This window comes from Paenibacillus sp. Dod16 (genome assembly GCF_049893405.1).
Classification (GTDB): Bacteria; Bacillota; Bacilli; order Paenibacillales; family Paenibacillaceae; genus Paenibacillus_AQ.
In genome coordinates, this window is record NZ_JBNDYG010000047.1 from 1 (window position 1) to 42,933 (window position 42,933).

Genomic DNA, 42,933 nt, shown 5'->3' on the forward strand with positions numbered 1-42,933 from the left:
TTGTTGTAAATAACAAAAAGAAAAGGATAGAGATTCAGATTTTTTCTGAAACCTCTATCCATTTTTATTTAGCTAATAAAATGTTTAACATTATATACAATCACTTATTATTGTTAGCTTTAATGAACTTCCCCCAACTTTCAATAAAACTGACGGCTACCCTTTTTCTTTGTTTACGGAAGTAATGAGGGTACTATTCCGTTGAGTACATATCTTTCGTACTTTCAAAGTGATTGGCAATTTCAGGGGCGATATTTTCTTGCCAATAAATAGCTACATCTTCTTTTGTTTCGTCTTTTACCATTTTAGAGAGTACTTTAATTTTTGAAGATAGTTCTTTTGTGTTACCTTCATTGAATTGATCTGATATTATATCTAAACGGATATAGGCATATTCCTGGGAAGAAGTATCATCATTTATGTATGAGTTTACAATACTGATAAGCTCAGACACATAATTTATATTTGAGAACACCTCCGCTATAGCTTCTATATTTTTGATTTTTTCAGTAAGTATTTTGTATGTGACATTATATGTAATAACACTGCTTGCTACGACACTTGCGATTACTAATGCTACCACTCTTGATTTACGCATCTAGAACCTCTTTCTTAACCCCGTAATTTTATTTTTCTTTCGCTACGCTACGCTGCGCATCCCCCAGAATGAATTCTCGCTGGGCATCTGTATCATCCGAAACCACGGTTCGATGAATCGCAATAAGCTCGGAAAGCAATAAATTAGTGACTTTTGTATCTTTCGATAATTCATCTACTGTTTCTAGGAGACGCTCTGAAAGTTCGTTTTGCTTATTGATCGCATTCAGTTGATGAGTAGAGAGAATCACTTGATTCTTAGACATTTGCTGAAACAGAGCTGTTTGCTTACGCATACTTTGTATGAGTAACGGAATTTCCGCGATGAGCTGCTGCTGGCTAGCATACGATGGGAGACTAGCACGTTGTTTATTATCAGACAAACTTCCCATAATTTTATCTCTCCTTATGTAGTTTAGAATATAACAGATCGGTTTCCTTAAGATGAATAAAAGCCGGCTAGTCAACCTGATCATCATGGATTTCAAATCTCCATAGAGGTACTGATATTACTCAGTACCTCTAGCAAATCTGAAGATTAATCAGTAATCAAGGACAGAAGACGCTGAATCATTACAGCAGTTTCTGCACGGGTAATATTTGCTTTAGGCAAGAATTTACCATTGGAATAACCTTTGATAATTCCTTTTTCTGCAGCAAACTTAACATCTTCTACAGCCCAAGAAATGATATCTGTGGAATCCTTAAATTTGAGGGAAGTACCTTCATATTGAAGACCTTTCTCTCTCAAAACATTAGATACCATAATTGCAGCTTGCTCACGAGGAATAATTTCATTTGGTCTATACGTATTGTCGGTGAAACCTTTAGTAATACCATTGCTGAGAGCAACTGTAAGTTCCTGGGCATACCAAGAAGTTTGTTTAAAGTCTTTGAAAGTATTAGTGTATTCACCAACCTCTTCAAGACCCAAAGCACGTTTCAACATGATTGCAAATTCTGCCCGAGTTACAGTTTTATTAGGAGCAAAGCTTCCATCTGTATAACCAGTGATAATTCCTTTAGAAGAAAGTTCTTTAATAGCATCACTAGCAAAATGATTTTCTTCTACATCTTTAAACTCTACCGGCTCAGAAGAAGTATTTCCGGAATCACCTTTACTGCCTTCCTCACCTGTACCTTTTCCATCTTCTCCAGTAGTCGGAGGAGTTGTAGTTCCACCATTACCTTCAGTTGGAGGCGTAGTTGTACCACCATTTCCATCACTAGGAGGAGTAGTGCTTCCACCACCAGTTCCAGGAGTTGTTCCTCCGCCGTTATTACCACCATCTCCAGGATTAGTTGGAGGAGTTGTTCCACCACCATCACCAGGATTTGTTCCACCGTCTCCAGGATTGGTTGGAGGAGTTGTTCCGCCACCATTTCCATTTGGATCAGGTACAGTTACGCCACTACCGTCGTTAGGCGTATCAACGGAAACTTCACCGCCACCTACTACTTCAGGAGTGCCATCAGCAGCCATTCTTACGGCAGTGATTTCGTACGTATAGTTCTGACCTGCAGCGACACCTTCCTCATAGAAAGGAAGTTTTCCATCTTCAGGAGTTACGTTACCGTAATCACGAACTTCTCCAGTAGCAGTATTTTCGTAAGTCTTATGGAACGTTCCATCACCATTAGCTGTATAAACCCAATGCGGGTTACGCTCTACATGATACTCATAAGCACCTTCGACCACATTAAACTTGAAAGTGATCGTTCCTTCAGCCGGTGCAGGACTTGGAGTGATAATAATCTGTGGAGCTTCTGCTGGTGTTGTAACGCTAACAGGTGCTCCAGCTGTTTTACCGAATTGGTTAACTGCTACCACAAGATACGCATAAGTTTCTTCTGGTCCAGTAGTATCATCGGTAAGAACAGTCAAAGGTCCTTTATATACAAGGTTAGTTCCATTACGATAAACTTCATACTCGGAAGCATCCAAAACCATATCCCATTGCAGCTTGACCTTGTCTGCATAAGCTCTTACAACCTTCAAGCCTGTAGGCATTCCCGGTGCTTGACCATCAATAGGACGAGCAGGAGTATTGACCTCTTTTAAAGCGGGTTGAGACGATTGTCCACCTTTATTTGCGACCACACTATAAATGTACTTAGTGCTTTCAGTTACAGTGTTATCTGTATAAAACGTATAATCGATAGTGTCTAATGCAACTCCATCTCTATACACCGTATAGCTATCTACATTCGGAACAAGTTCCCAAATAAGATCTACTTGATCATAAGTTACCTTAGTTACAGTAAACCCTGCAGGATAAGGAATTACTTCCGAACTTGTAGTTATACTTACAGAACTACTAGGACTGGTTTGTGCAGAACCATCTTTAGCTACAATTTCGAATGTATAGTCAGTACTTGGATTCAGACCAGAAATAGTTGCAACTGTTACAGTACCTCCATCATAGAGAACAGCTCCCGTTGCCACATCTTTAATCTCATAACCTGTTGCTCCCGGAACAGGAGTCCAAGACAAGCTTACAGTTTTATCTGTCTTGCCTGTTACTTTAAAATCCTGTGGAGCAGTTAAAGGAATAGAGTCCATAGTTCTAACAGTTATAATAACCGGATCACTATAGACATCTCCAATTTTTGCTTGAAGATAATAGTTGTACGGAGTATTAGGCGTCAAACCAGTATGATCGAAACTGGTCCCTGTTTGGGTGGAAAGTTCTTTTCTAATGAAAAGTGCTCCATCCTGTAGCAATCTATACTCTGTTGCATTAGCGACCGGGTCCCACGAAAGTTTATTGCTAGTAGGACTGTCCGACACCCCTACAAAATTCTGAGGTGTAGGCACTTTCTCTGGAGCTGTAACAGTTATGCTACCGGCAGGTCCATGAACACCGTTCACGATCGCACGGATTTCATAAGTATAATCAGTCCCTACAACCATAGGCCCATTGTGCTCAAAATAAGTCTCATACACACTTCCAATATTCGAACCATTGCGCTTCAAAGCATAATTAGTTGCTCCCGATACTGGATCGAAACTAATCTTGACATGCCCAAATCTCAGTTCTTCCAATTTAATATTTGTTACTTGAGGGATATCCGGTTGTGTTTTAACGGTGACACTCGCAGCATTACCTTCAGTCGCACCTATTTTAGCGTGAACGGAATAACCATAGCTTGTGTCGGCTGTCAAACCATTTTCGGAGAAAGAATTTGTAGTAGGGTTACCTACAACCACTCCATCTCGCTTCACGACATATTCAGTAGCATTTGGAACAGCTGTCCAGCTAAGACTAGCATTCTCCTTAGAGTTAGAAACTCCAACAAGATTCGTTACTGCAGGAACTTGTGGCTGTGTAGGAACCGTATTCAAAGTAAATGGATTTGTAAATGACCCATCTCCTCCCGAAACACTAACAGTCGGTTCCAGATGCAAGGAAGGCAATGTCGATACGTAAGTAGCATTTGCATTCGCATTACTAGTGTTAATGAGATTACCACTCTTACTCATAGTCATGGTGTTATATCCATTACCGCCATATGTGTTCATCAACCATACCGAAGAACTTCCAGTAGTATTAAGAACTTTACCTGCTCTTAGAGCGTTAGCTTCATGTGATGTCAGCATCCCGATCTTTGATCGTACGGTATAGGAATTAGAAAGATTGGTATGCTGTGGAACAGTCCAAGTGTGTAAGGAAACCATAGCCTGTTCTTCTGGAGTTGCATTACCTTCGAACCAAGCCTTCAAATAACTGCCTATGTTGTCCGCTTTAAGAGGATCATAGATTCCACTTCCGCCTTTATCAAACGGAGTTGAAGTGCTCAATGGATTAACCTTTAACAAATAGTTATCTCCAACCAGTGACCACTTTTGTCCCATGAAGTCCACATAGGCAGTGGCATAGGTATCAAGGTTACCAAGCTTGGCTGGCAGATCTACCACATTTAGTGTGAAAGTGTTACTTTCTACAGAACCTGAACTATTTTTCTCTACAATTTTCAAGTCAATTGAACCGGAATAAGGATAGCTTAATAAATTATAAGTTATAGTCCCATTCGGTGTTGGACTTACATTCTTTGTAAAGAAAGTTGTGCTTAACTTACCGTCAATGTACAAATCAAATTCAGTTGTAGTTTGATTCGGGGTCCATTCTATCTTACCAGTCTCGAAATCCCCAGGAACACTAGCGGTTATAGTAGTACCACTTGTGGGTGCTATAAAACTTGTCCCATTAGTCAAACTTGGGAAGGAATACTCCACTAAATCAAGTGCAGAGGTTCCTGTTAAAGAAAATAACTTCTGTCCGTCTCCCGATAGACCGTAGAATTTGTAAAATCCCATCGATAATTCTGGGTCTACCACTTCTAATGTATCGGTGGCCATTATTCCTTTTACATTTGGAAGAATTGCATACTTAGCATCCTCGGTCAATGTCCCTGCTGCATATTGCGGAAACATTTCCTCTTGAGTTAGCCGGACTCTGTTTGCACTAGCTGAATCCACAAGGTACAATCCAGCACCTTCGGACACTGTATTATTCACATACTCGATGAACTTACTCCCATCAGAGTTTGTTGAGATAATACCTTGACCACCCTTATTAGAAGATGAAGAGTAATACTTCGAAGAAGGAGTCAATATAGTATCGAATGTTCCAGCATTCACATCATACTTATAAGTGCCTATAGCTTGCATTCTGTTAGCAGTGTTAGTTGTATAAGATATAAGAAGAGAACTTCCATCCCCTGTATACAGTAACGTCGTATGCTGTTGTGGATGCATAGAATTCACAGGGTTATGTGATCCCGCAGGCAAATTAAGGACTTCCAACGTTTTAGCAGAAACATCATACACTTTGATTAAACCGCTGGTACTTCCATCTTTTGCAAGATATGCTACTTTACTAGCGTCTGGAGTTATAGTAGGCCAGCCCAACACTTTGTCTGTCCCACTAATCTTCTCTTCAACACCAGTAGCTGTATCATAAATATAAACCGCTTGGTCCGTACTAGCTGTATCAATCTTCGACCCTCTCGTCCAGACAACTTTACTTCCGTCTTTTGAGAACGCTACACCTTTATTTCTCTGACCAGCAGCAGTAGAAAACGATTTAGCTGTTTTACTTGCAACATCATAATATTGCAAGGGACCATCACCGTTACTGGACCAATACACTAGTTTGGAGCCATCAAACGAAGGTGTAATCTGTGCTCCAGCTTTCATAACCAGTCCAGAATCCCCATGGTTATTTCTTGCTACGGCTGCTTCAACTTCTTTACTTCCTAAACCTACAAATAAACTTACAGTCATACTCACAACCAAGACAGACGAAAGAAACTTTTTAAACTTCCTCAATGGTGTTTACCCCTTTACTAATATTGTAGCTAAAGGGTTGTAATCCCGCCTAGACTTCGGGAATACAATCCCTAGCCAGACGTTTATGCTATGTAGTGTATTATTCCAACGCCCTCCTTCTTCTAAGATGTATTTATCTAGACAACATAACGTTATGGAGATCATTTCTAACCTCCCTTGAATTCCAGATTATTCTGAAACTAAAGGGAAGATAGACTTCCCATTTCCTATGCCAAATCTATGGAGTCTTTAGCCCATAGGTAATGCTGTCACTCAATTCAGGGTTTCCACCTCGGTTAGTAAATGAGATCGGCACTTTTACGAAGAATAAGGGCTGGATAGTCAACCGGATTATCAGAGACGTCCAAAGAGGGATGTTCCTCAGCGGCCAATATATTGATTCCATCAAAATAAGGAAGGATGGGAATCTCAAGATATACCATGCCACTAACCAAGCAAAGATTCTGATGTTTGGGTGAACCATCCGTGAAGAGAGGATGTCGCGAACGAAATCGGAGCGTCTTTTTTCTCGCATTCGTATCTTGAATACGATCAATGATTTTATAAGCTTGCGGCAGCCGGCAACGTCCGAATGCTGTTGAAAGAAGCTTAATTAAATTGATTAGAGATGCATCCACCACCTCGGCGTCCGGATAATGTTTTTCCTCATACACCGGAAGAACTTTGATTCCGTCTCCCTGTTCCAAAAAATCAACGAGGGGTTTTTCCAATACAGCATACATCGAAAAAGATTGAAGTTTATTATCGGTGCTCATAATGTGCTTCACATACCTTTCGTTTTTCAAAGAAATTCGAACAACTGTTACTCAAAAGATTTAAAATTCACAAGATAATATTAGCACAAATTAATTTTGTTTAACAAGTAAAAAACTGTGCATTCAGAGATTTGAGATTTATTTTAATCTATATCAATAAGATAATACAGAATTAATATAGTGATAAAAGGAGATAAATATAAACAATAAGGCGGGAAAATTGTTGTGGCTCCGCTAAAAAATAATGCGAACCCACCTATAGATAGAGAGAAGTATTTGATTCAAATTCAGATCGTCACAGAATACATAATCATAAAAAAAAGGAGTACATACAAATGAACACAAAAATGGATACGAGGGAGGAGCTTCGTCCATATCGAAACCGTAAGCTCGGTTTAGAAGGAGTGCTGATTGACGTGATCCAGCCAAACGTTCAAAATAAACAAACCTATGGCCTTGTATTTGGTAGCGTCTATGCGCCGAACGAACGAATCGAGTTGGATCATGTCGTCATCAAGGTCAACAAATATGCGTATGAGGCATCTAACGTGAAACTATTTAAGCGCTATCGATTTACTGCATTCGTCGAAAGTTACTGGAAGGTTAAGAAGATCGAGGGAATTGAGGCCTTAACTGAATGTTACATGCTGATTCGACCTCATGTCATCGAAGTTATGGAAAACTCAAATCTGCAGCAGCCTACACAATTTGTGAAAAGTCGAGTCGAATCTTTCATGAAGTACAAAACTTCATGTATTCATCATACCGAAGCAGAGCTATTTGAAATGATTTCACATCTTAAAAACAATGGGGACGTTGAAGAATTTATAGGAACCTACGCAAGAAGATATCAACATAAGAAAGTTACCCAGCATGACATTATCAATACGATTTACCGAGTAAATTACAAAAGACACAGATCAGTATGTTGAGCTACTCCTCATCGTGGAAATGAATAGAAAAATGCGCAATGCTGGTACAAGAGTACAAAAGTCTGCACATAACGTTCACGGCATTGCTGTGAACGTTTATTTTTTATCTACCATCCGCAAATGAACATCAGTTAAGAATAAATAGCTACGCATGAAGGTTAGAAATGAATGAAAAGACAAGGAGGATGAAGAAATGCACTTTGAGAGAATGGCAGTACGAAGAATGAGAAACTGGTTCCGCAAAAACAGCAAATTCCGCACAGGTCGCGGTGCAATTGTTAACGTTGTTGAACATGATTCACGACGTGTTTACTTTAAAAGCGCTAATGGAAAAATGGTTAATACCATCGAATTATACAAGCTAAAAGGAGCAATTCGAGAGTTGTTTGTACGTCGGACCGTAACTCGAAAGCAGCTCGAAGCATTCTCGAACTTTTCTTCCGCGCTTCTTGGCCTATTAATGTCTATTTTTAAAGGAATGTCCAAATTGACGTCCGGAGCACACGGATTTCGTCTAACCGTAATCGGCGTAAGGTTTTTCTTTTCTGGTTGTGATCGAGCGGTTAGAGATCTGGAAGTCGCAAAGGCTAACGGCGCCCAATTCGTCCTCATGTCGTATTACTATCTGAGAAACGATCGTTATGGCAACTGGCGTAAGCATGTCCAGCGCCTCGGTCTCAAAGTTATGCTAGACTCCGGGGCATTTACGATCTGGAAGCGCCGGGAAGCGGGAAAAGATGTACAAGAGATCGACGTCCGTGACTATGCCAAGTTCGTGCTGCAGCACCAAGACATAATACACTCATTTATCACGCTGGACGTCGTGGGTAATGAAGCAGCTTCAGCAGCCAACGATGCATACCTCCGCAGCCTGGGGCTATCTCCGGTTCCCGTATTTCCAGCGATGGGAGATCTGCAGGAGTTGGAAAGACTGGTCAAAGATGATCATGAGGTTATCGCCATCGGAGCAACGGTCGGCATGAAGGAAGCAGCAAAGCGTACTCTCTTCGCACAAATTTTTGCTGCCTTCCCAGACGAACGGTTTCATTGGCTTGGAGGATCATCTTCACTCATTAATGAATTTCCGTGGTTCTCAGCTGATTCCTCAACCTGGTTGTCGGGACGAAAATACGGGAAGCTGATGGATGAACAATTTAAAACGACAAAGGCTCCGGAGTCGATGGATGGTTTGGCCGCCTTAGCCCACAATGTCCGTATTCTCGTAGGCCTTGAGAACAAATTTATCAATCAAATCGAAGCAAGGGACGAACAGATTATCGATTCAGCTCGCTCCGCATAAATCGTCTTATTACAGACTTAAGAAGAAAATGAACCAGTAGACACCTAAGATGTGTTTTAGGATGCCTACTGGTAGAGGACACTGCTTTGAACCAAAAATACTGGATAGTCTCGGTAGATCTAGCCATAACTAAACCACCTTTATATTTCTCAACCACCCGTTAAGTATGATTCGTACCTTTACTTGTTCTTCAATAGCCTTTTCTAGTGCATATGCCAGAACCATACTTAACGTAATGTATTCTTGTGGACTCTTCATATTGATCTGGCCGGCTAAATTCCTGATCTGCTCATTTGTTGCTTCATCCAGGCTATTCTTTATCAACTGGGCCATAATGTCGTACTTCAACTTATCATTCCTAAGAACTTCAGTGATGATCGATGCTGCTGCACTCTGCACGGATAAATCCATCGCATATGCTAACTGGGATATCAGTTCATAATCCGTTGTTCTTAGTCGCATAGACAACCGTTTTCCGGTTTTTCCAAGCTTATAAGTCTCGTTATCCAGGTGACCGAATATGAAACGGTTTGTTTTGTATGCCAAATTACGTTTTAAATACGCTTGAAAAATACCGACCACTTCATCCTTTTCATATCCCCGGATGGTCAAGGCTTCGCCGATCGTTTTCATGGGTAATTCGCAGAGATAGCTTAGCATAAATATTTGCTCGTATTGAGCTGCTGTCAGTGGTGCTGCTATCGCTCTCTTTTTATCGCTCCGGGTTTTCCTTCCCTCAACAGTCAAAATTGATCCCTCCCCCTTAAGTTATGTCTGCAACATCGTTCACGCGATGCTGTGTTATTTTAATTTTATGATCAACTCAGCAATGTATGACAAGCATGTATGCAGCCAAAAAGCCTTGGCGATACTGTGAGTAGAGGTGATGACTATGAAAACCAAGGGCATTGATTCCGGATCACGTTTGGCTCAAGACATTATTCAATTTGCTAAAACCAAGAACATGAAAATAAGAAAAAAAAGAAATCCTCCAACAGCCTCCACGAAGCAGGTTCAAAAGCAACGAATAGTTGATTGAGAATTTATAATGATGCTCCGACTTCCAAAAGAAGTCGGATTTTTTTTCAATAACATTTGAGCTAAGGACAAATACTGCTTATCTATATGATTATTTAACTATGTGAAAACTTCACAACAACAAAACCAAAAAATAATGGAAAAAGAGCTAAGTACCAGACTCTCACCAAAAAAGCAACTCCAAATTTTCAGGAGGAACCCCAAGGAATACGCCTGCAATTTTCTAGTGTATAATTGAGAAATTGTCCACTGCACGCGGACAATATCAATTTTACTTACTACCATATTCTCCTGTGACTTACATTGTAATGGTGGAATGATCTACCGCTATTTTGAGTCAACAGAGTATGGTAAGCTCATCTGCAGGTGATTAAAATGTATGTAGATCCTATGTTGTTAGTGGATGCAAATGAAGTATTTGAATCAACAGATCATATTGCAGAGCTTAAAATAGATGGAATACGAGGTATCCTAAGTAGTGATGCCCAGGTACGTCTATATACGAGGCATAACAATGAAATAACCTATAGATTTCAAGAAATTACCCAAGCAGCAGCAAAGGCCATTGGAAAAGGAACGATTTTAGACGGTGAGATTGTGGTTTGTGATCCCGCTACCGGTAAGCCTGACTTTGAAGCAACCATGAGCCGGTTCATGTCGAACTCAAAAAACTCACAGGGTAGAACACCGGGGCTAAACTTTGTTGCTTTCGATATATTAAAGTACAAGGGAAAAGATTTGACATCATTAGATCTTATGACAAGAAAAGAGATTCTTGAGGAAGCATTCTCGGAGAACGAAAGTATAAAGAAAATAAGGTACGTAGAGCATAGCTTCAAGACCTTATTTAGTTTGTGCCAGCAACAGGAGCTAGAAGGAATTGTGATAAAACATCGAAATAGGCGTTATTACTCAGGAAAACGTCCTAAAAGTGTATGGCAGCGAGCTGTTGTATACCATAGAGAAAGATGTTTGGTACTGGGCTACTCCAAAAAGGAAATAGCCTGGCTCCTTGGCATAGAGAGAGACGGGGAGATTCATCCAGTCGGTATGCTGAAGTATGGCATCACGCCGAGTATTCGCCGGCAATTCTTCCCGAAGCTACTGAAAGCAACGATTAAAGAAAATGAACAGTTTGCATACGTAGAGCCCCAAATTTTTGTTGATGTGAGGTATAGACATTGGACTAAGCAGGGGAAGATGAGACTGCCTGTGTTGGAACGTGCTTATATTTAAAGTTTGATCCTGCAGAATAGTTACCCTACCACATCAAAGCCATGATTGGTCTTGTCGTGCAGATCACATGCGCCGTTGCCCGATCCAGGAGTGAAGCTAGTCCGGCTAAAACAAGGAAGAGTGTCAGAAGTGAGAGAGCTGCTACTTTAGAGGAAATAGCTCGATAAGATAAAAGATATCTGCTGAAGCTTTAAGCTAAACGGAAAAACAAAGGAGAAGCCTCCAGTGCGGGGGCTTCTCCTTTGTTATTTTCTGGTTAAACTTAGATCTAGTATAATGTCCATCAATTAAAACAGACATTTAACGGAAGCAAAGTGCAATAACACCGGATATTAATCCGGCGCAATAGGAAATTTTGAAAGTGAGTAGTCAGTCTTTGTTACTCGATTTAAAGATTACCATTTATACTATAAGAAAAGGTAATCAAAACTTAAAGAAAAGGGAGTGTCTTACTATGAAAAAAGAAGTTGTATTACATCCAGGCATCTATCGTTTCAAATGGCCTTATCTTACGGGCCACTTGGTTCCAAACGATGCAGGCGACGTCACCGTCTATGATTGTGACGTAGAAATGAGAGTTGGCCAGGAAGAGGACTTACAAGAGGGTAAGTTAATTACAATCATTATTACTTCCTACAGCCCACCAGGAATTCAAAGTAGCATTGAGCGCATCGCAACAAAAATTCGGTTGGCGTTTTTTGGTGATATTTTTCATGAGCGTCATTGGGAGAAAGCGGTAGTACCTGAAGAGCAGATACGCTGGATTGAGCAACATCTATTCTCAAAAGGTAGTTTGCCGGGAGATACCTCTCTTGATCAAAGTCTGGAAGTCACGATGCAATGGGATGATAAGAAACACTCATACAATCAACCATCGTGGAGAATAGCTCAAGGAATTGGAAGCTAACTCATTAGATGCCTTTACCGAAGGCCCTGGTTATAAGAAGTGATATGACAATCAATCCCGATCAAGTGGAGGGTAGTTATGAATGAGTGAATTAGAAGGGTGGGCCTTATACGATAGCGAGTTTGGATACTACATCGGTAAAAACTACATTTACCAAGGGGAACGATTCCCTAGCGCTGGTCCGAAGACGGAAGCTAAGGTATACAAAACGAAAAAGGTGGCAGAACAAGTGGCGGCGCGATTAAGAAGTAAAATGGTTTGTGATTTTATCGCCTTTCCTCTGAATAAGGAGGATGGATGTGAATAACCACGATTGTGATGTAGTGGAAAGGGGAAAAGGATATGGAAATGCGTGACTTGCTGCAAGACCTAGAAGCCTTAAGACAGGATGAAGAAGGGGATATAACAGAATTTGTATATGATGTTATCGCTCCTCACGCCATCCAAAGAGCAATAGACGCAGAAGCCCGTGAAAAGAAGCTAAGAGAAGCAATAGATAAAGCAATAAGAGAATATGGTCTATGGCATGACGAAGGATCGGCAGCCAATGTAATGGTTGAAATACTGCATAATGCTGTGTCATCCCTTTATCCAAAGGAGGAAACCAAATGAAACGGGAAGAGATATTGGATATGGTGCCGGGACCAGCTTTGAATGCCTTGGTCGCTGACAAGGTGATGAAGTGGGAGATGAAAGCTATATGTAAGGCCGCATTACTGGCAGTATTAGAGGAGGGAGAAAGAGAATGAACAAGTACATCGCAATTCCAAATGATGATTTATATTTAGGATCTCACACTTGGAAAAAGGGTTTGGAATATGAAGTGGTTGAAAGAGGCGACCGTCTAACAATCGCATCTGATCAAGGGGACACAGGATGGCGCTTAACAAGAAAGGATGAGCTTGCATCAGTATTTGATTTCAAAGGTAACCCCATCAACCTTCCAGGGGAGGAAACAACACAAACTGATGGATAAATAAATATCGTTGAAATACACTCTTAACAAATTACCTTTTCGGAGGCAAATTTGCTCTTTAAAGAGGAGGAATAAACAATGCATGCAAGAGAAAGAGAAGCGATCTATAAAGCAATCCAACGGTATATAGATGGTGAAAACTTTCCTCATTCCCAACTAAGAACGTTGGTTAGCAAATTATTCGAATCCGAACAGGAGACCCGAAGAGAACTTACGGAACTGGAACAGGAATATGACGAGTTGTTTAACCAGAAATCAGCGATACCTTGGATAAAGTACGATCCTGAGAATCCGCCAGAAAAAGGGATGTATTTCGTAATCCATATAGGCGGCATTACATCAGCAAGTATCAAATCAGAAGGCTGGCAATCATATAACGGACATTGGCTTTATGATGTCACCCACTATGCGGTTATCAACCTTCCAGGGGAGGAAACAACCGAATGACACAGATCCAAACGGTGAGTGACAGGATACAAACGAGGAAATTGTCATTTTTGAGAGGTCGAGCAGTGTATACGAAGTTCATCCCGATTATTTTAATCAACGGTAAACAGGCCTATATCGCTGATAAATCAACAACTTCGGGTCTAATGGAATGTGATACCAGGGAAGAAGCAAGGGAAAAGGCTCGTGAATATCGGGATCGTGCAAAGTCCAATCTTGCGGTCAGGGAGAAAATTGAAGAATGAAATACCGAGTAATCATAGACATCCAAGACGGATGGGAAGGATCTGCAAAGGTTGGTGACATTCTCACTCTAGGCAAATGGGAAGGGGATCTAACCCTATATAACGGAGATAAAGCCGTCTGTGACGCAGGTAGCCCATATGCATTGAATCATTGTGAGCCGGTCAAGGAGGGAATAACCGAGTGAAACGATCACTTATCCAAGTTGGCGTAACATACCACAATGGCAAAGAAGGGCCAAGATCGTATTCGGCCCGCAAGGTTTTACGCACCGGAGTTCCTTATTCTGACTGGATGTATGGATTTCAGAACGATGGGATTGAATATGAACAGATTGCAGGTAAAGAAAAAGGGAAAACTTTTGTACTCAGCCTGAAATCATTTGCACAGTGGGCAAAAGGCGAGGTCAAGGAGGCATAACATCACCACCTAATACAGATAACTTCCATTTGAAACGCCATGACCTGCCGATGTAGGAAAACGATCTTGCTACGTCGCTGAATGATCTAGCCTTCGCTAAAAATACAGAGACTTTGGCCTAATGGCCAGAAAGGTTTACGTATTAAGCGACATGTAGGAGGATGAAACACTCATCGACAGCGCCGAAATTGATCCTATCGCTAACCTGATCTGGCCGTGGTTTATCACAGTCCTTGATGATTGGGGGCCGGAAAAGGCAGCACCGAAACAGATCATATTATAATCAAATTAAAAGCAGCTCGCTATCCGAAGAGGATCGAGCTGCTTTTTTATAGTACGCCAGGATATTTCACGTAGCCTGCCAGATAATTCATGGCCAATGAATCTTATTTCTTGGATGAATCTGTTCTTTTAACTGCCCTAAGTCTAACCCCAAAAATAAACGAAGGAATATAAGGAGCATGAAAATGAAAATTAGAGTCGTTATTGAAGATAAAGAACTAAACGCGCACTTTGCCAGCATCGAAGGAAGCAAAGAACTTGTATCGATCGGGATTAACGAAAAGGGATTTATCGGATTTAAAATGATGGAAGGCGAAGAAGTTCACAGCTGGGATATCGACGTATACAGGAAGGATATTAATTCCGCTTATTCTGGTTTGCTTCGAAAAGTACCTAAAGAGGTAGCGGTGGAACTGACCAAGGTCCTTATTCGAAATTATCAATATGATTTTATACAACAAAACATGGATGAAAGCATACCACTATTTGAATCTGAATCAATCCAAGACATTTATAACCCTTTTTATGATGAAACGTTGCGTGATGTCGTTGATCCGCTGGACTATTACGGATTAGAGCGCATGCTAACAGCAATCCAAAATTTAAGCCGTGAGGTTGAGTAATCGTTAATAGTGTGGCGTGACCCTCCTTGCAGGGCACTCGACAACCGAGAGAAAGGAGCATCAAAATGAAAAAACAGGTAGTGTTAAGTAAAATCTCAGCGTTAGCCGCCGAGATCCGCGAGGTAGAAGCTCAAATAAGTGTCATGACCATCAAGTCGGTTCGCGTGAAAATGGAAAAACACCTTAAGGATCTGCATAAAAAAGCCGATAAACTTGCTGCAGAGCTCAAGGAAGCAAAATAACCAGTTGTGCTTAGAGCTACAGTTACCCTCAAAGGTGACAAATAGATGTAAAAATGATTAGGTCAGATACAAAAAATATAATCTGGAGGTAGCATTATGAAAGTTCTTAAAAGTCTTACAAAAAAAGTGGACTGAAATGAATGCCGGTGTTGGTCATGTGACGATGGAAAACATCGAGAACAAGGAAGGACTTACTGCTGTCATTTCAGTTTACGATAATCAAAAACCAGCACATCTGGTTCTAGAGGAATTATATCAGTGGGCTGAAAAAAATAACGAAGAAGTGAAGCATCTGATCGAAAAGATGGAACAAGACATGAGTTGGAACAGCAAAATCCGTTAAATCCACCATGATAAAAATTAAAAATAAGAAATTATTTTACATCAGCTCAATTTGGGAGGAAATCGAATGGATACAATGTCAACTTTAGTGCTAATAATATTAGTGATAATTTTAGTAGTTGTAATAACAGCTCTTGTTTATCAAACTAGAACTAGTAGGACATTAGATCCTAGTCATGCTGAGGTCTTTGTAATTGTTTTAATTATAGTAGTTGTTTTAGTTCTAGGAGCACATCTTTTAACGAATGACGACTCCCCTGAACCTGCAGTAAGAGACACATTGAACATTAAGGAACAAAAAGCACATCTGAATGAACGTCATACTTTATTGCGGCAGCTAGAAGATTATGGAGATCAGATGGAGGACGCGATTATGAAAGGCGACTTGGAACGATACGAGAAGGTGGAGCGAAATTTCACACACCTAGTGGAACAATTGGAAGCTGTAAACTGAAGCCGGTAGAAATTATCGGACAAGTCGGCTTAACTCATCAGACAAAAAACACTAAGAATGAATGGGAGAGAACAATCATAAATAAAATACTTATTGCAGAAGAACTACATAAGAACACCACAAACGATGGTTTAAAAGAATTCCTACAAAGCTACTTATTAAAAATGAATGATCTTGAACAAGGACAATATGAAGATGAGAGGTTTATGCGTCTACATAATTGTATATCCTATATCGAAAAGGAACGTTATAATATCAGTGGCTGGATGCTGTTTGAAATTCCTGTTTTTTACAGTCATTGTTTTTACAATGAACAGACTCAAGAAGCATTTGACTTAGCAGTATGGGATATTGGAGAAGTTATACCTCGATATTTAGATAGTGCATCAAATGAACAAGATGCCAAAACAATTCAAGATGCAATAAATAAAGGGTATTCGGATTTTATGGTGGAATAGACGAATAAACGTTGGAAATAATGATACATTTAAGAAAGGAAATACTAGGAGGAGGAGAGATCATTGAATTTAATTAATGTACTATGGTTTGAAGAAAATAGACAGCCGGTTCTCAAAACTATCGAGGGTAATCTGAAGTCGTTTGAACAACAAATTGGTAACTATATAAAAGCCAATGAATACAGTAAATCAGAAACAGGCGAAATATTAATTATTTCCAGTATGGACAATGAAGTTACTTCAATTGAGAACATTAAATCCACATGTTTCCTTTTGAAAGTAGATGCTGACGGCAAATATAGTTCGCTTTCTAAGGAAGAGATTAATGATGTTATATTAAACTTGTCTGGAAACACAAAAGACGTTAATTCCATTATGAAATCCGAAGAGCCTAAATAAATATGTTAAGATGAATAAAAGAAAATTTACTTCTACTTGAAAACGCCCAGGGGTTAACCCGGTTCACTCTTTTCTAAATCAAAATAGAAGTTCAGTTTGACAAGTAAGGGAGGTCTTTGTCTATATATGGAAGGAGTATTTTATAGATCTTTGATTACAATGGGTGTTTTTTTAGTTGGTGTATGTTCAACATTTTTTATCTTAGATTTAGTAAATGTAATTTCAACAGAATCTACTCTAGAAGCATATACCATTGCCGCAACAGGATTGTTATTTGGTTTAATCTTAACAGTAATGAGTTGGCGTGAAATACGAAAGTGACAGTTCCAGACTTCGAAAAATGTTTTATCCAAAGCAGCTCGCCCTTCCGATGCGAAGAACGAGCTGCTATTTTTTATAGAGCCATGGAATTAGGTAAAAACATAATGATCGAGCAGTATTATCAAAATGAGGAAAGAACAATCATAAGTGCATGAAGATTGAGTATGGCGCTCAGTGTGTATGTGTATGAAACAATCCATGTACCCTGTCGTATTATTGATTTATAGATAATTAATATGATAAACGAAATTGGGGGTTTAAGTTTGAAACTGAAGAAATTACTATCGCCAGATCGGGTGTTATTTTGGGTCCTTATATTCGTATCATTTCTTTCAATTTTTTTAGTAAAGTTTGTATGGGTAAACACGCTTCCCCCGAAATGGTTTCCATGGGGTCAGGAGTTTGGGGAGCTAGTTAACGATTTATGTATAGGGTACCTAGTCAGTGTAATATTCTACTATATAGTCGTTTACATTCCGGATAAACGGAACAAAAGGGCTGCAGATTTGGGAATAATTCGGATGCATGTTCCCAGAGTCTTATACCACTCAAAAAAAATCTTAGGCCTACTGTATTTCAAAATGGAGACTGAAAAAACATTAATTATGCTAACGGAAGATGATTTCATTAAAATTGAGAGGTTAGATCCGTCAGAGCCTGTGGACTTTTTTCTAGGTGACAGTTATATTGATGGCAAGCTCGTAATGAGTGTGAGAGTAGAAGCTGATAATCAAGGTAATTTTCTCATTCATCATCGTGAAGCTATTAAGAAGTCTATAAGTGAAATGTTTATGTCACCGTTAATCAAGTATGTTGACAGCGACTTGGTACATATTATTGGGAAAATAAATCATTGTGATTTCTTAAATTACAGTATTTCAAATATTGAAAAGGGTCACGATTATGTCCATCATAGATTAGATATGTATAAGTTCTATGAGCTTTACATCGAGTTTACAAAAGCAATAAATAAAGAATCCTTATTCGAGGTTTCTCCTGATTACACCAAGCCAATTCCTCCAGGTTTTTAAATTGGTTTTACTAAGAAAGCAGCAGCTGATCAATGATGCGATCGGCTGCTTTTATTTTTTCGTGTTTTAAGGAACCGGAAAAAATGATGGGGGAAACGGGAATCGGTACTTGGCCTCCGACAATAAAAACAAGATAGCGTACTTAGATCGTTAGAAAATTCAAATGATAATATCAACCAGGTCGCTAACATCCTTCTCCTTTTTCAATTGTGTACGCAAGTAATTTTCCTTGGTGGTGCGTTCCGATTCATGTTCTAATGTCTCTGCTATATCAGAGACCGATGCTCCTGCAGCTCGGGCGGCCTGTGCGAAATAATGTCGCAAAAAATGTGGCGTAACCCTCTGAAGCTTAACAGTCTTCAGGCCGGCTGCCTCCATATAACCAGAAAGAGCAGATGATAAAGTAGATGAGGAATAATGCTTACCTTTACGATTAGGGTAAAAGGGAGTCGGATCAGTTGGATCAATCTCTATAGAGAGGCCTAACCGTAATCGATACTCCATAATATCGTTGAGCGCATATTCCTTAATAAGCGCTTGTCGAACCTTACCCCGCTTCCCAACCGTTTTTAGATAGTATTTATCCCTTCTTTTATCGTAAGAGAGATCCCCCCATTTTGGAGTTATAATTTCGTTCAATCGAAGACCGGTTGTCGCCAGGATCAGTAGTAAACCTTTGATTTTAGGATTGTTCTTAAAATAAAGGATAGAACTCCGGAGAGTATCTTCCTCTATTTCACGCTCTGGTATTTGATTTTTATCTATTTTAACTGGAAGTAAACCTCTAGCTAAGTTTTTTTCGCAATAATCTTCTTCGTAACACCACTTCAGGAATCCCCTAAGAATCGTTATTTTTTTTGCCAGAGTCGTTTTTCTAGGATATAGCTGCTGAAGTACATCTTGATACTGCTCTATATTGAAGCGTGTCAATGATCGGAAATCACTGACTTGGATTGAATGGCAAAAATATAGAAAATGCAGAAGCATTCGAATGTAATCTTGCTTCGTTGTTATTGAGCGATTTTTTCCGCGTTGATGTACATACAGGTAAACCATCCCTACATTAGATACCTGCTCATAGTTATAGTTACCTTCAAAATCCTCCTGACTAGCAACAATTGAATATAGTTCCGGATAGTAATCTGTTTTTAACAATTCGTTTTTTATCGTATGTAAATTCAAAGTATTAAGCTCGTGGTTTTGAAATAACGAAGGGATCAGAGATTTTACATTTCCATTCATACACTTAAATCCTCCTTATTTTATTTAATAACTTCTATTCAGTCGAACACACATTAAATGTATCTATGCATTGATTATAATGCTAAAAGTGCATCCATTCAAAAATAATAGTCAATTCTTTAAGGTTTATTTATATTATCGCGTTTTATTTTTTATATAGAATAAAATAAAAATGTTTTGGTGGTATTTAAACAAATAAAAATGTGTTTGTTTATAGATGTTATATATTTATCTATTAAATATATGATAAAATATTATCAAACGTAATAGAGGTGATAATATTGATCAAATATATGAATGTTGAACAAGTAGCTAATGAATTTGGTATAACCCCTGCTTCTGTTTATAAATTGATGAATCATAATGATCCAAACAAAAGATTAGAGCCGGTAAATCGTGAGACTTACAGGGGCGATGGAGGGTACGTGTTTCGTGTTGAAGATGTTGAGCGTATAAAGCCGCTCTACATTAAGAATGACTTAACATCCGCTCAAGCTGCTAAACAAATCGGGAGATCCACAAGCTATATTCACAAGCTAATTCAGGATGGAGTTATTGATTATTACGAAGGAGAGTATAGAGGCAAAAAGACATACTTTTTAAAGCAAGAGGATTTGGACAAACTTTCTGAAGTGAAAGGAGCTGCTGAAAGAAATGAAACGCTTTTTGACCCTAAGACAGGGGCATTCCTTTTCCAACTATATATGAAAGGGGATCAGCTGGCGCGAGTCGTACATATTAAAAAGTTTAGCCGTACAAAAGTAGAGATTTCATTGCAACTTGATAATGGAAAAATCTTACCCTATTACGAAGCTATTTCAGACGGATGGGAACCAGTTACTCAATTAAACTCTAAAAAGGCCATTACCACCTATGGGTATTCCGTATTTGAATTTCCTATCCCAGCCACAATGGACTCGATAATCTATTCGATTATTGAGGAACTTATGAAACAAGCGGGGCCGGCTAATCTTCGGATCAATCGAAGCAATAAAGTAATCAGGGTAGAAGTGAAGAAGGTTGTACTAAAAGGCATCCTGGCTGCTACACATCCGGATATGATTGACCGAATGAAGTTATTTTTAAAGCGGGGTAAAATCATTTCAAAATATGATGGACTCTTAATTGATACCGGCTTATCTCCGATTACATTGTATATTTCCGAAGATCGTAAAGAGAAACTTATTGAGAAACTAACCAATAACAAGGTTACGCTGCAGGAGTGGGCTGATGAGATTAATAATCTAGATCAAATACAATTTGATCAGCTGCTGCATTCATTAGGCAGATTATTTAGTTCTGCACCTGCAGTAAGAGAAAATGAATAGGGAAAGAGGTCATTGTAATGAACTATGCTCAGATTAAATTTCCTGAAGGGGAACGACTAATTCATGCTAATGAACTAGCTGCTCTTCATGATTATCATGAGAAAGATATTGAGATACATCGCACGAAGCTAGGAGTAAAGAAAATTCTTGCAGGAACAATTAAGCTAAATCAACATTGTGATCTAGATCTAGAAAGTCAATACTACACTACTTCAGACTTTGCTTACATAACAGGGAAACGGTGCAATCTATTTAAGATAATAGATATTCGAATAGCGGAAAACCACTCATTCGCTGCGCTTGTAGAAGGGGAAATTTCCATCCACAATCAGCCAATAGCTGCCTTTAAAAGAGATAATGAATTATCTATTAGGGATAATATTATTCAGCGATCTTGTTTGCTTTCTTTTGAACACGAAATCGGACAGGATCATGTGGAAGAAAATGACGAGACTGATTTAGAAAATGAGTGGGGAATACGCTATAAGGACAGACAGGAAGTTTTAGACACAGTATTTCAACAAGAAAATATTTTTACTGCTACCCACTACACGTATCATCTGACCCATACTTATGATAGAGAGCCGAGAAGAATCCTTTTATCTTCTACAATTGAACCATATACAATGGACCTGTTGATCGCATACATCCAATTTGTAGCGTCTGATATAGACATGCATTATAGCGTAGACCAAGAAGATGTAATAAGAGTAGTAAAGGATCTTTATTCAAACCAAGCTCAGGTCAATACTAACGTAATTAATCTTGATCCTACTCCTTGTGAGATTGATTTACATATAAACTGGGAGTGGTGGTGCGGGCAATATGATCGAATTATGAGTCACAAATTGTTTCACAATGATCGTCTTCAAAATATGCTAGATGAGATTATTCGAAAAAGCAAGGAAAGACGATAGTAAGAGAAGGATGCTCAGTCTTATGTTCCCCGTGTTTCTCTATGAACGTAGAGGTGAGTCCGGCCGGCAGGTGTTTAAGAGTAGACTTATTCGCACGTATCAAAGATGACGATTTTCTATATATTCCATACTGAAAGGCTAGGTGTTCTGTTTGTATATGTCATTTGAAAAGCAAGAAGCTGAATTTGAAGCTTTAAAGAAGCTTCCGCCGCATGAACGAAAGATGCTCCGGCTCCAATCTCAGATTGATTATGAGACCAACAAAATTCATGCTGAACTTGGTAAGCATATGCCCGTGTTAACTGTTATTTTTATAACCATGATGATTGTTGCAAACATGAATGACATGCAATGGTTCTTGGTCACTTCCATTATCTTTCTGAGTCTTCTCTTAATTCTTGCAATATGGAACATCCGTTGCAGCCGTAAAAGCGTTAAAGCTTTAATGACCATGAAGATGATTGAAATTATTGAGGAATCGATTGAGTAATAACAATTAGATATAGGAGATAATCTATGAAAAAAAAGATATTCATATCCGGGATTATTGGTACTATTGGCATTTTTGTGGCGCTAACCACTTTGGAGAGATCAGAAGTCTCTGATGGCTATTCGTGGAAAGACAGGATGATACTATCTGGAAGTTCAGTATCAGCTGCTATATTGAATAACTTATCAGGTTCCCAAAAGGTCCAGATTATAGTAGAAAATAATGAAGCTACCTGTATCTTTAACGGAACTGCTAATGATCCGATTGCAGAGATGACTAATAAGGGTCCTTGTTCTATAAATGAGTCAGATGAGTGGGAATCAAAAGTTACTCTTCTAGATAATGGGACTACTCGGGTTTCTTTAACGCTAACAGAAGGTAGTATCGCCAACTTCCGTAAAAGCGAAAAATAAGAGCATGTAGGGCCGGTATTAGATGTACTGATAACTGAGATTGTTGGAAGCAATAAGTGATTCCAGTAACATTATATAAACGAGGTGTTTAAATCAATGGAAAATATTCATACTCCTGTTAATGTTGAGCATTCAAAAGCAATCGATGGATCTGACTGCTATACCATTAAATTCGCTGGAGCTGTTACTCAAGTGGACCATAATAAACCCACAGACGAACAGCTTCATTGGTTTAAAAAGGGGATATTGGCAGAGCGCGAACGGATCTGGGATGAAGGCGAAGAGGTCGAAGAAGAAGTACTCAAAAAGCTTTTACGTACAAATGAGTAGGTCTTGATTAGTAGGTACCCATGAACTGAATAAAAGTATGTATCGGAGGCAATGAGTTGAAAGAAGGTCTATTTTACGTACATACGCTCACAGGCGAAATCTTAAAATGCGAAACATTCACTCGATCATCTTATTTATTTAGCAGGTCTAATGGTTCTTTATTGGATGTACCTAAGACGAATCACTATAAGCGATTAACTTCGAAGAAGCTCATCAGAGCTTTTGAATCAGGGATATTATCTCACTTACCAAAATGAATAGGAGCGTGCAATATGTACGGTATCTGTAATGTTTGTGGATGTACTGATAACAACGCCTGCGTGTCAGAATATGGTCCTTGTTATTGGTTGAATGAAGAACACGATCTATGTAGTGAATGCGCTGGTTGGCAGGGAGTTGACCTTTCCAAAATCCCAAAAATAAATAATCAATTCATTATACAAGGTGAACCCTACACCGATGGCCAAGAAGTTAGAGTTATCATGGGCTGGGATCATGAAATTGATAAAATCTACTACATAAGTAATCCTGCGATCGGTTCAAAACCAAGTGACTACAAAGAAGAAGAATGTAGTTACCAAGATATGAAGGAATGGACACTTTTGTAAGCAAGGAATGAAAATAGACCAGCGGCTGGAAGTCCTTTCGAGAAGCGATTACTTCGTTACTTGCGTTCACGAAGGGCGCATTCGAGATGATGGTCCCACTTCACTGTGTGTCATTCCCAGGCACGAATCTACCTGCACCAGGAATCTATGATCTTCCCTATGCTCTCTGTTTTGAGTAAGGTGATTATTTATTTATATCATCACCAAGGGAATACATCTATAAACAACCAAAAAGCCGAGTATACCGGATGAGGGAAGAAGGAGACAATGTCATGAAATCATTTAGCGATTTGAACGAGTTTAACTCTACGGTAATTGTGTGGGAAGGAAAAATACTAAAAACTACTCAACCCCCTCATCCAACAGATGACGGAAAAATGTACACAGCTCATGCGGTAGACGCTGCTGGCAATGAGTACATCTTAGTATGGTCCGTCATCGATCCAGCAATTACGGATGAGTCCGCCATCTGTGATTGGGACAATCCTGCAGGTGTGACGCTGGTAAAGTAGCAGAACCCCTTGTAAAGGTCGACGGTATCGAGGTATACCCAATAAATTTGGCTATGTAATTCAGTGTATAAGGAGCGTGCATTAAAATGGAGAAGCAGCAAGAGCGTGTTAACGACATCCTGGCCATGATGTTAGAAGCCGGAGTGATTGAAGAACACTGTCGGGAATTAAGCAGGGATCTACTAACGGTGCTTTATCAAAAAGCCTTCGAAGATGGAACCTTAAATGGGTTGTTCGGGAGGTAAATATTATAACGCATTTCAAAGAGAGATACGCGAGAGTGTAACGACAAAGGACTACGCCTTAATCATGATGCTGCTTCGGGCAAAGATCCAAGTTCATGAAACGTGTGATCTCTTCAAAAATGAACTTCAAAAAGGTCCGCGCAGCGGAAGCGCGTATAATCGAGGAAAAAGATATAAAGACCGTGCAATTCCGATCGGTCTCATTAAAACTTCTTATGAAACAATCATAAATCCGTATATTAGGAGCTGATGATATGGTTCCGCAATTTCTGCTCATGTATGAGATCCAGGGGGAGAATAGACCTAAGTTTCATATCCTCTTCAATGAACTATCAAAGGATGCAAAACTGCTAGAACTTCAAGAAGACCCGAAGGTAATCAATGTTCAGTTATATGAAACTCGCAAGGTACTAAATGAGTAGCAGACCTATTTAATGAACGAAGGAGAATCACTTTATGAAAGTTTTTGAAACAATCTATGGAATGGGTGGCATAGAAACGGGCGGGTACTTCAGATCTTTAATTGCAGCAGACAGTGAGGAAAGCATTACTGGGTTACTGTGCGAAGAACATGATGAGGAAGTCCTGATTTCAACAGTTAAGGAGACGAGTCAAACGACTGAGTACGAGCATGAGTGTGTCTTGTCGACTGAAAGGGTTTAACTACATATTCCGAAAATCTTATGCAATAAGGAGGGGCGGTATGGCTTACCAGGCGCCTAAATGTTGTGGAGCTAACCTGAGTGTTTTTGCTGATGTCGACCTGGCTGCGAGAATCACGGCGGATGGCAAACCATCCATGAGATACGACTCCTGGTGCGCACCAGGAGTCGATCATCTGGACAAGGTGGAACTAGTTGTGAGGAGGACTTAACGAATGAAAACTCTATTAATGCCATTGAGTAAAAAAATCGCCCTGTATACATTTCGTCTAGTATTGGTGCTACTAGTCATCTCATTCGGAATTGCTGTCGGAATTGCGAAGATTGACGATCACTCTATATTCGAAAATACATACAAATTTTTCTGGTTTACGTTCTCGCTTTGGATAATAGGTAAAGCATTTCAGTTCGGATTAAAAATTTTCCTGCGAGGTATTAAATAGCCATGTATGACTACTGGAACCGAGGATCTGGAGGCGCCGGTTGAGTCGATTAGTTGGACTAAATTACCTAACGAAATAATTTCACTTGCAAGAGTGATTTTCCGAGTAAATCCGGCAGATGAGGTGAACAATTTGAAGAAGAATACTAATGTAACAGTAACGGATTTTTTAGCCTGGGCTGGAGTAATCATAGCTATTATTTCAATTGTACTCGCTATCTATATATCCTGGTAGCGGAGGACTGAGATCCGAAATCCTCTATGACTCAAAAATGATAGAAAACAAAATGAATAAGGAGAGACTATGAAAGAAGCTGATTTGTTCCCGGTTATAAAAGAGTGGCTTGAAGATAGGGACTATGATGTATTTACAGAAGTTACGAGTTATTCAGCAGGTGGACGAGCTGATGTTGTCGCTGTCAATGGACCTGCCGTAGCCGTTGTAGAAATGAAAAACTCTCTAACACTCGATGTGGTTGCTCAAGCTGCACGATGGGCTCTCTACACAAATTATGTTTATATAGCTGTACGAGGTAGTGCAAAACGAAGAGTTAGTCGATATGTCAGTAATCTTCTACAAAGAGAAGGTATCGGCCTTTTAGAAGTTGTATTTCCTGAGAAGAGCTCCTATCGAGGCCCTTATATTTACCAATCGGCTAAAGGACGATTTCATCGTCGTGTTGATGATCATTTACGTCAGGAATTAACACCAAAACATAAGGAACTCCCTGGGGGTCATTATGGTGGTGGCTATGTTACTCCATACAGTAAGACGATTGATAAAGTTAAAAAGTATTTAACAGTCCAAGCTAAGGGTGACTGGGCATCTTTGGACGCCATTTTAGAATACTGCGAAACACATTGGTCATCGCCGAAACCTAGTCTTTCGCATTCATTGCGAAACTTTGAATACAACTGGTGCGAATCTAAAAAGGTAGGTCGAAAAACAGTTTTTAGAATCAAACAAAAATAAGAAGGATGGGGATGGCGAATATTCTTTCGTTAATTTCTTCTACAATAGTTAACAGTATCCCTTGATGCTGTTCGCTTTAATAGGCAGAAAATTTTGAGGAGACGTTATAAATGAACAAATTATTTAGCCGGCTGCTACCAACTAATGAAGAGGAAAGGTATTTCTTCATAAAGCGGACTGTGGGGATTACGATTATTGTCTTACTAATAGTTATGGCGATCATCGTTTTTTATATCGCAGAAAGCCAAAAACATTTAGATACACCAACTACATATTCATACACAGTTCCAAAGAACGGAGATGTTGTATCTGGCATAGATGCTCTAACGACCTTGAAAGTATTTGATGACTTAGGACTTAAAGCATCTATTGTAGATAAGAAAGGGGAAAACATAAGTGCACCAAACCCTACATCAAAATTTAATACAGAAAGGGATGAAGGAGGAATCATTTTTCGTATTAAATGAGTAGTTACATACCAGCCCCCTCTGTCAATCCCCACTATTACTATTCCTGTATGATATTAAAAATAATGAGAAACTAATGGAACAAAACTGAAGGGTGTGATTAAGAATGGAAGAAACGAATCAATGTTATTGTCCTCCTTCTAAATGTACTCATGGAAATTATAGCAAGTGCAAAGAATGTGGGCGTTATGAATTGAATGTAGTTTTATTCGAAGAAGAACCAATGGGTTTATGTCCGGATTGTGTATTGAAGAAAATTTTAGAAGGATGATTTAGTCTTGGTCCTGAGGCTATTTCCACAGGTAACATACTTCGAAACTTTTATTAAATAAGATAGGCGTTCTCTACGGCTTTTATATATTGATAGGCGGTGATGTCATGGAGGAAATGTTACACGATAAAGATTGTCAAGCAGAGGTTTTTATGAAGATGGTCATCAAACAATGCATCTTGTTGTTTAGTATCGCTATGATTGCTGGAGGTTGCAGTGAGCCAGTAAAATCGTTCCCCAGTATCTACGAAATGAATGAGAATCAATTTAGCACTTATGATGAAACTGTCGTTATCGGTCAACAAGTGGATGCGGCAATAAAACTCTATAAAGAGAGTTTGGCAATCATCGTCGTCAAAGAAGGGCAAAATTACATATTTGGGGATAACCAGGCAGCAAACACGGCTGCCGGTGATTCTCAAGCCATTCCGTTGCCTCTTAAAGATAAAGATGAAGTGATTAATCGACAGGGCATCTATAAGAGTTCCATCTTAAGAAATGAAGACGGCGAAGTCATCGGTATTAGGCTAACGGAACGCAACAAAATGGAATAATAAGTTGTATGAATGGAGAGATGATTTTGGGATACGATGTAGAGCAACTTAGACAAACCTTAAACATAAAAGATACGCATATTCATTATTTCGTATTAACTCATTATTGGTTTAAAGCTGATCCTTACTTTATCGCAGCACCATATGATCATAAAACCATGAACGCTTTGGTCGCATTTATTCAAGGTGAGGCTTCAAAAATTAATGAGACATTCGGTTTAAACCCAGAGGATGTTACAAAAATACTAAAGCAATTTTATGAGTGTGATGAATTGGACACAGATGAAATAAATCAAATTACGAGCAAAATTGGAATGATTAGTTTTCTTGAATTTTTTCACAAAATTGATTTGGTTAACAATTGGGAGAGTGGAGATGGTTCTAACATACCTTCATTTGAACGTGAGGGGCTTAAAAATTTCATTCGGGCTATTATTGTTGAAGTGCAAAGTCATGTAGATTAAAAAGATACTTGGACTTTCTTTTGGTCTATTAATTGTAGGTGGTGTGCATAGATGAAGGGGAAAGAAACATGGCGAGATTTACTTTTGATGGCAGGATACGAAGTACCTAAAGAATGGTCAGGACATAAATGCAAAAAAGTAATGAGATCACTTGCGACAGAGGAATTTGAAAAATATCTTCCCGAGATGACAGCATTACCGTGGGCTATTAAGTAATTCGAAGAATAAGGATCGTATTATCTCGTAGAACTGAGCAGCCAGTGGCACAATGGCGAGATATCCAAAGAAGCTTACAATGCTTTCAAGGAGAAGGAAGCTACAATGAAAGTAACTCAATGAATACGGGGGTAGTATTGTTATGGTTGGAATAACCTTTGATTATAATATTGTTCTTCCGGAGCGAAAGTATATGGTAGGGGAATCCGTTGAACATAATGGTTCACGCTACACCGTAAGGGCATTGGGTAAATCATTTCTCGTTTTTCTTGTGCCTACAAGAAAATGAATAGGGAGCGTGCATGCGGATGGGTAAGCAGCAAGATCGTGTTGATGACATTTTAGCCAAAAAATTTCAAGTAGTAATCGATATACATAACGAACAACCATTCGTCTTCGGTGATGATGAGATGATTCAAAACATTTTGGAGGAAGCAGGAATCTTAATCGAAGAGTTATCCGATCTTGCGAAGTTTCTCGATCAGGAATTTAACATAGCAATTAATGAAAATCGAAGTGAAGCCGCAGAGAAGATCGAACGTCTCCAATTCGGGGTAAATTTTATCTTCGAGGCACGTAGTGAGGGATACAAAGTGAATTACAAAACTAAGTATATAGAACAAATCTCATGAACACGTTAAATCGGCCAAAGGGAGCTGAAAGGGCTTATGACTACTAATAGTAATTTTGAAATGAGCTTGCAAAAGCTTAGTGATTTTTTTCAATTGATTATGGACCGTGGAATGGCAGGTCACGTTGGAGCACTTTGGCCAGTCGTTGTACGTAAGTGGGGACGTGAAGTTAAGGGCACCGAATACGTGTATATGTACCCGATAACCTTCTTTCAAAACTTGATGATGATCAATTCAATACATATAAATGCTGAAACGAAAAATGAACGACTTACTATGCTGAAATTTTTGGTAGACGAGCTAAGTACAAAGAAAATTGATATTCATTTATATCATTTCGGAATGAACCTCCTATATCCTTATTCCTCTTTCCGAGAAAGAGAGGATAAAGAGAGTGTGGGGAAGAGACGCGCCGAGTTCATGGAGACACTCCCAGCTTATGAATTGCTAGGAAATGATGATTTTATATGCCAAGCATGGTCCTTACTTATTCAGCGAAGTTACCCGGAAGTCGGGGAAGAGATTGTGAGGGTTCCAACGTTTTCAGAAGTTCGAATGCTGTTCACACCCGAAAGATTTGGTGACCACACTGGAACTTATTTTTCTGATGCGGATTGGTTAGAACCGATCGCTGGTAGACGCATAGAAGTGAAAAGGTGGGTTGGAGAAAAGGACCCAATGACTCCACAGCCCAAAAAAGAGGGAATGATCGAGGGACCGATCATGCTTGGTCACGAGGGAAGTACCAACGGTCTTCGACATTTCGTAGAAGGTAAACCAGTTCATGCAGGCAGTTATATCGAGGTTAAATTCGGGGATGGATGGATACCAGGTAGGTATGAGTGGTCATTTGAACAAGATAGTCCAATTAGGATTCACTCCTCTAGACATGAATGGATCTCGATCCGTGAGGGCCACCTGGTTAGAATAAAGGAGAAGGGCTAAGGGAAAACGTGAATAATATGTTACACCTGCTGGCGGCTGATCTCTGTGCGATGAGAGGACGTAAGAAATAAACTCCCTTAATCGGCGTTAATTAAATATTCCTGAGTCCATCTAGCGCATCGATGTCCCCATTCAAAACAGCGATGGCCCGTCGAATTTGCTTGCTATTGAGATTTAAAGCCCCGATTACCATAAGGGCTCTATCCCATCACTTGCCGGCAGAAGCAGCGGTGGAGTCGATCAGCTGGGCTTCATAATATATATTAAACAGGAGAGTGTTGTACTATGACCCAAAATGAAGATAGGTTTAGAGATATGATAGAGTTACTAAATCAAACTCTAGATTTAACTAACAAAAGGAAGGGAACAAACTATACCCAATATAAAATGCCAGCAGATGTTTGGGGAAAATTTGTTGATAAATATAACGGTCCGGATGTAATATTCGCAATGGCCAATACCTATTCTACCAACGAAGGAGTTATGTTTGGTATATATGAAAATGAAAAACTTGCAAGTGTCGCTAGAGGAAGTACTTACAAACCTTCTGGATCACATATATTAAGAAAAAAGTCAAAGAAAAAAATCTTCGCTGAAGGGACTATAAAAATTTTAAAACTGACTTCGTTCATTCTTAGTATTTTAAGCATCTTGATTTTTATTGGAACTGTATTTGCGTATTTTTTAAATGATAATTTCAGAAATTTTATTAGTTTTGAATGGTTTGCGACAATTATAATTACAACATTTTTCGGAAGTGGGTTCTTTATTTTTTTCACTAAAAAGCTAGATGAAATTTATTAAAGTGAGTTCTGTGGAAACTAAAAAACACTTGATAGTCACTAGGTAGGCAGCCTGAGGACAATCTTGTAATTATGGAGGTATGGGTATGAAAGTGAGTGAGCCACATTACTGGTGTTATGTATGTGATTGTGAACGGTCTGCAGAAGATCATACGCAGACAAGTTGTAGAGAATGTAGTGCTGATGTCCAGGTCTACTGGAAGGAAACTGAAAAATAAAAATTAAAAGAGCCAAGAGATTAACCCCTGGCTCTTTTCTATTACTTTTTATCATCAGGAACCTTCAGTACCTGCAGAGAGATAGGAGCCTCTAAAAACCGAAAACAAGAAGGTGTTATAGATTTGGCAACAGGATTGCACCGTCCTTGATGCTGTCTGCTCTAATAGGATGGATTTTTTAGGAGATGTTATATTATTCAGCCGGCTACTACAAATGATTGAAGAAGAGTCGGTGTCCTGGGTCTGGCTTTAATTAATTGGTTCCTGATTCGAACACGTATCGTTATAGGAGGTTAGCTCTGTGAAGAAATTTTTGTTTTTAAAGGACCCAGAATTTTGGGAGGACACTCTTTTTCTGTTATTCGTGCTTCTTACTATATCCTCGCTGGGTTTAGGTGGCTTTGCCTTATCTGATTTTACTGATAATCAAAATGCTGATCTTGCTTTTTCTAGATTTCAATGGAGTTTGAATTTATTTTTGTCTGGCTTTGCACTAGCTGTTTTTTCACGCTTGATTAACAGAATTCGGGGTCTCTAGGAGGAACATCGGGATGGCATTTTCAATTGTGACTGATTCAGCTTTAAAGGGTTACGGAAGGATTGCAGGTTACCTGATAAGCAGTGCTCCGCAAGCAGGGACGCTAAGCTGCTGAGCGTCTGCAGAAGTGATCTCCAGGTTCAACAAGCCGGTACATTCACTAGCATCTGCCCCCGTAAGACCTGCAGCTCTGCCATACGGACTTAATGAGTGACAAAACGTCTTTTCGCTTTCAGTGTGATCTGTTTTGTCTTTAGCATGATTTGGGGGCTTCTTGTGGGGCCAATGGTCAGGAAATGAGCGGCGGGCGTTTCATCCCGTCCGAGCGGCGTTAAGGGTGAATTTACTTGGGAATAGTAATGTCTTTTAGTTGGGAGAGGGGTAGCATGTCCGGAAACGAGGATCTACTGTACATTGAAGCAATGGATCGAATTGATGAGCTTGTACAAGAAGTAATTGAATTTTGTGATAAAGTCGCAAATGATAACGATTACGAAAAAGATTGGGTATTAGATAGATTTAGAGAAAAATTCAATAAAGCAAACGCAAGTTACGATGATGAATGTGATGTAGTTTAGACGCAGGATTTTGAAATACTGCATATCTAATGCACAGGCGGTGATAGGATTGGAGAAGAGATACAAAGTAAAAACGAATAGGAATGAAAAGCATGGTACGTATTGGACGATTATCCGATTAAGTCATCCATCGAGAGGAGATTACATCATCGCAGAAGTCTACGATAGAGGCGCAGTGCAACTATTTACGGAATCCCTTAACAATAAAGGTTTTACTGATGTGTCGGACGATTACGCTTAACACGTCTTGTACCACTTTGTTATGACATCAGAAAATATTATACAAACGAATGGAGAAAAGGTAGGAGCTCATTATAGAACGTTCTTCGATAAGAACCTAGTATGTCTTCACGCCACCTGGACTCCATATATTCAAGTAGACGGTGAAATGCTGCCGATTTCTGATCAGAACACCATCAGTGGCCAGGTAGAAGCCCCTAACAGAATTGAAGCTCTTAAGATTGCAAGGAACATAAGGGATGATTTGAAAACACGCCTTGTTAGAACATGTTAATATGAAATAATATAATTGGTATCACTCAGGTTATAGAAAAGAAAATGCTGTCCACAATGGGCAGTTTTCTTTTGTGTCGACTCTGGGAAGAGAACTGAAAGTAAGGAGGCGGGCGTTCGAATGGCGTTTATGATCGCGCAGCGCGCTTTTATCAAAGTTTATCTTATTACCATGGTGGAGCAGCAGCGGGGGTACGGATATCAGATGCTGGAGGAGTTGCGCCAACGATTTAAGGATCATGGCTATTCGCCGCCGCAAAGTGAAATCTACCGGGCACTGCATGAGCTGGTACAAGAAGGCGTGCTGTATCGCACGAAGCAGCTGAAGGGCAATGATCCGAGTGTCGATTTCCAAGAAATCGTGCTCTATCATTTCACCGACGAAGGAGTCGACAAGGCCAAGCTGTATAAAAAGCAGGTCAAACAAGATCTGGATCGGTGCTTGGGAATTCTTCATAAAGCGGTCAATGATAATTTTGGATAATCACGCACATAGAAATACTGGGGGAGGTTTTAGATAATGCCTAACTGTGATTGGAACAGGCCGTGTGATTGTCGAGACTGCCGGGAGGTCATCGAGACTCATATTTGTCCTAGCTGCCAGTTCCCGAACAAGGTGAGCATAGATCGGATAGCTCGTTGGGAGGATGACAGGAAGAATGGTGGTGGATATACGTTTGAGATCCCAATATCGCCCCTCAAGGATCTGACTTGTTATGGTTGCGGTCCATCATATGGCAGCGGTAGGATATTATACATCGGTGCATGAACGATTCTGTGAGCAGATGAAGGAACGTGCCGATCTAATTCGCACCGGAAAGGTATGCGTAAACTGTAACAAGATCGAGGGGATTGATTGGGGATTTCGTGGACGGATTAAGCTCCAAGTGTTCAACGGACGGCAGATCTGCCAGACATGTGTCGTCGATGCTGTGAAGCAGGATAATCCGGACCCATCGGACGCAGTTAACAAATTCACGTTTGACGAATCTAAGCTTGAATGGGTTCTAGATCGGGTTAAGATCGCATGTGAGACGTGTACAAGATCCCATTGGGTCAAGGTGACGGAGCGCAGCTGGAGGAAGGAGTGTAAGTCATGTTTTAGCCGCCGTTGATGTCTGGTTCGGATATAACTATGAATTGCTTTAACGGAGCAGCACGAAAAGTTGGAAACGAGCCATCATTCGCGCTCCGATCAGGGCTACGAATGTCCGAAGTGAAGAATAGTATAATTTGTTTATTTGCAAAGATACAGTTGTGTGCCAATTTTTAGATAGGAGAGACTATCAACTTGAAAACCCCAAAAATTGCAATAGCACTCGGCTATGGTTATGTATTCATTGCCCTTTTGAGATGGCTCATTGAGGTACCGACATTGTTCATTGCTCTACTATCCATAGCCGCCGCATTATTCACCTTGCAGGATTTTTTGAGCGAGGTGCTGGAGAGTGAAAAGTGGTCCTCACGTGTTTTTGGTGGAAGTCTGCTCTTCCTCGTAACTTCTATTGTATCATTGTTATTCGACTCGCAGCCCAGCGAATCATTGCTAGGGTTCGTGCAAAGAGCTGGAGATTTTGCAACGCTGTTAGGCCTTGGCGTCGTGGTTATCACAATCGGGTACAAAGAAAAGGCAAAAGTTTCGCGGTCAGAACCAATCCAAGATAAACAAGTCTCTTCGATTGATATTGTCAAACAAATGAGTGACAAAGAATATACTACGATGATGGAATTGAATGATGTCGTTACGCGATTGAAAAAGATCGATCCTCAAGTATTCGGCTATGGTCAGGTCCACAACGGATGGTCGGTTTTCTACGATATTTTGGTGGACGTTTACAATTCAGGAGGTCCTTTTTACGACGGTTTAAATCGGCAGTTATTTCGTGAATTTCTTAAGTCGCTTGATGATACAACGGAGATTATCACGACATTGGCCGATCCTGAACCTGGTACCTATCGTGATTTGAATTCTATCGTCATATGGGATATTGAAATCGAGATTTACTCTCAACATTCTATTAATTATAGAGGAGGACCAACTGTTCAGGATGCGGTTACAAAGTTGGCCGAAACGCTTAAGCATTGGGAAACTCTCAAAGTGAATGTCACGAAACAGTATGAACATTATCGAGTTAATTGATATTCTTGGAGAAAATGAAAGAAGAAGGTGATACTTTTAATGTCAAGGGAATTAGCTACAATGAATTTTTGAGATACAGCATTATCTTACTTGTACTGCTAATAATGATTATGTTTGTAGGCTTTGTACTGAATAAAATGCACGAAACGAAACAATATATTGATAAGAATAATGAATAAGAAGCCGAGGGGGTATGTTTTATGGCTACTGAAAAATGGAGTATTGTTGAAGATGAAATTAAGAATTTCTTTCCTACTGACAAAATAATTGAGGTTATTGGAAGAGACCCTGAAATTATTACACTTCAAAATGATGAAATTCGATTTAAGTATCCTGAGCAATATAACATCTCCGTTCTAGCACGAGCTTACAATGATTCCATGGATTCAAGATTGAGGAAATATTATAATACATACCACGATGACCCGAAACTAAAAGATTTACTTAAGATAAGCTTACCTCAATTAATGTGGATCGATACGCTTGGATTTAACAAACCAATTATCTCCCTTCATATTACAAAGTTAAATAGCAAGGAAATTTTTATAAATGATATCGTCATTGCAAGAAATGATAATTTAGATGGGTTAGGTAATGGTGTATTCGATATTGTTCTTAAGAATTTACGCGCTTTTGCACGACAAAAGGGCATTAAAATTATTTCAGGTTATGCAGTTAACCCTATTGTATTTAGGATCTTCGAAACAAAAGGGTTCGCTGCAGACAAGAGAACAAATATGCGAAATGATCGTTTATGGAATGCTTCATTACAAACAGAGCAACAAATACCATTTTATGAATTGTTATAGAAAAAAAGCTTACAATAAACGTCCGAAAGGGCGTTTTTTATTATCTTAGACATATGTCCAAAATCCAGACTTTGTGTAATAGACTAAGATTTAAACTAAGTCTAAATATATGATACAATGGTTAATAACCTTGATTCACAATAAACAAAAAAAGCCGCTTAACAAGCGGCTTCTAATGTTACTGAGTTTTTGTCACCCATAATTTCCGTTAAAAGAATATTATCATTCATCATCGGATGGCGTATAAGTTTGGCTATCAAGAGAGCCATCTTCTGTATACCAATCTGTTTTACCAGTATCTTTATCATCATAACCATAAAACTTTTGTCCATCAGATTCGTTTACATTAATACGGTCATAATCGGTCGGTTTATCATTCGGTTCTGTCATGAATTTTGTTCACCTCCATCTTTAATATTATAAACTGGTTCCTCACGGCCCCCATATCAAAGTGTACCATCCTACTATGAAATGGTGTCAAGGAGGTTGTCAAGGGTGGACCTGGCTCTTTAACAGACCCCATTAAGTATAAGGAGCAGCACGAATAGCTGGAAACCCGTCAGTTTCCAGCTAAATATCTACTTCCCTTCGGTTTGGCCAAAGAGATACCGTGGCGCGCGCCATCATTCGTGTGCGTATGTAGTTGAGGGTCGGCCGACTCTCCTACGCTTGTTATACAGTGTAGACTGAAATTCAGAATTTTAAACTTAAGGAGGCCTCCAGATCCCTGACATTACTAAAATCGAAGTGATCCGGAATATTAATATTGGTTGAATTGGGTATTCAGAAATCTTTGTAGAATATCATCGATGGTACCAAACTCGCAGCCGATCTATGACCGGCTGCCTTATATTTTTATTGAATCTTTTCGCACAAGACCCACCATTCACCTTTGCCTATCCCTCATTTTTACTCTCAGATTGAATGAATTCCAGCAACTCCGTAATAATATGCGATAACGCATCCTCTCTTGGTATACGAATCGTCCTACTGATATTCTCAATGTCTCCCCGAAATAACTCAATAATTTGCAACATAGCCTCTGAGTCTTTCTGTTTAGCTGCTTGTAATAGAATCAAAAATTCGTGATCTGAGATAATTGTTGAAGCATTTTTTTCTTCCATCTATTCACCGCCTGCTGACTTATGTGTAATTGCGCCGCAACTTCGGCTTCCGTTAACTCTTCGATGTATAACTTATGGAGAATACGTCTCCCTTTTTCGGGCAGTGTTAAAAGTAGTTCCTGCACCAAAATACGGTCATCAATTGTGTCAGAAGTATGTTGCTGGACAGAGACATTATCAAACAAAGAAAATTCATGTTGACGTATTCTTCTGTTTCGATATTGCAATCGCCATCCTATCCGATATACCTCCTTGCGGTAACGCTCAATCATTAATGGTTGGCTGTCCATAAATCCCCCTCCCTCTTATTCTGCTTCTACTAAAATAGGAGTATTTTGGGCATAATTTACAACCTAAATAAGAACATTTGTTCTTATTTTTTTATTTTATCATAATTAGTTGTAAAACTATAGCTTCCCTTTCCTTATTCAGTAGGACAATGAATAAAGGAGGGAAATGAATATGCAGGCTACAGATATCATTTCGCTTGTCACAAATGTCGGTTTTCCGGTTACACTTTGCTTTATTCTGATACGTTATGTTTTGCAGACTATCGGCGAAAAGTTAGATCGCCTAGATCAATCGTTGTCCCAGCTTGCACAAGCAATTCAGTCTGTACAGGAGAAGAAAGGAAAATAGAAATCATTGTATATGTGAGGTCATCTGAAGTGCCAAATCATGTAAAACTCTATCCGTCAGAAAGCAGCCGCGATTCGTGGCTGCTTTTTGTGGTATGTAACCTTTAGATGCTATATAACGTCTTATTACTAAAGGGAGGAGTGTAGGAATATAGGCTGAGGTATACTTTTTATGATTGGAGGTTAATCATGAAAAAAACATTAATGTATTTGATATTAGTCGCTCTAATTGTGGTTGGATGCAGTTCCAATAAAAATACAAATCCATCCATAAAAGACGATGTTCAAACTGAGGAGACAAGTACAACGACTTATCTGAATGAGGAAGATTATACAGGTGAAGAACGGGAAATCGTCCAACTGTTAAACCGCTACTTAACCATTTTTGCTGAGAACAATGTAGCAGGTTATGGCGAGTTATACGTAGATCCTAAGACTATGGAAAATCATGATGATCTAGGCAAAGAGGTTATCGAAATCACGAGCCTTGACTTCAATCCGGATGTCAGTGATCTGGACGTGGGAGCAAATGATAAAGTTGTCGAAGTCAGTAAAAAACAAAAAATCCCACGTGGCGATGCAAATATCACGGAAGACAAACAATTGTTCTGCTTCACTAAGACGAAAGAAGGTTGGAAGATCAATTGGATCAGCGACTGAAGCATTCAACTCCCAATGCAAAAAAAGCAAGCTTAAGGCGTATGCCCTAAAGCTTGCTTTTTACTTTTAATGATCATATGAATTAGAATCCCTTACCTGTGAGCCAGGTTGTTGGGTTTACCGTAACCATCGAATAAACAGATCGGTTAGGGTCTGGTTTTGGTTCCCACTGTCCAACGGTACTGGAATTCACACGATATCTGATTTGTGAAGAACCACCACCATCAAGCGCAACTCCCGTAGTGGCACCGTAAGAGCGTAAAAATTCCCGGACATCCCACAACGATGCATCTTTCATCGTTAGGAGGATTATGGTAGAGCGGCCATTTAAAGCTGCGAACGCGATTGCCGTTCGTCCTGTCTGACTAGTCGAACCAATGTTGGCTGCGTACTCAGGAGAAGCATTAATTGAATTATAATACTGAGTACTCGTGTAGTTTTGAGTAAGGTGTAGACTAATACCGCCAATAGCCCATTTCACACTTTTCGCATTAGTGGTACCGACGCCAGGATAATCGGTGAAACTTTTTACAACCCTATTATCCAATGCCAGTCCTCCTACCCGAGGATTAAAGTGATACATTACGCCCCTTTTCGTAGGCTGTGTTACGCCGTCTACCCGAGCATCCGCCGTTTGAGTTCCCCCGCTTTTTACAGCAACACCATTGTTGACCGCTACACCAAGAAGATTCCCGCCAGTAGAGTTGAAGAATGTTCCGTTAATACCAAACTTACCAGAATCGAGAACGCTACCGTTAATCTTCTCTACAGCAACACAATCGAGGTCAGCTAAAATCATACGTACTTCCTTACCATTATAAGTCGTTTTTCTTGCTTCAGCTTGAGTAGCCATTTGTCATCACCCTTTTTATATATTTGAATCTGGAAATCGGCCGGCCCTTTTTTCCTCGTTCATCTATATAGGTGATTTAATGTCTTATTGTACAACCTATATTTAAAAAGTTTCTGTTAAATTAATTCGATAAAACAAAAAAAGTCGCTATTTTAGCGACTTTCTAGGGAATATGGTTTAATTCTCGACAGTAGAATACCTCATACATCCAGCTCGACTCCACCACAGCCGCCAATCACCGGTGCAGTGTCGCCCGCTTCAAATTGTTTTTGTGACCTAGTGATTTTTCAACAGCTTTTGTTTTATCAAATCACGTAACAATATACTCACATACCCTTGGGAAAAACCAAGCTTCTCAGCCCATGCTCTTTGAGATGCATGAGGAAAGACACGAATAGTCTCTTCCAAGCGGCTTAATGCTTCAGATCTATTTCCTCTACTCTTTTTTTCATCCAGATCTTCTTCATCGATCTCCAAAGCGATCGCGCTTTCAAGCACATCGAATTTAAAATCTGATTTCTTTAATGAACTAATCATTTGACTTACTCGCCCCTGTGAAATTTCTAACATCTCAGCCCATATCTTTTGTGAAACATTAGGATAGGATTTCATCACTCGGATCAGATCTTCATTAGAAACTTTTCGTTTTCTTCCCTTACGGCGCATCGTTTGATTTTCATTGGGTTCCAAATCTTCTAATGCGACTGCTACTTCTAGAACTTCTTGAGGGCGAATTTCTGATATACACTGGTTACAAATAAAGCTATCTCGATAGAACGTCAGCTCTTCCATCGATCGGCAAAATGAACACTCCTGAATGCGGTATTTACGCAGTATAATGCGTTCTTTCTCATCATCATAAAAATACTCTACAGTGTCTCCTTCGTCTAGGCCAAGAGCACGGCGTAATTCAATTGGCAATACTATTCGTCCGAGCTCATCAACTGGCCGGCGAATGCCTGTGTTTTTCATTATTCACCCCACCACCCACTTATAATCGAAACTCCCTATTAATACCATTTTAACATAATTATTAATATTACTTTTTATTTTAGGACAAAAAAAGAGTGGCCATTTCGGCCTCTCTATAAATGCTTGATTTGCATTGTCTTAATTTAGTTTGTCAGTCAGGGTCAACTAACCATGTTTTACAGTTATGACATCGGTAAATCCGGATTTCGTTATCAGCATAACTAGAGGCGGCCCCCATAATTCTTTCCCAGTCCAAGTCGTACATTTCAAAACCATCTTCATCGGTTTCGTCTGCCAGTATGCTTATAGTCCAATAATCACACCAATGTTCATTGTAATCTTGTTTCGTGTTATACACCCCATGACCACAGTGATCGCAATCATTTATACAGTTCACATGACATGGTGACCCATACTGGCCAGATTTCAGCTTTACAAACTCTAGAACCTTTTGTACCGTGTTTTCGGAATAATTTACACAGTCCCTGTAATACAAGACTTCCGGACCTAAAGTTAAGCATTTTTCTGACACTATGAACTCCCTCCCTATTTGGTTTCAGTCTCATAATAACACCTCAAACCGGACAAAAGTCTGTCAGCGAACGCTCGTTTGTAAAATTTGCATTTAGCTGATCGGCAGCTGCAGATCTGGATGGTGACGCCGGCAATCGTATCTCTTAACTCGGGTATTTTATTTGATCGTATGAGTTCGGTATTCAGACTAAAAAAAAGACCTGCTCCCACGCTTTCACGTGAAAGTGGGTCTTATTTTGAGTTTAGCGGGATCTCATCGATTAATTCGGAGCCCGTATTTTTAACATTTCCTACTGCAGCGGAAACTGGATAGGATAGCATGTTATCTGCAGGGAAAGGAGATAACAGCTCCTGAAGCTTATCTTTATCTGTAACCTCCGGATCAAGCCAAACATCTACAGCCTTGTTATCCAATATAACCGGCATCCTATCATGAACATTTGCCACCAAATCATTTGGTTTCGTGGTAATAATGGTGCAGCTGCGTAGTATCTCTCCGTCTGGATGCTTCCACTCATCGTACAGACCAGCAAAGCCATATACGCCCTTTGATTTGATCTGAAATCGATAGGGTTGTTTTTTATCCTTGCCTTCTCGTTTCCACTCGAAGAAACCGTCACTTAAAATAATCAGACGATTCCTGGTGATCAGATGCCTAAAGGCCGGCTTTGATTGGATAGTCTCAGCACGAGCATTGATCATCTTATAACCGATCTTAATATCTTTAGCCCAAAATGGAACAAGCCCCCATCTATATCCTTCCAATACCCTTTTTCCGCTACTCCCATTTATAGCAGCGATTGTTTGAGAAGGCGCTATGTTGTAACGAGCTTTGTATTCATACTTAACGCTGCTCACATCAAAAGTATCGACTATTTCAGATAAGTCACTTGTAAGGGTAAATCTTCCACACATTTAGATCCCTCCAGTCCTCTCTTTATACAATACCCAGAACAGGCTCTGTTTATAGCCTTTAGTCAAAGCAAAAGCTCGGTACGGACTCTTCTTACCTATCAGGTCGTAATCCCTCAATAGTTTCTTCACGATTGCTGTGCGTGCAAAAGAAAAGGCCATAGAGTTAATATACTCTAAAGCCACTTTCTTCAGCAGTTTTATACCAAACGGTTTTATATAAGTATATCCAACTACTAGTTGCGATATGCCTTTACCTGAATTATAACTATAGAAATGCTTGTCGTTTACTTAAACTCAATCTGTTCGATATCCACTCCTAGAAGATCTGCTATCTTGGTTTCCGTCTCACTTTTTACTAACGCCCATAGTAAGTTCATTTCGTGGTTATACCCTCTACACAGATATTTCGCAGATATCCCTTTAACCGATCGATGTTCTTCATAAACTTTCAAACCCCGCTTCCTCATTTCCTGTCTCACATCGTATAGCTCTCTATTTACTTTATCTGACAAAGATCTGAGGTGAGCTGCGAATAAGGCTTTCATTTTTAGATCCGAGGTTTCAATCTTATCCATATTGTTTTGCAGCACATCCATTACTACAGGTAGTTTGAGATAATTCTTCACTAAAGCAAGATCTTCGTCAGTTAACCTCATCTCTTAACACCTCGTGAATCAATCTTACAGAAATCAACTCGTCGAAGTCTACCCATTCATAACCGTCATCACATTCGATCTTGAGCTTCTTGGCATATTGACTAACTGACGTGACAACCCCACTTATAATTTTGTTCCCATATTCACCGAATATCTCGATCTCTACATCTTCAGTGTAGCTATGCGATAAACTAATATTTTGTATAATTAACTCCCATTCGTCTTCATGTAATAAGGGTTTTACTCGTTTATTGTATCTTCGGTCATGCTCCAGGATTTGCTCTTTATGTTGCGGTAACATCATACGCGTCGATTCCCACAACCCATTACCAGAAAGTTTCTTACTCATTTAGAATGACCTCCGATTTTAGCAGCTCTGTCTACTGCCTGGCCGGCAGTAGTTAGTGAGCTGGCTCTCAGTATGGCAATATCACCAAAACGATCCTTAATCTCATCCATTACCTTATCCACCGCACGTTTTTGTTCATTGTTATCAAATAAGGAAAGCTGGTACGTATCGTCGTTACATAAATTCGACAGTGAGACACTAACCCTTCTCACAGGCAGCCCATCCCAGTTTTCATGGAACAATTTTTTTGCGAACTCATATACATCTACCGTAATGTTAGACGGATCTGGCATCTTTACTTGACGATGGAATCCTGTCCGGAAATCAAAGTCAGCTCCCGAGATCCCTAATGAAACGACATTCCCCATTAACTTCTTCTTCCTGGCCCGTCTACAGACTTCGGTGCAGAGATCTAAAAGTATCTATAAAATTTTGAGCATATTTTGTTGTGTGCATTAATAATTAGCATAAACCTTGATTTATCAAGGCTTTATACTAATTTGAGGACCTTTTCTTTATGAGCATTATTGATTGCTTAACACGATAACAATGATATGGTAACATAT

61 protein-coding genes are annotated in these 42,933 nt (G+C 39.5%); 46 read left to right on the forward strand and 15 right to left on the reverse strand.

Annotated elements, in window-relative coordinates:
• Window positions 1-193: 193 nt before the first annotated feature.
• From ACPV3A_RS29465 to ACPV3A_RS29480, 4 genes are all read right to left on the reverse strand, one after another.
• A complete protein-coding gene (locus tag ACPV3A_RS29465) occupies window positions 194-598 on the reverse strand; it encodes a hypothetical protein (protein WP_426203129.1) in 405 nt (134 codons plus the stop codon).
• 28 nt (window positions 599-626) lie between these two features.
• Window positions 627-989 carry a hypothetical protein gene (locus tag ACPV3A_RS29470; RefSeq protein WP_426203130.1) on the reverse strand — a complete coding sequence of 121 codons (363 nt, stop codon included), beginning with the start codon at window positions 987-989 and terminating at the stop codon, window positions 627-629.
• Between the two features lie 146 nt (window positions 990-1,135).
• Window positions 1,136-5,929: an S-layer homology domain-containing protein gene (locus tag ACPV3A_RS29475; protein ID WP_426203132.1), complete on the reverse strand. Its 4,794-nt coding sequence runs from the start codon at window positions 5,927-5,929 to the stop codon at window positions 1,136-1,138.
• A gap of 296 nt (window positions 5,930-6,225) precedes the next feature.
• Window positions 6,226-6,705 (reverse strand): hypothetical protein, encoded by a 480-nt coding sequence (locus tag ACPV3A_RS29480; protein ID WP_426203134.1) that lies wholly within the window; start codon window positions 6,703-6,705, stop codon window positions 6,226-6,228.
• A gap of 335 nt (window positions 6,706-7,040) precedes the next feature.
• Here ACPV3A_RS29480 and ACPV3A_RS29485 point away from each other — a divergent pair, with 335 nt between their 5' ends.
• Window positions 7,041-7,637 carry a hypothetical protein gene (locus ACPV3A_RS29485; RefSeq protein ID WP_426203136.1) on the forward strand — a complete coding sequence of 199 codons (597 nt, stop codon included), beginning with the start codon at window positions 7,041-7,043 and terminating at the stop codon, window positions 7,635-7,637.
• Window positions 7,638-7,830: 193 nt separating this feature from the next.
• Window positions 7,831-8,937: a hypothetical protein gene (locus ACPV3A_RS29490; RefSeq protein WP_426203138.1), complete on the forward strand. Its 1,107-nt coding sequence runs from the start codon at window positions 7,831-7,833 to the stop codon at window positions 8,935-8,937.
• A gap of 129 nt (window positions 8,938-9,066) precedes the next feature.
• Here ACPV3A_RS29490 and ACPV3A_RS29495 read toward each other — a convergent pair whose 3' ends face one another.
• Window positions 9,067-9,684 (reverse strand): hypothetical protein, encoded by a 618-nt coding sequence (locus ACPV3A_RS29495; protein WP_426203140.1) that lies wholly within the window; start codon window positions 9,682-9,684, stop codon window positions 9,067-9,069.
• A gap of 145 nt (window positions 9,685-9,829) precedes the next feature.
• On the opposite strand from ACPV3A_RS29495, the gene ACPV3A_RS29500 reads away from it, so the two are divergent.
• The 19 genes from ACPV3A_RS29500 (at window position 9,830) to ACPV3A_RS29590 (ending at window position 18,356) form a co-directional block, all read left to right on the forward strand.
• The gene (locus ACPV3A_RS29500) at window positions 9,830-9,976 is read left to right on the forward strand and encodes a hypothetical protein (RefSeq protein ID WP_426203142.1); all 147 of its coding nucleotides are present in this window, start codon (window positions 9,830-9,832) and stop codon (window positions 9,974-9,976) included.
• Between the two features lie 374 nt (window positions 9,977-10,350).
• The gene (locus tag ACPV3A_RS29505) at window positions 10,351-11,211 is read left to right on the forward strand and encodes a DNA ligase (RefSeq protein ID WP_426203143.1); all 861 of its coding nucleotides are present in this window, start codon (window positions 10,351-10,353) and stop codon (window positions 11,209-11,211) included.
• A 454-nt stretch (window positions 11,212-11,665) separates the two neighbouring features.
• A complete protein-coding gene (locus ACPV3A_RS29510; protein WP_426203144.1) occupies window positions 11,666-12,118 on the forward strand; it encodes a hypothetical protein in 453 nt (150 codons plus the stop codon).
• 82 nt (window positions 12,119-12,200) lie between these two features.
• Entirely contained in the window at window positions 12,201-12,425 is a 225-nt protein-coding gene (locus ACPV3A_RS29515) for a hypothetical protein (protein WP_426203147.1), read from the forward strand.
• A gap of 35 nt (window positions 12,426-12,460) precedes the next feature.
• Window positions 12,461-12,730 (forward strand): hypothetical protein, encoded by a 270-nt coding sequence (locus ACPV3A_RS29520; protein ID WP_426203150.1) that lies wholly within the window; start codon window positions 12,461-12,463, stop codon window positions 12,728-12,730.
• Window positions 12,727-12,867 carry a hypothetical protein gene (locus ACPV3A_RS29525; RefSeq protein WP_426203152.1) on the forward strand — a complete coding sequence of 47 codons (141 nt, stop codon included), beginning with the start codon at window positions 12,727-12,729 and terminating at the stop codon, window positions 12,865-12,867. Before ACPV3A_RS29520 ends, ACPV3A_RS29525 begins: the two co-directional genes overlap by 4 nt.
• A complete protein-coding gene (locus ACPV3A_RS29530; protein ID WP_426203154.1) occupies window positions 12,864-13,094 on the forward strand; it encodes a hypothetical protein in 231 nt (76 codons plus the stop codon). The genes ACPV3A_RS29525 and ACPV3A_RS29530 overlap by 4 nt, the downstream gene beginning before the upstream one ends.
• Window positions 13,095-13,172: 78 nt before the next feature.
• Complete coding sequence (locus ACPV3A_RS29535; RefSeq protein WP_426203155.1) at window positions 13,173-13,541, forward strand: hypothetical protein; 369 nt, start codon at window positions 13,173-13,175, stop codon at window positions 13,539-13,541.
• Entirely contained in the window at window positions 13,538-13,786 is a 249-nt protein-coding gene (locus ACPV3A_RS29540) for a hypothetical protein (RefSeq protein ID WP_426203157.1), read from the forward strand. Before ACPV3A_RS29535 ends, ACPV3A_RS29540 begins: the two co-directional genes overlap by 4 nt.
• Window positions 13,783-13,971 (forward strand): hypothetical protein, encoded by a 189-nt coding sequence (locus ACPV3A_RS29545; protein ID WP_426203159.1) that lies wholly within the window; start codon window positions 13,783-13,785, stop codon window positions 13,969-13,971. The genes ACPV3A_RS29540 and ACPV3A_RS29545 overlap by 4 nt, the downstream gene beginning before the upstream one ends.
• Window positions 13,968-14,204: a hypothetical protein gene (locus ACPV3A_RS29550; RefSeq protein ID WP_426203162.1), complete on the forward strand. Its 237-nt coding sequence runs from the start codon at window positions 13,968-13,970 to the stop codon at window positions 14,202-14,204. The genes ACPV3A_RS29545 and ACPV3A_RS29550 overlap by 4 nt, the downstream gene beginning before the upstream one ends.
• Window positions 14,205-14,671: 467 nt before the next feature.
• Entirely contained in the window at window positions 14,672-15,109 is a 438-nt protein-coding gene (locus tag ACPV3A_RS29555) for a hypothetical protein (protein ID WP_426203163.1), read from the forward strand.
• 65 nt (window positions 15,110-15,174) lie between these two features.
• A complete protein-coding gene (locus ACPV3A_RS29560) occupies window positions 15,175-15,351 on the forward strand; it encodes a hypothetical protein (protein ID WP_426203165.1) in 177 nt (58 codons plus the stop codon).
• 136 nt (window positions 15,352-15,487) lie between these two features.
• Window positions 15,488-15,694 carry a hypothetical protein gene (locus ACPV3A_RS29565; RefSeq protein WP_426203167.1) on the forward strand — a complete coding sequence of 69 codons (207 nt, stop codon included), beginning with the start codon at window positions 15,488-15,490 and terminating at the stop codon, window positions 15,692-15,694.
• A 66-nt stretch (window positions 15,695-15,760) separates the two neighbouring features.
• A complete protein-coding gene (locus ACPV3A_RS29570) occupies window positions 15,761-16,147 on the forward strand; it encodes a hypothetical protein (protein ID WP_426203169.1) in 387 nt (128 codons plus the stop codon).
• A 164-nt stretch (window positions 16,148-16,311) separates the two neighbouring features.
• Complete coding sequence (locus ACPV3A_RS29575) at window positions 16,312-16,605, forward strand: hypothetical protein (RefSeq protein WP_426203171.1); 294 nt, start codon at window positions 16,312-16,314, stop codon at window positions 16,603-16,605.
• 63 nt (window positions 16,606-16,668) lie between these two features.
• Window positions 16,669-17,004 carry a hypothetical protein gene (locus ACPV3A_RS29580; RefSeq protein ID WP_426203174.1) on the forward strand — a complete coding sequence of 112 codons (336 nt, stop codon included), beginning with the start codon at window positions 16,669-16,671 and terminating at the stop codon, window positions 17,002-17,004.
• Window positions 17,005-17,130: 126 nt separating this feature from the next.
• The gene (locus ACPV3A_RS29585) at window positions 17,131-17,325 is read left to right on the forward strand and encodes a hypothetical protein (protein WP_426203175.1); all 195 of its coding nucleotides are present in this window, start codon (window positions 17,131-17,133) and stop codon (window positions 17,323-17,325) included.
• 263 nt (window positions 17,326-17,588) lie between these two features.
• Entirely contained in the window at window positions 17,589-18,356 is a 768-nt protein-coding gene (locus ACPV3A_RS29590; RefSeq protein ID WP_426203177.1) for a hypothetical protein, read from the forward strand.
• Window positions 18,357-18,515: 159 nt separating this feature from the next.
• Here the strand turns inward: ACPV3A_RS29590 and ACPV3A_RS29595 are convergent, their stop codons facing one another.
• Window positions 18,516-19,598: a tyrosine-type recombinase/integrase gene (locus tag ACPV3A_RS29595; RefSeq protein WP_426203179.1), complete on the reverse strand. Its 1,083-nt coding sequence runs from the start codon at window positions 19,596-19,598 to the stop codon at window positions 18,516-18,518.
• Window positions 19,599-19,879: 281 nt separating this feature from the next.
• Here ACPV3A_RS29595 and ACPV3A_RS29600 point away from each other — a divergent pair, with 281 nt between their 5' ends.
• The 23 genes from ACPV3A_RS29600 to ACPV3A_RS29710 all read left to right on the forward strand — a co-directional run bounded on the left by ACPV3A_RS29600 (window position 19,880) and on the right by ACPV3A_RS29710 (window position 35,666).
• Window positions 19,880-20,926 carry a hypothetical protein gene (locus ACPV3A_RS29600; RefSeq protein ID WP_426203181.1) on the forward strand — a complete coding sequence of 349 codons (1,047 nt, stop codon included), beginning with the start codon at window positions 19,880-19,882 and terminating at the stop codon, window positions 20,924-20,926.
• Between the two features lie 17 nt (window positions 20,927-20,943).
• Entirely contained in the window at window positions 20,944-21,843 is a 900-nt protein-coding gene (locus ACPV3A_RS29605) for a hypothetical protein (protein WP_426203182.1), read from the forward strand.
• Between the two features lie 157 nt (window positions 21,844-22,000).
• Complete coding sequence (locus tag ACPV3A_RS29610) at window positions 22,001-22,333, forward strand: hypothetical protein (RefSeq protein WP_426203185.1); 333 nt, start codon at window positions 22,001-22,003, stop codon at window positions 22,331-22,333.
• Between the two features lie 26 nt (window positions 22,334-22,359).
• Window positions 22,360-22,746, forward strand: coding sequence for a hypothetical protein (locus ACPV3A_RS29615; RefSeq protein ID WP_426203188.1), 387 nt, complete (start codon window positions 22,360-22,362; stop codon window positions 22,744-22,746).
• Window positions 22,747-22,842: 96 nt separating this feature from the next.
• Entirely contained in the window at window positions 22,843-23,076 is a 234-nt protein-coding gene (locus ACPV3A_RS29620; protein WP_426203190.1) for a hypothetical protein, read from the forward strand.
• Window positions 23,077-23,348: 272 nt separating this feature from the next.
• Window positions 23,349-23,684, forward strand: a complete 336-nt coding sequence (locus ACPV3A_RS29625) for a hypothetical protein (RefSeq protein ID WP_426203192.1) — start codon at window positions 23,349-23,351, stop codon at window positions 23,682-23,684.
• 272 nt (window positions 23,685-23,956) lie between these two features.
• Entirely contained in the window at window positions 23,957-24,196 is a 240-nt protein-coding gene (locus tag ACPV3A_RS29630) for a hypothetical protein (RefSeq protein ID WP_426203193.1), read from the forward strand.
• A gap of 86 nt (window positions 24,197-24,282) precedes the next feature.
• Window positions 24,283-24,441, forward strand: coding sequence for a hypothetical protein (locus ACPV3A_RS29635; protein WP_426203194.1), 159 nt, complete (start codon window positions 24,283-24,285; stop codon window positions 24,439-24,441).
• 456 nt (window positions 24,442-24,897) lie between these two features.
• The gene (locus ACPV3A_RS29640; RefSeq protein WP_426203196.1) at window positions 24,898-25,104 is read left to right on the forward strand and encodes a hypothetical protein; all 207 of its coding nucleotides are present in this window, start codon (window positions 24,898-24,900) and stop codon (window positions 25,102-25,104) included.
• A gap of 745 nt (window positions 25,105-25,849) precedes the next feature.
• On the forward strand, window positions 25,850-26,518 hold the full coding sequence (locus tag ACPV3A_RS29645; protein WP_426203198.1) for a hypothetical protein: 669 nt from the start codon (window positions 25,850-25,852) through the stop codon (window positions 26,516-26,518).
• 110 nt (window positions 26,519-26,628) lie between these two features.
• Window positions 26,629-26,985 (forward strand): hypothetical protein, encoded by a 357-nt coding sequence (locus ACPV3A_RS29650; RefSeq protein ID WP_426203200.1) that lies wholly within the window; start codon window positions 26,629-26,631, stop codon window positions 26,983-26,985.
• 378 nt (window positions 26,986-27,363) lie between these two features.
• Window positions 27,364-27,810, forward strand: coding sequence for a hypothetical protein (locus ACPV3A_RS29655; RefSeq protein ID WP_426203201.1), 447 nt, complete (start codon window positions 27,364-27,366; stop codon window positions 27,808-27,810).
• 8 nt (window positions 27,811-27,818) lie between these two features.
• A complete protein-coding gene (locus ACPV3A_RS29660; RefSeq protein ID WP_426203202.1) occupies window positions 27,819-28,274 on the forward strand; it encodes a hypothetical protein in 456 nt (151 codons plus the stop codon).
• A 51-nt stretch (window positions 28,275-28,325) separates the two neighbouring features.
• The gene (locus ACPV3A_RS29665; RefSeq protein ID WP_426203204.1) at window positions 28,326-28,490 is read left to right on the forward strand and encodes a hypothetical protein; all 165 of its coding nucleotides are present in this window, start codon (window positions 28,326-28,328) and stop codon (window positions 28,488-28,490) included.
• Window positions 28,491-28,798: 308 nt separating this feature from the next.
• Window positions 28,799-29,122, forward strand: coding sequence for a hypothetical protein (locus ACPV3A_RS29670; RefSeq protein WP_426203206.1), 324 nt, complete (start codon window positions 28,799-28,801; stop codon window positions 29,120-29,122).
• 36 nt (window positions 29,123-29,158) lie between these two features.
• Window positions 29,159-30,067, forward strand: a complete 909-nt coding sequence (locus ACPV3A_RS29675; protein WP_426203208.1) for a hypothetical protein — start codon at window positions 29,159-29,161, stop codon at window positions 30,065-30,067.
• 285 nt (window positions 30,068-30,352) lie between these two features.
• Window positions 30,353-30,871 carry a hypothetical protein gene (locus ACPV3A_RS29680; protein WP_426203210.1) on the forward strand — a complete coding sequence of 173 codons (519 nt, stop codon included), beginning with the start codon at window positions 30,353-30,355 and terminating at the stop codon, window positions 30,869-30,871.
• Window positions 30,872-31,389: 518 nt separating this feature from the next.
• Entirely contained in the window at window positions 31,390-31,626 is a 237-nt protein-coding gene (locus tag ACPV3A_RS29685; RefSeq protein ID WP_426203212.1) for a hypothetical protein, read from the forward strand.
• Window positions 31,627-32,012: 386 nt separating this feature from the next.
• Entirely contained in the window at window positions 32,013-32,204 is a 192-nt protein-coding gene (locus ACPV3A_RS29690; protein ID WP_426203214.1) for a hypothetical protein, read from the forward strand.
• A 634-nt stretch (window positions 32,205-32,838) separates the two neighbouring features.
• A complete protein-coding gene (locus ACPV3A_RS29695; RefSeq protein ID WP_426203216.1) occupies window positions 32,839-33,201 on the forward strand; it encodes a helix-turn-helix transcriptional regulator in 363 nt (120 codons plus the stop codon).
• Between the two features lie 232 nt (window positions 33,202-33,433).
• Entirely contained in the window at window positions 33,434-33,832 is a 399-nt protein-coding gene (locus ACPV3A_RS29700) for a hypothetical protein (RefSeq protein WP_426203218.1), read from the forward strand.
• A 176-nt stretch (window positions 33,833-34,008) separates the two neighbouring features.
• Window positions 34,009-34,857, forward strand: coding sequence for a hypothetical protein (locus ACPV3A_RS29705; protein ID WP_426203220.1), 849 nt, complete (start codon window positions 34,009-34,011; stop codon window positions 34,855-34,857).
• A 200-nt stretch (window positions 34,858-35,057) separates the two neighbouring features.
• Window positions 35,058-35,666 carry a hypothetical protein gene (locus ACPV3A_RS29710; protein WP_426203223.1) on the forward strand — a complete coding sequence of 203 codons (609 nt, stop codon included), beginning with the start codon at window positions 35,058-35,060 and terminating at the stop codon, window positions 35,664-35,666.
• A gap of 222 nt (window positions 35,667-35,888) precedes the next feature.
• Here ACPV3A_RS29710 and ACPV3A_RS29715 read toward each other — a convergent pair whose 3' ends face one another.
• The 3 genes from ACPV3A_RS29715 to ACPV3A_RS29725 all read right to left on the reverse strand — a co-directional run bounded on the left by ACPV3A_RS29715 (window position 35,889) and on the right by ACPV3A_RS29725 (window position 37,080).
• Complete coding sequence (locus ACPV3A_RS29715) at window positions 35,889-36,056, reverse strand: hypothetical protein (protein WP_426203224.1); 168 nt, start codon at window positions 36,054-36,056, stop codon at window positions 35,889-35,891.
• Between the two features lie 506 nt (window positions 36,057-36,562).
• Window positions 36,563-36,790 (reverse strand): helix-turn-helix domain-containing protein, encoded by a 228-nt coding sequence (locus ACPV3A_RS29720; protein WP_426203227.1) that lies wholly within the window; start codon window positions 36,788-36,790, stop codon window positions 36,563-36,565.
• Window positions 36,742-37,080 carry a sigma factor-like helix-turn-helix DNA-binding protein gene (locus tag ACPV3A_RS29725; protein WP_426203229.1) on the reverse strand — a complete coding sequence of 113 codons (339 nt, stop codon included), beginning with the start codon at window positions 37,078-37,080 and terminating at the stop codon, window positions 36,742-36,744. Before ACPV3A_RS29725 ends, ACPV3A_RS29720 begins: the two co-directional genes overlap by 49 nt.
• A 172-nt stretch (window positions 37,081-37,252) precedes the next feature.
• On the opposite strand from ACPV3A_RS29725, the gene ACPV3A_RS29730 reads away from it, so the two are divergent.
• Together ACPV3A_RS29730 and ACPV3A_RS29735 are read left to right on the forward strand one after the other, a co-directional pair.
• Window positions 37,253-37,429, forward strand: coding sequence for a hypothetical protein (locus ACPV3A_RS29730; RefSeq protein WP_426203232.1), 177 nt, complete (start codon window positions 37,253-37,255; stop codon window positions 37,427-37,429).
• A gap of 188 nt (window positions 37,430-37,617) precedes the next feature.
• Entirely contained in the window at window positions 37,618-38,088 is a 471-nt protein-coding gene (locus ACPV3A_RS29735; RefSeq protein ID WP_426203234.1) for a hypothetical protein, read from the forward strand.
• Window positions 38,089-38,170: 82 nt separating this feature from the next.
• Here ACPV3A_RS29735 and ACPV3A_RS29740 read toward each other — a convergent pair whose 3' ends face one another.
• The 6 genes from ACPV3A_RS29740 to ACPV3A_RS29765 form a co-directional block, all read right to left on the reverse strand.
• Window positions 38,171-38,941 (reverse strand): phosphodiester glycosidase family protein, encoded by a 771-nt coding sequence (locus tag ACPV3A_RS29740; RefSeq protein WP_426203236.1) that lies wholly within the window; start codon window positions 38,939-38,941, stop codon window positions 38,171-38,173.
• A 276-nt stretch (window positions 38,942-39,217) separates the two neighbouring features.
• A complete protein-coding gene (locus tag ACPV3A_RS29745) occupies window positions 39,218-39,913 on the reverse strand; it encodes an AbrB/MazE/SpoVT family DNA-binding domain-containing protein (protein WP_426203238.1) in 696 nt (231 codons plus the stop codon).
• A gap of 765 nt (window positions 39,914-40,678) precedes the next feature.
• Window positions 40,679-41,362, reverse strand: a complete 684-nt coding sequence (locus ACPV3A_RS29750; RefSeq protein ID WP_426203240.1) for an SOS response-associated peptidase — start codon at window positions 41,360-41,362, stop codon at window positions 40,679-40,681.
• A 284-nt stretch (window positions 41,363-41,646) separates the two neighbouring features.
• Window positions 41,647-42,018 carry a hypothetical protein gene (locus tag ACPV3A_RS29755; RefSeq protein WP_426203242.1) on the reverse strand — a complete coding sequence of 124 codons (372 nt, stop codon included), beginning with the start codon at window positions 42,016-42,018 and terminating at the stop codon, window positions 41,647-41,649.
• Window positions 42,005-42,367: a YolD-like family protein gene (locus ACPV3A_RS29760; RefSeq protein WP_426203244.1), complete on the reverse strand. Its 363-nt coding sequence runs from the start codon at window positions 42,365-42,367 to the stop codon at window positions 42,005-42,007. Before ACPV3A_RS29760 ends, ACPV3A_RS29755 begins: the two co-directional genes overlap by 14 nt.
• Window positions 42,364-42,789 carry a hypothetical protein gene (locus ACPV3A_RS29765; RefSeq protein ID WP_426203246.1) on the reverse strand — a complete coding sequence of 142 codons (426 nt, stop codon included), beginning with the start codon at window positions 42,787-42,789 and terminating at the stop codon, window positions 42,364-42,366. The genes ACPV3A_RS29760 and ACPV3A_RS29765 overlap by 4 nt, the downstream gene beginning before the upstream one ends.
• Window positions 42,790-42,933: the final 144 nt, after the last annotated feature.

Bases quoted from the DNA above. Each gene is read 5' to 3' on its own strand.
- ACPV3A_RS29665 (WP_426203204.1), top strand. From the start codon at position 28,326: ATGAAGGGGAAAGAAACATGGCGAGATTTACTTTTGATGGCAGGATAC.
- ACPV3A_RS29520 (WP_426203150.1), top strand. From the start codon at position 12,461: ATGGAAATGCGTGACTTGCTGCAAGACCTAGAAGCCTTAAGACAGGAT.
- ACPV3A_RS29545 (WP_426203159.1), top strand. From the start codon at position 13,783: ATGAAATACCGAGTAATCATAGACATCCAAGACGGATGGGAAGGATCT.
- ACPV3A_RS29535 (WP_426203155.1), top strand. From the start codon at position 13,173: ATGCATGCAAGAGAAAGAGAAGCGATCTATAAAGCAATCCAACGGTAT.
- ACPV3A_RS29700 (WP_426203218.1), top strand. From the start codon at position 33,434: ATGGTTGCGGTCCATCATATGGCAGCGGTAGGATATTATACATCGGTG.
- ACPV3A_RS29615 (WP_426203188.1), top strand. From the start codon at position 22,360: ATGAAAAAAAAGATATTCATATCCGGGATTATTGGTACTATTGGCATT.
- ACPV3A_RS29720 (WP_426203227.1), bottom strand. From the start codon at position 36,790: ATGGAAGAAAAAAATGCTTCAACAATTATCTCAGATCACGAATTTTTG.
- ACPV3A_RS29490 (WP_426203138.1), top strand. From the start codon at position 7,831: ATGCACTTTGAGAGAATGGCAGTACGAAGAATGAGAAACTGGTTCCGC.
- ACPV3A_RS29745 (WP_426203238.1), bottom strand. From the start codon at position 39,913: ATGAAAAACACAGGCATTCGCCGGCCAGTTGATGAGCTCGGACGAATA.
- ACPV3A_RS29620 (WP_426203190.1), top strand. From the start codon at position 22,843: ATGGAAAATATTCATACTCCTGTTAATGTTGAGCATTCAAAAGCAATC.
- ACPV3A_RS29570 (WP_426203169.1), top strand. From the start codon at position 15,761: ATGGATACAATGTCAACTTTAGTGCTAATAATATTAGTGATAATTTTA.
- ACPV3A_RS29755 (WP_426203242.1), bottom strand. From the start codon at position 42,018: ATGAGGTTAACTGACGAAGATCTTGCTTTAGTGAAGAATTATCTCAAA.
- ACPV3A_RS29465 (WP_426203129.1), bottom strand. From the start codon at position 598: ATGCGTAAATCAAGAGTGGTAGCATTAGTAATCGCAAGTGTCGTAGCA.
- ACPV3A_RS29640 (WP_426203196.1), top strand. From the start codon at position 24,898: ATGAAAGTTTTTGAAACAATCTATGGAATGGGTGGCATAGAAACGGGC.
- ACPV3A_RS29540 (WP_426203157.1), top strand. From the start codon at position 13,538: ATGACACAGATCCAAACGGTGAGTGACAGGATACAAACGAGGAAATTG.
- ACPV3A_RS29480 (WP_426203134.1), bottom strand. From the start codon at position 6,705: ATGAGCACCGATAATAAACTTCAATCTTTTTCGATGTATGCTGTATTG.
- ACPV3A_RS29670 (WP_426203206.1), top strand. From the start codon at position 28,799: ATGGGTAAGCAGCAAGATCGTGTTGATGACATTTTAGCCAAAAAATTT.
- ACPV3A_RS29555 (WP_426203163.1), top strand. From the start codon at position 14,672: ATGAAAATTAGAGTCGTTATTGAAGATAAAGAACTAAACGCGCACTTT.
- ACPV3A_RS29625 (WP_426203192.1), top strand. From the start codon at position 23,349: ATGTACGGTATCTGTAATGTTTGTGGATGTACTGATAACAACGCCTGC.
- ACPV3A_RS29605 (WP_426203182.1), top strand. From the start codon at position 20,944: ATGAACTATGCTCAGATTAAATTTCCTGAAGGGGAACGACTAATTCAT.
- ACPV3A_RS29655 (WP_426203201.1), top strand. From the start codon at position 27,364: ATGGAGGAAATGTTACACGATAAAGATTGTCAAGCAGAGGTTTTTATG.
- ACPV3A_RS29650 (WP_426203200.1), top strand. From the start codon at position 26,629: ATGAACAAATTATTTAGCCGGCTGCTACCAACTAATGAAGAGGAAAGG.
- ACPV3A_RS29695 (WP_426203216.1), top strand. From the start codon at position 32,839: ATGGCGTTTATGATCGCGCAGCGCGCTTTTATCAAAGTTTATCTTATT.
- ACPV3A_RS29750 (WP_426203240.1), bottom strand. From the start codon at position 41,362: ATGTGTGGAAGATTTACCCTTACAAGTGACTTATCTGAAATAGTCGAT.
- ACPV3A_RS29530 (WP_426203154.1), top strand. From the start codon at position 12,864: ATGAACAAGTACATCGCAATTCCAAATGATGATTTATATTTAGGATCT.
- ACPV3A_RS29505 (WP_426203143.1), top strand. From the start codon at position 10,351: ATGTATGTAGATCCTATGTTGTTAGTGGATGCAAATGAAGTATTTGAA.
- ACPV3A_RS29735 (WP_426203234.1), top strand. From the start codon at position 37,618: ATGAAAAAAACATTAATGTATTTGATATTAGTCGCTCTAATTGTGGTT.
- ACPV3A_RS29660 (WP_426203202.1), top strand. From the start codon at position 27,819: ATGAATGGAGAGATGATTTTGGGATACGATGTAGAGCAACTTAGACAA.
- ACPV3A_RS29710 (WP_426203223.1), top strand. From the start codon at position 35,058: ATGGCTACTGAAAAATGGAGTATTGTTGAAGATGAAATTAAGAATTTC.
- ACPV3A_RS29725 (WP_426203229.1), bottom strand. From the start codon at position 37,080: ATGGACAGCCAACCATTAATGATTGAGCGTTACCGCAAGGAGGTATAT.
- ACPV3A_RS29565 (WP_426203167.1), top strand. From the start codon at position 15,488: ATGAATGCCGGTGTTGGTCATGTGACGATGGAAAACATCGAGAACAAG.
- ACPV3A_RS29500 (WP_426203142.1), top strand. From the start codon at position 9,830: ATGAAAACCAAGGGCATTGATTCCGGATCACGTTTGGCTCAAGACATT.
- ACPV3A_RS29575 (WP_426203171.1), top strand. From the start codon at position 16,312: ATGAATGATCTTGAACAAGGACAATATGAAGATGAGAGGTTTATGCGT.
- ACPV3A_RS29525 (WP_426203152.1), top strand. From the start codon at position 12,727: ATGAAACGGGAAGAGATATTGGATATGGTGCCGGGACCAGCTTTGAAT.
- ACPV3A_RS29645 (WP_426203198.1), top strand. From the start codon at position 25,850: ATGAAAGAAGCTGATTTGTTCCCGGTTATAAAAGAGTGGCTTGAAGAT.
- ACPV3A_RS29675 (WP_426203208.1), top strand. From the start codon at position 29,159: ATGACTACTAATAGTAATTTTGAAATGAGCTTGCAAAAGCTTAGTGAT.
- ACPV3A_RS29485 (WP_426203136.1), top strand. From the start codon at position 7,041: ATGAACACAAAAATGGATACGAGGGAGGAGCTTCGTCCATATCGAAAC.
- ACPV3A_RS29740 (WP_426203236.1), bottom strand. From the start codon at position 38,941: ATGGCTACTCAAGCTGAAGCAAGAAAAACGACTTATAATGGTAAGGAA.
- ACPV3A_RS29595 (WP_426203179.1), bottom strand. From the start codon at position 19,598: ATGAATGGAAATGTAAAATCTCTGATCCCTTCGTTATTTCAAAACCAC.
- ACPV3A_RS29560 (WP_426203165.1), top strand. From the start codon at position 15,175: ATGAAAAAACAGGTAGTGTTAAGTAAAATCTCAGCGTTAGCCGCCGAG.
- ACPV3A_RS29510 (WP_426203144.1), top strand. From the start codon at position 11,666: ATGAAAAAAGAAGTTGTATTACATCCAGGCATCTATCGTTTCAAATGG.
- ACPV3A_RS29690 (WP_426203214.1), top strand. From the start codon at position 32,013: ATGTCCGGAAACGAGGATCTACTGTACATTGAAGCAATGGATCGAATT.
- ACPV3A_RS29515 (WP_426203147.1), top strand. From the start codon at position 12,201: ATGAGTGAATTAGAAGGGTGGGCCTTATACGATAGCGAGTTTGGATAC.
- ACPV3A_RS29585 (WP_426203175.1), top strand. From the start codon at position 17,131: ATGGAAGGAGTATTTTATAGATCTTTGATTACAATGGGTGTTTTTTTA.
- ACPV3A_RS29635 (WP_426203194.1), top strand. From the start codon at position 24,283: ATGGAGAAGCAGCAAGAGCGTGTTAACGACATCCTGGCCATGATGTTA.
- ACPV3A_RS29760 (WP_426203244.1), bottom strand. From the start codon at position 42,367: ATGAGTAAGAAACTTTCTGGTAATGGGTTGTGGGAATCGACGCGTATG.
- ACPV3A_RS29715 (WP_426203224.1), bottom strand. From the start codon at position 36,056: ATGACAGAACCGAATGATAAACCGACCGATTATGACCGTATTAATGTA.
- ACPV3A_RS29470 (WP_426203130.1), bottom strand. From the start codon at position 989: ATGGGAAGTTTGTCTGATAATAAACAACGTGCTAGTCTCCCATCGTAT.
- ACPV3A_RS29680 (WP_426203210.1), top strand. From the start codon at position 30,353: ATGACCCAAAATGAAGATAGGTTTAGAGATATGATAGAGTTACTAAAT.
- ACPV3A_RS29730 (WP_426203232.1), top strand. From the start codon at position 37,253: ATGCAGGCTACAGATATCATTTCGCTTGTCACAAATGTCGGTTTTCCG.
- ACPV3A_RS29610 (WP_426203185.1), top strand. From the start codon at position 22,001: ATGTCATTTGAAAAGCAAGAAGCTGAATTTGAAGCTTTAAAGAAGCTT.
- ACPV3A_RS29630 (WP_426203193.1), top strand. From the start codon at position 23,957: ATGAAATCATTTAGCGATTTGAACGAGTTTAACTCTACGGTAATTGTG.